The sequence below is a fragment of the Cyanobium sp. ATX-6F1 genome, assembly GCF_047395825.1.
Lineage (GTDB): Bacteria > Cyanobacteriota > Cyanobacteriia > PCC-6307 > Cyanobiaceae > ATX-6F1.
In genome coordinates this window covers 1,509,964-1,566,522 of record NZ_JBCEBF010000001.1, presented here as the reverse complement: position 1 = coordinate 1,566,522, position 56,559 = coordinate 1,509,964, and the positions used below count along the sequence as shown (strand labels likewise).

General features: G+C 65.6%; 42 protein-coding genes, 2 tRNA genes, 3 rRNA genes and 17 pseudogenes (2 of these 64 cut by a window edge). 30 read left to right on the top strand and 34 right to left on the bottom strand.

The window, feature by feature from the left end; translation table 11 throughout:
* A protein-coding gene (locus AAF143_RS08935; RefSeq protein ID WP_414026807.1) for a DUF2834 domain-containing protein crosses the window boundary here: on the top strand, positions 1-322 show its 3' portion. The gene continues 125 nt to the left of window position 1, outside the view; 322 of the gene's 447 nt are visible here — the last part of the coding sequence; its start codon lies beyond the left edge, outside the window; its stop codon occupies positions 320-322.
* On the opposite strand, the gene AAF143_RS08930 is transcribed toward AAF143_RS08935, so the two are convergent.
* From AAF143_RS08930 to AAF143_RS08865, 14 genes and pseudogenes are all read right to left on the bottom strand, one after another.
* Positions 257-592 (bottom strand): hypothetical protein, encoded by a 336-nt coding sequence (locus AAF143_RS08930; RefSeq protein ID WP_414026806.1) that lies wholly within the window; start codon positions 590-592, stop codon positions 257-259. The genes AAF143_RS08935 and AAF143_RS08930 overlap by 66 nt on opposite strands.
* Before the next feature lie 18 nt (positions 593-610).
* Positions 611-1,216 carry a YhjD/YihY/BrkB family envelope integrity protein gene (locus AAF143_RS08925; RefSeq protein WP_414026805.1) on the bottom strand — a complete coding sequence of 202 codons (606 nt, stop codon included), beginning with the start codon at positions 1,214-1,216 and terminating at the stop codon, positions 611-613.
* Positions 1,128-1,448, bottom strand: coding sequence for a YhjD/YihY/BrkB family envelope integrity protein (locus tag AAF143_RS08920; RefSeq protein ID WP_414026912.1), 321 nt, complete (start codon positions 1,446-1,448; stop codon positions 1,128-1,130). Before AAF143_RS08920 ends, AAF143_RS08925 begins: the two co-directional genes overlap by 89 nt.
* Before the next feature lie 245 nt (positions 1,449-1,693).
* Positions 1,694-1,809 (bottom strand): 5S ribosomal RNA (gene rrf / locus AAF143_RS08915).
* A 139-nt stretch (positions 1,810-1,948) separates the two neighbouring features.
* Positions 1,949-4,839, bottom strand: a 23S ribosomal RNA gene (locus AAF143_RS08910).
* A 543-nt stretch (positions 4,840-5,382) separates the two neighbouring features.
* Positions 5,383-5,455: transfer RNA gene (locus tag AAF143_RS08905), tRNA-Ala, on the bottom strand.
* A 9-nt stretch (positions 5,456-5,464) separates the two neighbouring features.
* A tRNA-Ile gene (locus AAF143_RS08900) sits at positions 5,465-5,538 on the bottom strand.
* A gap of 198 nt (positions 5,539-5,736) precedes the next feature.
* Positions 5,737-7,222 (bottom strand): 16S ribosomal RNA (locus AAF143_RS08895).
* Together the 16S, 23S and 5S rRNA genes with 2 tRNA genes alongside form the textbook arrangement of a ribosomal RNA operon.
* A 584-nt stretch (positions 7,223-7,806) precedes the next feature.
* Positions 7,807-8,610: an inositol monophosphatase family protein gene (locus tag AAF143_RS08890; protein ID WP_414026804.1), complete on the bottom strand. Its 804-nt coding sequence runs from the start codon at positions 8,608-8,610 to the stop codon at positions 7,807-7,809.
* Positions 8,579-9,867, bottom strand: a pseudogene (locus AAF143_RS08885) (BCD family MFS transporter). Before AAF143_RS08885 ends, AAF143_RS08890 begins: the two are co-directional and overlap by 32 nt.
* 189 nt (positions 9,868-10,056) lie before the next feature.
* Positions 10,057-11,205: a TolC family protein gene (locus AAF143_RS08880; RefSeq protein WP_414026911.1), complete on the bottom strand. Its 1,149-nt coding sequence runs from the start codon at positions 11,203-11,205 to the stop codon at positions 10,057-10,059.
* Positions 11,205-11,855, bottom strand: coding sequence for a TolC family protein (locus tag AAF143_RS08875; RefSeq protein ID WP_414026803.1), 651 nt, complete (start codon positions 11,853-11,855; stop codon positions 11,205-11,207). The genes AAF143_RS08880 and AAF143_RS08875 overlap by 1 nt, the downstream gene beginning before the upstream one ends.
* Positions 11,856-11,938: 83 nt before the next feature.
* Positions 11,939-13,327: a TIGR03279 family radical SAM protein gene (locus AAF143_RS08870; protein WP_255010796.1), complete on the bottom strand. Its 1,389-nt coding sequence runs from the start codon at positions 13,325-13,327 to the stop codon at positions 11,939-11,941.
* 24 nt (positions 13,328-13,351) lie between these two features.
* Positions 13,352-14,200 (bottom strand): undecaprenyl-diphosphate phosphatase, encoded by an 849-nt coding sequence (locus tag AAF143_RS08865; RefSeq protein WP_255010794.1) that lies wholly within the window; start codon positions 14,198-14,200, stop codon positions 13,352-13,354.
* A gap of 74 nt (positions 14,201-14,274) precedes the next feature.
* Here AAF143_RS08865 and AAF143_RS08860 point away from each other — a divergent pair.
* The 3 pseudogenes from AAF143_RS08860 (at position 14,275) to nadB (ending at position 17,373) form a co-directional block, all read left to right on the top strand.
* Positions 14,275-15,089 (top strand): annotated as a pseudogene (locus AAF143_RS08860) (DUF3120 domain-containing protein).
* A 152-nt stretch (positions 15,090-15,241) separates the two neighbouring features.
* Positions 15,242-15,617: pseudogene (gene psbU, locus AAF143_RS08855) on the top strand (photosystem II complex extrinsic protein PsbU).
* A 68-nt stretch (positions 15,618-15,685) separates the two neighbouring features.
* A pseudogene (gene nadB / locus AAF143_RS08850) lies at positions 15,686-17,373 on the top strand (L-aspartate oxidase).
* Here nadB and AAF143_RS08845 read toward each other — a convergent pair.
* The 3 genes and pseudogenes from AAF143_RS08845 to AAF143_RS08835 form a co-directional block, all read right to left on the bottom strand.
* Complete coding sequence (locus tag AAF143_RS08845) at positions 17,342-18,283, bottom strand: vitamin K epoxide reductase family protein (RefSeq protein ID WP_414026802.1); 942 nt, start codon at positions 18,281-18,283, stop codon at positions 17,342-17,344. The pseudogene nadB and the gene AAF143_RS08845 sit on opposite strands and share 32 nt — an antisense overlap.
* A gap of 16 nt (positions 18,284-18,299) precedes the next feature.
* Positions 18,300-18,850 (bottom strand): annotated as a pseudogene (locus tag AAF143_RS08840) (BtpA/SgcQ family protein).
* Entirely contained in the window at positions 18,748-19,077 is a 330-nt protein-coding gene (locus tag AAF143_RS08835) for a BtpA/SgcQ family protein (RefSeq protein WP_414026801.1), read from the bottom strand. The pseudogene AAF143_RS08840 and the gene AAF143_RS08835 overlap by 103 nt, the downstream one beginning before the upstream one ends.
* 83 nt (positions 19,078-19,160) lie before the next feature.
* Between AAF143_RS08835 and rimO the strand changes: the two are divergent.
* A pseudogene (gene rimO / locus AAF143_RS08830) lies at positions 19,161-20,565 on the top strand (30S ribosomal protein S12 methylthiotransferase RimO).
* A gap of 5 nt (positions 20,566-20,570) precedes the next feature.
* Positions 20,571-21,788, top strand: a complete 1,218-nt coding sequence (locus AAF143_RS08825) for an MFS transporter (RefSeq protein ID WP_255010809.1) — start codon at positions 20,571-20,573, stop codon at positions 21,786-21,788.
* 30 nt (positions 21,789-21,818) lie between these two features.
* On the opposite strand, the gene AAF143_RS08820 is transcribed toward AAF143_RS08825, so the two are convergent.
* Complete coding sequence (locus tag AAF143_RS08820; protein WP_409995674.1) at positions 21,819-21,911, bottom strand: cytochrome B6; 93 nt, start codon at positions 21,909-21,911, stop codon at positions 21,819-21,821.
* 149 nt (positions 21,912-22,060) lie between these two features.
* Here AAF143_RS08820 and AAF143_RS08815 point away from each other — a divergent pair, with 149 nt between their 5' ends.
* Positions 22,061-23,671, top strand: a complete 1,611-nt coding sequence (locus tag AAF143_RS08815) for a B12-binding domain-containing radical SAM protein (protein WP_255010807.1) — start codon at positions 22,061-22,063, stop codon at positions 23,669-23,671.
* Positions 23,672-23,674: 3 nt separating this feature from the next.
* On the opposite strand, the gene AAF143_RS08810 is transcribed toward AAF143_RS08815, so the two are convergent.
* A complete protein-coding gene (locus tag AAF143_RS08810) occupies positions 23,675-24,061 on the bottom strand; it encodes a DUF4346 domain-containing protein (protein ID WP_255010773.1) in 387 nt (128 codons plus the stop codon).
* Between the two features lie 9 nt (positions 24,062-24,070).
* The gene (locus AAF143_RS08805; protein WP_255010771.1) at positions 24,071-25,252 is read right to left on the bottom strand and encodes a GNAT family N-acetyltransferase; all 1,182 of its coding nucleotides are present in this window, start codon (positions 25,250-25,252) and stop codon (positions 24,071-24,073) included.
* Between the two features lie 14 nt (positions 25,253-25,266).
* Between AAF143_RS08805 and AAF143_RS08800 the strand changes: the two genes are divergently transcribed.
* On the top strand, positions 25,267-25,698 hold the full coding sequence (locus tag AAF143_RS08800; protein WP_414026800.1) for a hypothetical protein: 432 nt from the start codon (positions 25,267-25,269) through the stop codon (positions 25,696-25,698).
* Here AAF143_RS08800 and AAF143_RS08795 read toward each other — a convergent pair.
* Both AAF143_RS08795 and AAF143_RS08790 read right to left on the bottom strand, forming a co-directional pair.
* On the bottom strand, positions 25,652-26,380 hold the full coding sequence (locus tag AAF143_RS08795) for a RibD family protein (protein WP_255010767.1): 729 nt from the start codon (positions 26,378-26,380) through the stop codon (positions 25,652-25,654). The genes AAF143_RS08800 and AAF143_RS08795 overlap by 47 nt on opposite strands.
* Positions 26,377-27,286: pseudogene (locus tag AAF143_RS08790) on the bottom strand (6-carboxytetrahydropterin synthase). Before AAF143_RS08790 ends, AAF143_RS08795 begins: the two are co-directional and overlap by 4 nt.
* A gap of 47 nt (positions 27,287-27,333) precedes the next feature.
* Here AAF143_RS08790 and AAF143_RS08785 point away from each other — a divergent pair.
* A pseudogene (locus AAF143_RS08785) lies at positions 27,334-27,930 on the top strand (shikimate kinase).
* Here the strand turns inward: AAF143_RS08785 and AAF143_RS08780 are convergent.
* Both AAF143_RS08780 and AAF143_RS08775 read right to left on the bottom strand, forming a co-directional pair.
* A pseudogene (locus tag AAF143_RS08780) lies at positions 27,927-28,130 on the bottom strand (chlororespiratory reduction protein 7); the annotation flags it as partial. The pseudogenes AAF143_RS08785 and AAF143_RS08780 overlap by 4 nt on opposite strands.
* Before the next feature lie 70 nt (positions 28,131-28,200).
* Positions 28,201-28,922, bottom strand: a pseudogene (locus tag AAF143_RS08775) (glutathione S-transferase family protein).
* Between the two features lie 65 nt (positions 28,923-28,987).
* On the opposite strand from AAF143_RS08775, the gene AAF143_RS08770 reads away from it, so the two are divergent.
* From AAF143_RS08770 to AAF143_RS08740, 7 genes and pseudogenes are all read left to right on the top strand, one after another.
* The gene (locus AAF143_RS08770) at positions 28,988-29,197 is read left to right on the top strand and encodes a DUF751 family protein (RefSeq protein WP_255010757.1); all 210 of its coding nucleotides are present in this window, start codon (positions 28,988-28,990) and stop codon (positions 29,195-29,197) included.
* A gap of 2 nt (positions 29,198-29,199) precedes the next feature.
* Positions 29,200-29,600: pseudogene (rbfA, locus tag AAF143_RS08765) on the top strand (30S ribosome-binding factor RbfA).
* A pseudogene (locus AAF143_RS08760) lies at positions 29,584-31,169 on the top strand (glycoside hydrolase family 3 N-terminal domain-containing protein); the annotation flags it as partial. The pseudogenes rbfA and AAF143_RS08760, both read left to right, overlap by 17 nt.
* Positions 31,170-31,211: 42 nt before the next feature.
* Positions 31,212-32,165 (top strand): zeta toxin family protein, encoded by a 954-nt coding sequence (locus AAF143_RS08755; RefSeq protein ID WP_261359092.1) that lies wholly within the window; start codon positions 31,212-31,214, stop codon positions 32,163-32,165.
* Positions 32,143-33,087: a hypothetical protein gene (locus AAF143_RS08750; RefSeq protein ID WP_255010749.1), complete on the top strand. Its 945-nt coding sequence runs from the start codon at positions 32,143-32,145 to the stop codon at positions 33,085-33,087. The genes AAF143_RS08755 and AAF143_RS08750 overlap by 23 nt, the downstream gene beginning before the upstream one ends.
* Before the next feature lie 63 nt (positions 33,088-33,150).
* A complete protein-coding gene (locus AAF143_RS08745) occupies positions 33,151-34,344 on the top strand; it encodes a TPR domain-containing glycosyltransferase (RefSeq protein WP_255010805.1) in 1,194 nt (397 codons plus the stop codon).
* Between the two features lie 65 nt (positions 34,345-34,409).
* A pseudogene (locus AAF143_RS08740) lies at positions 34,410-35,178 on the top strand (uroporphyrinogen-III synthase).
* On the opposite strand, the gene AAF143_RS08735 reads toward AAF143_RS08740, so the two are convergent.
* The 3 genes and pseudogenes from AAF143_RS08735 to zds form a co-directional block, all read right to left on the bottom strand.
* Positions 35,162-35,764, bottom strand: coding sequence for a hypothetical protein (locus tag AAF143_RS08735; protein WP_255010745.1), 603 nt, complete (start codon positions 35,762-35,764; stop codon positions 35,162-35,164). The pseudogene AAF143_RS08740 and the gene AAF143_RS08735 overlap by 17 nt on opposite strands.
* Positions 35,751-36,197 carry an SRPBCC family protein gene (locus AAF143_RS08730; protein ID WP_255010743.1) on the bottom strand — a complete coding sequence of 149 codons (447 nt, stop codon included), beginning with the start codon at positions 36,195-36,197 and terminating at the stop codon, positions 35,751-35,753. Before AAF143_RS08730 ends, AAF143_RS08735 begins: the two co-directional genes overlap by 14 nt.
* Before the next feature lie 5 nt (positions 36,198-36,202).
* A pseudogene (gene zds, locus AAF143_RS08725) lies at positions 36,203-37,694 on the bottom strand (9,9'-di-cis-zeta-carotene desaturase).
* Between the two features lie 89 nt (positions 37,695-37,783).
* On the opposite strand from zds, the gene AAF143_RS08720 reads away from it, so the two are divergent.
* Genes AAF143_RS08720 through AAF143_RS08705 form a run of 4 tightly spaced genes read left to right on the top strand, consistent with a single transcriptional unit; the run spans position 37,784 to position 40,150 of the window.
* Entirely contained in the window at positions 37,784-38,173 is a 390-nt protein-coding gene (locus tag AAF143_RS08720; RefSeq protein WP_255010732.1) for an iron-sulfur cluster assembly accessory protein, read from the top strand.
* A 54-nt stretch (positions 38,174-38,227) separates the two neighbouring features.
* Positions 38,228-38,647: a hypothetical protein gene (locus AAF143_RS08715; RefSeq protein ID WP_255010731.1), complete on the top strand. Its 420-nt coding sequence runs from the start codon at positions 38,228-38,230 to the stop codon at positions 38,645-38,647.
* Positions 38,644-39,861: a lipid-A-disaccharide synthase-related protein gene (locus AAF143_RS08710; RefSeq protein WP_255010729.1), complete on the top strand. Its 1,218-nt coding sequence runs from the start codon at positions 38,644-38,646 to the stop codon at positions 39,859-39,861. Before AAF143_RS08715 ends, AAF143_RS08710 begins: the two co-directional genes overlap by 4 nt.
* On the top strand, positions 39,854-40,150 hold the full coding sequence (locus AAF143_RS08705) for a hypothetical protein (protein WP_255010727.1): 297 nt from the start codon (positions 39,854-39,856) through the stop codon (positions 40,148-40,150). The genes AAF143_RS08710 and AAF143_RS08705 overlap by 8 nt, the downstream gene beginning before the upstream one ends.
* Here the strand turns inward: AAF143_RS08705 and AAF143_RS08700 are convergent.
* A complete protein-coding gene (locus tag AAF143_RS08700) occupies positions 40,107-41,048 on the bottom strand; it encodes a TIGR01777 family oxidoreductase (protein WP_255010725.1) in 942 nt (313 codons plus the stop codon). The two genes, AAF143_RS08705 and AAF143_RS08700, sit on opposite strands and share 44 nt — an antisense overlap.
* A 28-nt stretch (positions 41,049-41,076) precedes the next feature.
* Positions 41,077-42,239: pseudogene (locus AAF143_RS08695) on the bottom strand (cation:proton antiporter).
* A gap of 173 nt (positions 42,240-42,412) precedes the next feature.
* Between AAF143_RS08695 and ndhO the strand changes: the two are divergent.
* Positions 42,413-42,667, top strand: a complete 255-nt coding sequence (ndhO, locus tag AAF143_RS08690) for an NAD(P)H-quinone oxidoreductase subunit O (protein WP_255010721.1) — start codon at positions 42,413-42,415, stop codon at positions 42,665-42,667.
* On the opposite strand, the gene AAF143_RS08685 is transcribed toward ndhO, so the two are convergent.
* The 3 genes and pseudogenes from AAF143_RS08685 to AAF143_RS08675 all read right to left on the bottom strand — a co-directional run bounded on the left by AAF143_RS08685 (position 42,664) and on the right by AAF143_RS08675 (position 47,106).
* Positions 42,664-43,332 carry a J domain-containing protein gene (locus tag AAF143_RS08685; RefSeq protein WP_255010720.1) on the bottom strand — a complete coding sequence of 223 codons (669 nt, stop codon included), beginning with the start codon at positions 43,330-43,332 and terminating at the stop codon, positions 42,664-42,666. The genes ndhO and AAF143_RS08685 overlap by 4 nt on opposite strands.
* A gap of 143 nt (positions 43,333-43,475) precedes the next feature.
* Positions 43,476-45,184 (bottom strand): annotated as a pseudogene (locus AAF143_RS08680) (iron uptake porin).
* Between the two features lie 293 nt (positions 45,185-45,477).
* On the bottom strand, positions 45,478-47,106 hold the full coding sequence (locus tag AAF143_RS08675) for an iron uptake porin (protein WP_255010716.1): 1,629 nt from the start codon (positions 47,104-47,106) through the stop codon (positions 45,478-45,480).
* A 297-nt stretch (positions 47,107-47,403) separates the two neighbouring features.
* Between AAF143_RS08675 and AAF143_RS08670 the strand changes: the two are divergent.
* The 7 genes and pseudogenes from AAF143_RS08670 to AAF143_RS08640 all read left to right on the top strand — a co-directional run.
* Positions 47,404-47,736, top strand: a pseudogene (locus AAF143_RS08670) (glycosyltransferase family 39 protein); the annotation flags it as partial.
* A gap of 112 nt (positions 47,737-47,848) precedes the next feature.
* Positions 47,849-49,201 (top strand): hypothetical protein, encoded by a 1,353-nt coding sequence (locus AAF143_RS08665; protein WP_414026930.1) that lies wholly within the window; start codon positions 47,849-47,851, stop codon positions 49,199-49,201.
* A gap of 5 nt (positions 49,202-49,206) precedes the next feature.
* Positions 49,207-49,332, top strand: a complete 126-nt coding sequence (locus AAF143_RS08660) for a hypothetical protein (protein ID WP_414026799.1) — start codon at positions 49,207-49,209, stop codon at positions 49,330-49,332.
* 11 nt (positions 49,333-49,343) lie between these two features.
* Positions 49,344-49,796 (top strand): ArnT family glycosyltransferase, encoded by a 453-nt coding sequence (locus tag AAF143_RS08655; protein ID WP_414026798.1) that lies wholly within the window; start codon positions 49,344-49,346, stop codon positions 49,794-49,796.
* 228 nt (positions 49,797-50,024) lie between these two features.
* A complete protein-coding gene (locus AAF143_RS08650; protein ID WP_414026797.1) occupies positions 50,025-50,855 on the top strand; it encodes a hypothetical protein in 831 nt (276 codons plus the stop codon).
* Between the two features lie 70 nt (positions 50,856-50,925).
* A complete protein-coding gene (locus AAF143_RS08645; protein WP_414026796.1) occupies positions 50,926-52,707 on the top strand; it encodes a phospholipid carrier-dependent glycosyltransferase in 1,782 nt (593 codons plus the stop codon).
* Positions 52,593-54,131, top strand: a complete 1,539-nt coding sequence (locus AAF143_RS08640; RefSeq protein ID WP_414026910.1) for a DUF2079 domain-containing protein — start codon at positions 52,593-52,595, stop codon at positions 54,129-54,131. Before AAF143_RS08645 ends, AAF143_RS08640 begins: the two co-directional genes overlap by 115 nt.
* Positions 54,132-54,239: 108 nt before the next feature.
* Here AAF143_RS08640 and AAF143_RS08635 read toward each other — a convergent pair whose 3' ends face one another.
* Together AAF143_RS08635 and psbD are read right to left on the bottom strand one after the other, a co-directional pair.
* Positions 54,240-54,518 carry a hypothetical protein gene (locus tag AAF143_RS08635; RefSeq protein ID WP_414026795.1) on the bottom strand — a complete coding sequence of 93 codons (279 nt, stop codon included), beginning with the start codon at positions 54,516-54,518 and terminating at the stop codon, positions 54,240-54,242.
* A gap of 47 nt (positions 54,519-54,565) precedes the next feature.
* Entirely contained in the window at positions 54,566-55,624 is a 1,059-nt protein-coding gene (gene psbD / locus AAF143_RS08630) for a photosystem II D2 protein (photosystem q(a) protein) (protein ID WP_414026794.1), read from the bottom strand.
* 144 nt (positions 55,625-55,768) lie between these two features.
* On the opposite strand from psbD, the gene AAF143_RS08625 reads away from it, so the two are divergent.
* Both AAF143_RS08625 and AAF143_RS08620 read left to right on the top strand, forming a co-directional pair.
* Positions 55,769-56,035: a hypothetical protein gene (locus tag AAF143_RS08625; RefSeq protein ID WP_255008193.1), complete on the top strand. Its 267-nt coding sequence runs from the start codon at positions 55,769-55,771 to the stop codon at positions 56,033-56,035.
* Positions 56,036-56,105: 70 nt separating this feature from the next.
* A protein-coding gene (locus AAF143_RS08620; protein WP_414026793.1) for an ABC transporter ATP-binding protein crosses the window boundary here: on the top strand, positions 56,106-56,559 show its 5' portion. It continues 239 nt past the right edge of the window; 454 of the gene's 693 nt are visible here — the first part of the coding sequence; its start codon is at positions 56,106-56,108; its stop codon lies off the right edge, out of view.

Below are 56,559 nucleotides of genomic sequence, written 5' to 3'. Positions count from 1 at the left end.
CAATCCGGCGGCGAGTTCGCTATCGCGCGATCTGGCCATCGGCGCAACGGCAGTGGTGATCTGGATGGTGCAGGAAAGCCGGCGCCTGCAGATGCGCGGGCTGGCCTGGGTGCTGTTCAGCTGCGTCACGTTGGCCTTTGCCTGCGGCGCGCCGCTGTTTCTGTATCTCAGGGAACGCCGGCTTGAGGGAGCTTGCCCGCCCCTGAAGAGCGCTAACGCAAAAGCCATGGTGCCTCTAGATTTGTTCCTGCGCTGTTCAGTTGTCCTCTACCACCTCCACATCGATAGTGACGTTGCTGACATCCAGTTGATCAACAGGTGACCTGGCATTGATGCCATCGCCGAAGGGCGTGCCACAGGCAGGGCAACTGTCGGTGGCCATGCTCGTGAACCCACAGGCTGGGCAAGTGAGCAGGCGCTTCTGGATCACCTGCCACGCCACGAACCCCGCCGCTCCAAGCAACAGCGGCAACAGCAGCAATACGAGGGTGATGCCGCCCACAAGATCGAGCACGAAACGCCCGAGCGGCCCAGGCGCCAACAGCAGCAGGGCCGCCAACAACAACCAGATCCAGGTGTTCGAGCGCTGCATCGCCGCTGGCCCAGGCCTTCAGGGGAAATCCATCCTGGCGCGGTTGGGGCGATCGAGAACGACGCAGAGACATTGGCCGTAGTAGAGGATCACACCCACCAACCAGACCCAAAGACTCAGCACCAAGACGCCGCCAACCAGTCCATAGGCCTGAAACCGGATCCCCAGGGTGACCAGCACACGGCCCAGCACCAGATTCAGAAACGTGAGCGACACCCCGATCAGCGCGGCCCCGGGGATCAGGGGTCGCCAGGGGACACGACGCGATGGCAACACCCAAAGCAACAGGAGCGAAGCGGAAACGCTGAGGCCTAGGGAAATGATCAAGTCCAGCCCCCAGGACACGGGCTGCTGGATACCGCGAGCCCAAGGCCAGATGGCTAGTAACCCGTCTCGCAGTCCGGTAGAGCCCAGCAATCGCATATTGGTGAATGCTTGATCCACCACGATCAGCACAGCAAACAACGACACCAGGCCGAGGGCCTTGATCCGCAACTGCAGATAGCGGCGCAGCAAAGCCAGCCACGACAACCCCTCAAACCCAACGGAGCGATCCCACCAGAGGCGATCCGCCCCCCGTTGAAGCGTGAGATAGGCATTGCTGGCGGTTAACACCAGCACCACCACACCCAACAGCCCAGCACCCACGCCCTGGCGCAAAAAGCCGATAGCGTTGCTTCAAAACCGGAATCGCCGTACTAGGCAGCACGGTGAAAACGATGTTGAGCAAGCGCTCAACCAAGCCCTCATCACGGCCCAACAGCTTCGCTGCCAGCGATAACGCGATCAGCAGAACGGGGAAGACAGACTGCAGACTGTGATAAGCAAATGCGGCGCTGAGATCGACGCAGTCCATCTGCAACCAAAGCCGATAAGCCAGCCAGAACGATCGAAACCGGCGGATTTGGCGCATCAGCCGGAATCGACGAGCGGGATGCAGCACTGAAAACCACACCTTGGATTTTCGGGGTCGATGGTTGGAGAGTAGCGCCCAACAAAAAAGCCACCCCGGGGTGGCTTTCTGCTTCAAGGGAGATCGCTGATTTCAGGCTTCCAAAAGGAAACCAAAGCAGATCAACCAGAAGATGGAATGAAGGTTTTACCTGGCATCGAGCTATTTTCTCAGGGGGCTGCCCCCAAATATCGTCGCCGCTGCAGCGTTTCACAACCGAGTTCGAGATGGATCGGAGTGGTTCCACTGCGCCATGGACACCAGGATAGAAATCACCTCTCGGTGACTCCTCTCTTCATTCCCAGGTTGAACCCTGAGAACTGCATAGCCTAGAAAGACTCCCAACTCTTTAAAAGAAAAGCTGAATGTCTTTCGCCTGGAAAAAAGCTTTTAGAGCTCGAGTTTTGGTCAAGCCCTCGGTCTATTAGTACTCCTCTGCTTCACGCTATTACCGCGCTTCCACATAGAGCCTATCAACGGGTGTTCTTCCCGTGACCTTACTGGCTTAACGCCATGAGAACACTCATCTTCAGGTGGGCTTCCCACTTAGATGCTTTCAGCGGTTATCCTCTCCGCACATGGCTACCCAGCGTTTACCGTTGGCACGATAACTGGTACACCAGAGGTGCGTTCCTCCCGGTCCTCTCGTACTAGGGAGAACTCCTGTCAATGTTCTTGCGCATGCACCGGATATGGACCGAACTGTCTCACGACGTTCTGAACCCAGCTCGCGTACCGCTTTAATGGGCGAACAGCCCAACCCTTGGGACCGACTTCAGCCCCAGGTTGCGATGAGCCGACATCGAGGTGCCAAACCTCCCCGTCGATGTGAACTCTTGGGGGAGATCAGCCTGTTATCCCTAGAGTAACTTTTATCCGTTGAGCGACGGCCCTTCCACTCAGAACCGTCGGATCACTAAAGCCGGGTTTCCTCCCTGTTCGACTTGTTGGTCTCACAGTCAAGCTTGCTTCTGCTTTTGCACTCGTCGGCTGATTTCCAACCAGCCTGAGCAAACCTTTGCGCGCCTCCGTTACCTTTTAGGAGGCGACCGCCCCAGTCAAACTGCCCACCTGATACTGTCCCCTCTCCGGATAACGGATGAGGGTTAGAACCCTAGCTCGCAAAGAGTGGTATCTCACCGTTGGCTCACATCAACCCACAAGCTGATGATCAATGCCTCCCACCTATCCTGCGCATTGCGAGCCCGGGCACAATACCAAGCTACAGTAAAGCTTCATAGGGTCTTTCTGTCCGGGTGCACGTAGTCCGCATCTTCACAGACAATTCTATTTCGCCGAGCCTCTCTCCGAGACAGCGCCCAGATCGTTACGCCTTTCGTGCGGGTCGGAACTTACCCGACAAGGAATTTCGCTACCTTAGGACCGTTATAGTTACGGCCGCCGTTCACCGGGGCTTCAGTCGCTAGCTTCGCTTTCGCTGACCAGCTTCCTTAACCTTCCGGCACTGGGCAGGCGTCAGCCCCCATACGTCGTCTTGCGACTTAGCGGAGACCTGTGTTTTTGGTAAACAGTCGCCTGGGCCTCTTCACTGCGACCACCTTGCGGTGGCACTCCTTCTCCCGAAGTTACGGAGCCATTTTGCCGAGTTCCTTAGAGAGAGTTACCTCGCGCCCCTCGGTATTCTCTACCACCCCACCTGTGTCGGTTTCGGGTACAGGCCATCATGCCTTAACGGGTATAGGGCTTTTCTTGGAAGCATGACATCACCCACTTCGCTTCCGTAGAAGCTCGTACTCACGCCTCAGCTCAAAGTGTTTTCGCCACTTCTCAACGCCTCGAACGCTTGAACCAGTAACCAACATCTGGCTGGGCTAGCCTTCTCCGTCCCCCTTCCCAAAACATGACAGGTACAGGAATGTTGACCTGTTGTCCATCGACTACGCCTTTCGGCCTCGCCTTAGGTCCTGACTAACCCTCCGCGGACGAGCCTGCCGGAGGAACCCTTAGGGTTTCGGGGCATGGGATTCTCACCCATGTTTTCGCTACTCAAGCCGACATTCTCACTTCCATGCAGTCCACGCCCGCTTACGCTAACGCTTCACCCCACATGGAACGCTCCCCTACCATTGATCTGTTCCAAAGAACAAATTAATCCGCAGCTTCGGTACAATGCTTAGCCCCGTTCATTTTCGGCGCAGGATCGCTCGACCAGTGAGCTATTACGCACTCCTTTGAGGATGGCTGCTTCTAGGCAAACCTCCTGGTTGTCTGGGCAATCCCACCTCCTTTATCACTTAGCATTGATTTGGGGACCTTAGCTGGCGGTCTGGGCTGTTTCCCTTTCGACCATGGAGCTTATCCCCCACAGTCTGACTGCCTAGTTACACACAGGGTATTCAGAGTTCGTATCGATTTGGTACCGCTCTCGCAGCCCGCACCGAAACGGTGGCTTTACCCCCCTGCTGGAGCACTAGACGCTACGCCTCAACGTATTTCGGGGAGAACCAGCTAGCTCCGGGTTCGATTGGCATTTCACCCCTAACCACAGCTCATCCGCTGATTTTTCAACATCAGTCGGTTCGGACCTCCACTTGGTGTTACCCAAGCTTCATCCTGGCCATGGTTAGATCACCCGGGTTCGGGTCTATAAACACTGACGATCGCCCTATTCAGACTCGCTTTCGCTATGGCTCCACCATTCCCGGTTTAACCTGCCAGTGCCTATAAGTCGCCGGCTCATTCTTCAACAGGCACACGGTCACCCGATCAGTCGGGCTCCCATTGCTTGTAAGCTCACGGTTTCATGTTCTATTTCACTCCCCTCCCGGGGTTCTTTTCACCTTTCCCTCGCGGTACTGTTGCGCTATCGGTCACACAGGAGTACTTAGCCTTACGAGGTGGTCCTCGCTGATTCACACGGAATTCCACGTGCTCCGTGCTACTCGGGATACAGCTAGGCCAGTTCCATTTTCGAGTACGGGGCTTTCACCCTCTATGGCGCGCCATTCAAACGCTTCCTCTAACTTCCCTGGTCCACGTTGCTGTCCCACAACCCCGATGGTCGAAACCATCGGTTTAGGCTCGTCCCCGTTCGCTCGCCGCTACTGAGGGAGTCGTTTTTTACTTTCCTTTCCTCCAGCTACTAAGATGTTTCAGTTCGCTGGGTTGGCTCGCGTCCGCCTATAGATTCAGCGGACCGTTCTAGGGGTTGCCCCATTCGGAAATTCCCGGATCAAAGCGTGTTTCCAGCTCCCCGAGACTTATCGCAGGTAACTACGTCCTTCATCGCCTCTGTGTGCCAAGGTATCCACCGTGAGCCCTTTGTAGCTTGACCAATTAACCTCCACATCACATTGCTGCTGTTGTAAGCAGATTCTTCCAGTTTCACCGGCTAGAGCTTGGCTTTTTTCTTGGCGCATCTTTCGATTGGCCTTGATGTCAGCGTTCTTCTAGTGGTATGAAACAAGGAATCAGACCCCTCCTGTCTCGGCGACATTTGAGGAATGATGCGGAGTCTCGGCTCTTGCTCAAGAATTTTCCTGCTCATTGACGCCTCAAAACCCCGGCTCAACTCAAGCCATCACCTCTCAGTGATTGCCTGGATCAAACCAAAGCTTGAACGTTAATGTCAGGCATCTATGAGATGCTTAATTAACAGACTTTCCTATGCAGTTGTCAAGGTTCTGCTGAACTCGTTAAGGAGCCCAGCGTCGTTTCAACCCATGGCAATCAAGCAGGCCAATGATTGGCAGCTGGATAAGCTATTGATCGGCTGATCAATGGGAATGAAATGAAGCTGGAATCCGCAGGCAGCGGATCAAATCTAAAGTCAATCACACACAGAGTAAACCTCCCGTTGTTTGGAAGGGTTGGTCAGTGGAGGTTAGCGGACTCGAACCGCTGACATCCTGCTTGCAAAGCAGGCGCTCTACCAACTGAGCTAAACCCCCAAACACGAATGGGCCATCCTGGACTTGAACCAGGGACCTCACCCTTATCAGGGGTGCGCTCTAACCACCTGAGCTAATGGCCCAGGAGAATCCTCTGTGGGGTGTGACCTAGACAAAGTTTAGGAACTGAATCTGAATTAAAGGATCTCAAATTAATCTCAACTTTCGTTGACACTGATTTTTATCCTCTCCTCAGTTGAGGTACCGATTATCCATCGAGATGACAGAATCCCTAGCCAGCTACAAAAATGTCTGGACTAGAAATTTGTATTGTATCCCTGTTAGGAGGTGATCCAGCCGCACCTTCCGGTACGGCTACCTTGTTACGACTTCACCCCAGTCATCAGCCCCACCTTCGGCATCCTCCTCCCTTACGGGTTGGAGTAATGACTTCGGGCATGGCCAACTTCCATGGTGTGACGGGCGGTGTGTACAAGGCCCGGGAACGTATTCACCGCAGTATGCTGACCTGCGATTACTAGCGATTCCTCCTTCACGTAGGCGAGTTGCAGCCTACGATCTGAACTGAGCCACGGTTTATGGGATTTGCTAGCTCTCGCGAGTTTGCTGCCCTTTGTCCGTAGCATTGTAGTACGTGTGTAGCCCAGGATGTAAGGGGCATGATGACTTGACGTCATCCACACCTTCCTCCGGTTTATCACCGGCGGTCTCTCTAGAGTGCCCAACTGAATGCTGGCAACTAAAGACGTGGGTTGCGCTCGTTGCGGGACTTAACCCAACATCTCACGACACGAGCTGACGACAGCCATGCACCACCTGTCACTGCGCTCCCGAAGGCACTCCCTCGTTTCCAAGGGATTCGCAGGATGTCAAACCCTGGTAAGGTTCTTCGCGTTGCATCGAATTAAACCACATACTCCACCGCTTGTGCGGGCCCCCGTCAATTCCTTTGAGTTTCACACTTGCGTGCGTACTCCCCAGGCGGAACACTTAACGCGTTAGCTACGACACCGAGAGGGATAATTCTCCCGACACCTAGTGTTCATCGTTTACGGCTAGGACTACAGGGGTATCTAATCCCTTTCGCTCCCCTAGCTTTCGTCCATGAGCGTCAGTTATGGCCCAGCAGAGCGCCTTCGCCACTGGTGTTCTTCCCGATATCTACGCATTTCACCGCTACACCGGGAATTCCCTCTGCCCCTACCACACTCGAGCCTTGTAGTTTCCATCGCTGAAATGGAGTTGAGCCCCACGCTTTAACGACAGACTTTCAAGGCCGCCTGCGGACGCTTTACGCCCAATAATTCCGGATAACGCTTGCCACTCCCGTATTACCGCGGCTGCTGGCACGGAATTAGCCGTGGCTTATTCCTCAAGTACCGTCAGTTCTTCTTCCTTGAGAAAAGAGGTTTACAGCCCAGAGGCCTTCATCCCTCACGCGGCGTTGCTCCGTCAGGCTTTCGCCCATTGCGGAAAATTCCCCACTGCTGCCTCCCGTAGGAGTCTGGGCCGTGTCTCAGTCCCAGTGTGGCTGATCGTCCTCTCAGACCAGCTACTGATCGAAGCCTTGGTGAGCCATTACCTCACCAACTAGCTAATCAGACGCGAGCTCATCCTCAGGCGAAATTCATTTCACCTCTCGGCATATGGGGTATTAGCGGCCGTTTCCAGCCGTTATCCCCCTCCTGAGGGCAGATTCTCACGCGTTACTCACCCGTCCGCCACTAACCCGAAGGTTCGTTCGACTTGCATGTGTTAAGCACGCCGCCAGCGTTCATCCTGAGCCAGGATCAAACTCTCCGTTGTAGTCACATATCCTTTTAAACTGCTCGCGCAATTCTCAACATGTGTTGCCTGATCCCTAAAATGCAGCACTGGCGTACTACTTTTAGTGATTGGCCTCCTTTTTAAAAAGGGTTCGAGAGCGCATCTCACCATCAATCCCAAAACTTGCGCTTTGCTCTCACTGGTAAAATGACTTTCCAGATCTCAGATCCGGTCGCAACAGTCACTGGGTGGTTTTCTTCTATCAACCGCTGCGTCCGTGAAAACACATCAATTAATCTTCCATTCCAGCTCCCGTCGCTAGTTTGTTTTTTGACGGGACCTCACACCTTTGCTGCTATTCGGCCACATCTTGCTCCTCCCCTTAGCGCTCAACCCAAACGGATCAGCGCCTTCAGTTCAAAGCAGACATGACGCAGCAAAAGCGTCAGTTCCTAAACTTTTTGGTTGTCCAGGTGCTCCGTTCGCCCCTCTCAGGGCATCCGGCTCGGCGATCTCTCAACCGCCTTTTCAACCTACAACATCGATCGGCTCTCGCCATCCGCTGCTTTCGGCTCCGCGCTCCGCCTCTCGGTGGTGCGCAGTCCAAAACTGTATCACAGGCTTCAGCCAGCCACCAGAGCCTTGGCCCACGGGAGGAAGGTCTCGAGCGTGGAGTCGCTGCGGGCCGCCAGCACCGGATAGTCGGTATGGGCCAAATTGGCCCCAGGCGCCTGATCCTGGGGATCGATCAGCAGCCAGCGGATCGGGCACTCAAGCTCCGTGAGCACAAGCCAGGCCGCCGCCAGATCCCAGATCTTCGGAGTGGCCTCAAGGGCGGCAACGGTCTGCCCCATCGCAACGCTCACCAGGTTCAAGCTGGCCACGCCCAGCAAGCGGATCTTGCCGGGGAAGCGGCGGTCGGGAAGTTTCTGGAGAACGCCGATGGAGCGGCTGCACAGGGAGGCGCACCCCGCCACATCGGCCTGTCGCGATGGGGGCTGCAGCAGCTTGCCGTTGCGCCAGGCCCCCTGACCTCGCACGGCGATGATCCGCTGGCGCAGGGGGCACATCCAGCACGGCCCACACGGGCAGTCCCCCTCGAAGCGGGCAATCGAGATCGCCCAGTAGGGAATGCCGGCAGCAAAATTGGTGGTGCCATCGAGGGGATCGACGACCCAGTAAGCCGAGCTGATGGGCACGTGCTGGTCCCCCTCCTCGCTCAGCACCCCCTCCCCAGGGAAGGCGTCGCCAAGACCGCGCACGATGGTTTCATCGCTCCAGCGGTCGCAAGCGGTGATCAGGCTTCCGTCGGCCTTGGCCTCGGAGGCCATGTGGCCAAAATCCTGACGCTGGCGGTCCGCGACCGCATCCACCAGGGTTTCCAGCCGAGCCAGCTCAGGTGGATAGGTGGCAAGGGTGGTGGTCATCCGAGCTCCAGGGAGAGAACGTGGGCGAGGCGGCGGCCGGTGTCCTGGCGGAACTGCTGCAGGTCGACGCGCTCCAGCAGCACGAGGGCACCCAGGGCAACGAACACTTCCAGCAGCAACACCAGGGCATAGGCGCCAAAGGGTCCGTGACCAGGGAGCAGCCAGCGTCCGAAGTCGAGCAGAGCCCCCCCGCCACCTTGCCGACAGCCCGCGAGAGGGCCTGGGCCAGACCCCAGACCCCAACGAAGGTACCGGCCACCTCGGGGAGGGTGAGATCGAGCATCAGGCAGAGGGCGCCATTGGTACCGATGCCCGCAGCGAGGCCGAAGAGCACCATCGCCACACGCAGCAACGGAACACTGGCAAGACTGCCCGCGACCACCAGCAACAGCAACGTCGCAACGATCAGACGACAACCCAGGCGCGCCGTGGCGAACTTACCCAGCCAAGGCACGATCAGCAGGCCCGCCAACACCAGACCCACCAGGGTGCCCACGCCCCAGAAGGCGTTGAGCGCGGCCGTGGCGGCGATCGGCAGGGCGAAGACCTCGGCGCCGTAGCTCTCGAGGATCGGATCCTGCAGAAAAAGCCCCAGGGTGAACAACACCAGAAACAAGAAGAAGATCAGCACCTGGCGGCTGCAGGTGATCAACTGCCAGGCCTGGGCAAGTGTGACGGCATCGTCGCGCTCGTTGGCGCGGCTGAGGGTCGACGGTCCACGGGGAGTTTCGAGCCCCCAGGTGGCCACCAGGGTCAGCGCCACCACGATCAGGGCCGCCTTGGCGATGAAGGCCAGCAACACCGGTTTCAGCACGGCCGGATCGGTCACGCCATCGAGACCCTTGAGGCTGAGGCTGATGGCGATGGCCCCCACCACGATGCCAACGGTGAGCATCGACCAGATCACACTCACCGCCCTGGGCCGCTCTGCCTCGCTGGTGCGATCGATCACCAGGGCGAGATAGGGGGTGGTGGCAAGGGAAATTCCAATGCCGTAAGCGGCGAAGAGAGCGCAGAGCCCGGCGGCTCCAGCAGCCATGGCTCCTGGACTGCCGCCATTAAACGCCGACGCCACCTGAAAGATGAGCGGCACGGCCAGCACCGCCAAACCGGTGAACAGCAGTGTGCCGATCCAGATGTAAGGCGTTCGGTGGCGCCCCCCAGGGGACGGGCATCGGAGACATGGCCGAACAACACCCGAGTGGGGGCCATGAACTGCTCAAAGGCCAAGGCCCCGCCCACGAGGACCGCGGGCATGCCGAGCTCCGTGATCATGATCCTGTTGAGCAGGCCGGCGAAGATCACCGCCAAGGCACCGAGGCAGGCCTGAAACAGACCGAGCCGAAGGACCTGATGCAGTTTCATTCCGCTGGAAACCTGGGGGTACGTAGGGGCCATGGCGGAGGGGGCCACGGCTTACTCGAACAACAGCAGAATGCAGGCCACCTAGGGCCCCAGGGGCCCGCCGGCGGCGGACTTGAACGAGGCCAGGCAGGCGGGCAACAGGGGCTCGGGGGGCACCGGCACGTTGACGCCGTTGTCAGGCATGGTGGACGGCAGGGAGCGGGGTTGACAGGTCACAATCTGATCGAGGCCCGTGCGGCGACGGATCTCAGCCAACTGGCGGTTGTAGTCGGCCAGAGCGGAGGAGTAGGCCACTTCGGCCTGGGTCAGGTCCCGCTGGTTGTCAACCACCTCCCGCTGGGTGGTGACGCCGGCCTGGAAACGCAACCGGGCCAGACGCAGGGATTCCCTGGCCGAGATCACCTGGCGGGAGGTGGTCTGGATGTTGCGGTTGTTCTGGAGCAGCCTGTAGAAGCTGTCCTCCACCTGCAGCCGGATGGCATCGCGTTGGGAGGCGAACAGATAGGTGTTCTGCTCGGCCTGCTGCTTGAAGCGGCGGGCCTCGGCGTTGGCACGGCCCCCATCGAACAGGTTCCAGCTGAGGTTCAGACCGACGGCGTTGTTGACCTGGTATTGATAGCCGTTCATGTTCGTGGTGTTGATCGTGTTCAAACCGTTGGGGTCGACCACCCCGCGGTTGCGCGACAACCCGAAGTTGTTGAAGATGTTCAGGAACGGCTGCACGCGGCCCTTTTCAGCGTTGGCATCACTGTTGGACACGGAGATGTCAAGCAGGGCATTATCGAGCTCTTCGCGGAAGGCATAGGCCGCCACGATGCTCTCCTGGAGGGATGGGGTCCAGACGCCCAGGGCACGCAGGGGCTCCTTGGCGGTGGGGGTGACGTTCTGGGGAAGGTTGAGCAGGGCCGCCAGGGCCCGGCGGGCGATGGCCTGCTGGGCCAGGCCACCGTTGAGCAGCTGCTGGTCGCGGGCCAGTTGGGTTTCTGCTTCAAGAACCTCCAGCTTGGTGGCTACGCCGGCCTGATAGCGGGCCCTGGCATCCCGCAGGCTCACCAGTGAGGCCCGCACGGACTGCTGGCCGATGCGCACCTGATCATCGGAGAGCTGAAGGTCGAAGTAGCGCTGAGCGGCTTCAAGCCTCTTTTCCCGGAGCGCGATGAGGTACTGGTTCTTGGCTTTCTCGTAGCGGTCGCGGGCGGCGGCGACCTGGGGAACGCGCTGGGGATTGATCAGACCCCAGGTGATTCCAACCGTGCCGGCCCCCCGATCAGCTTGGTTTGGGTGAGGCCATCGGCAAAGAAAGACCCGCCATTGGGGCGGCTGGTGTAGGACTCCTGATTGAACAGCTGGGGGAAGCTCTGGGCCGTGAGCTGGATGTTTGGGTACCAGGAGGAAATCTGAGCCCGCAGGTTGGATTTGGCCTGGTCCACCTGGGAGGCGACGGCCTTGAGGTCTGAATTGTTGACCTCCACCAGGTTCTCGACATCCACCAGGCCCAGGGGCCGCAGCGCCCGGATCACCACTTGCTCGGGCTTGGTGGGAAGGGCCAGGGAGTTCGGGGCAACGAGACGCTCCAACCCAGGAAGCACCTTGGTGGCGGCAGGGGCGAGCACATCCGGGTTGGACTTGGGCCTGGGGCCCTTGACTTTGGGAGCCAGGGGCAGCACCTGGGGCGGGGGATCAAGCAGCGGCGGGGGAGCATCCAGGGCGGCCACCGGTGCAACGGCTGGCGTGGCGGCTTGGCCCACCACCGGAATCACCGTTGGAGACGGGGCCTCGGCAATCAGCTGGGGCAGCGGCGGAATCTCAACGCCACCACGGGCGGCTGACAGCTCTTGGGGCTCCTTGGTGGGCTGAGCGAAGGCAACGAGCGGCTGCACACTGACAAGACAGGTACCGGTCAAGGCAGTAACTGCCAACAGCGAGCGTCTCACCAGATACCTTCAAAATATGCACGCTGAGTTTAATGAGTTTGCGGCGAACACACCAGGCAGGCGGCCACGAGATCATCCGCCCCCTTCAGAAGGTTGATGGGCACCACCAAACGTTCCTGAATCTCAGCAAGGGTTAGATCATCAAGGAACACCGGCTGTCCCTGTCGCAACATCACCGACGGCAGAAGCAACTCCTCCCCCAAGTCCTTTCCGGCCAGTCCCGCCAGCAGATCAGAACCGGTCAAAAGGCCTGTCACCACTTGATCTTGGCCCCAGTAGGGACTCGGCAATCCATAGAGGCGAAGCTCCAGACCCTCCACCCGGTTGAGCCGATCGACCACCGGCTGCAGGGCCTCGGCCACCAGTTGGCCCACCACCCAGCTCAACCGACGGGGCCGCTCCAGGGCGGCGGGCAACTCCCGCGTCGCATGATCCAGGGCCTCCAGAAAGGCTCGGATGCTCCCCACGCCGTTCTCCTGTTGCGGCAAATCTTCGTAACTGCTGCGCGGTGGCAACGGGCGCCCGGCGATTAGGTACCACTCATCGGAAAGCCAGGTGAAGCGGCTCTGGAGCTGGGGTTCAAACTCTCGCTGCAGGGCCTCCACCAACTCGATCACCCGCCGGGCGCAGGCCCGATCCACGGGAATCAGCCCGTCGCCGTCGGGGCGAAAGCGCGTCAGACCCACCGGAACCACCGCCGCCGAGAGCACCGCCGGCCACTGGCCACTGGCCAGGCTCGCCAGATCCCGCAGGGTGCGCTCCAGGGCCGCACCGTCGTTCCGGCCCGGACAGACCACCACCTGGGCGTGGATCTGCAGCCGGCGCTCGGCGAACCAGCCCAACTGCTCCATCAACAGGCCCGCCCGGGGGTTCACCAGGAGCTGCTGTCGCAACTTGGGATCCGTGGCATGGACCGAGACGAACAGGGGTGAAAGGCGCTGCTCCTCGATCCGCTGCCAGTCGGCGGCGGCGAGGTTGGTGAGGGTCAGGTAGGAGCCGTAGAGAAAACTCAGGCGGTAATCGTCGTCCTTGAGGTAGAGGCTGGCGCGCTGGCCCGGAGGCTGCTGGTCGATGAAGCAGAAGGCGCAGTGGTTGTTGCACTGGCGCAGGCCATCGAAGAGCGCCTCTGTGAATCCCAGGCCGAGACCGTCGTCGAGGTCCTTCTCGATCTCGAGCAGGTGCCGTTCACCGCTGGGATCCTCCACCTCCAGGGTCAGTTCCTCGGCGGCACTGAGCACCTGGTAATCGATCAGGTCGCGCGGCCGGCTCCCATTGATGCTGAGCAGTCGGTCCCCGGGCTCAAAGCCCAGCTCCTCTCCGATGGAGCCCGGCTCCACCGAGGCCACCACCGCAGGGGCGGGGAGCCGTTGGTCTTGGCCGGCGGCGAGGGCGACTCCGGCGGAGGGTTCAATCCACACGGGGCGGAGCTGGGGCGATGGGGTTCAGTTTGGGACCGCCGCGACCTGGGATGTCCAGACCAGCAGCAGCAGCCCGAACACCAGGCGGTATCCCACGAAGATCCAGGTGCTGTGCTTCTGCAGGTACTTGAGCAGCCAGGCGATCGCCCACCAGGAAACCAGGCCAGCGGAGACCACACCGATCAACAACGGCAGCGCCCCGCCGGCGATCGGCACGCTGAAGGCAGATTTGAGCTCCACCAGCCCCGCCAGGGTGATGGCAGGAATGCCCAGCAGAAAGGAGAAACGGGCCGCATCCTCCCGGCGCCAGCCATCGAAGAGGGAGGCGGTGAGCGTGCTGCCGGAGCGGGAGACACCGGGAATCAAGGCCAGGGCCTGGGCCAGCCCCACCAGCAGGCCATCGAGACCGCGCACCTGGGAGATCTGCTTGAGGCGCTGGCCAAAGCGCTCCGCCAGCGCCAGCAACAGGGCCATCACGATCGAGGCGATGGCGATCGAGCTGATGCTGCGCAGGGGCGAGTGGTCGAAATCGGGCACCAGTTTCTTGATCACCGCCGCCGCCACGAGGATCGGCAGGGTGCCGATGGCGATCGCCAGACCCAGCCGGGCTTCGGTGGAACCCCAACTGCCCTCCCGGAAGGCCTTGGCCACCCCCGCCAGCACCAGAGCCAGATCACGCCAGAAATAGGCGATCACAGCGACGATGCTGCCCAGCTGGATCACAGCGGTGACGGCCACCCCGGGATCGCCCCAACCCAGCAGCACAGGCACCACCTTGAGGTGGGCCGTGCTGCTGATCGGCAGGAACTCGGTCAGCCCCTGCACCACCCCAAGCACCAGGAAATGCCAGCAGGCCGTTGCCAGGTCAAGCATGGGAGCTGGCGTAAGGGCGGAAATCGGCACCGGAGAAGCGTGTGGTTGATCCGACCCTATGGCGACGGGCGCTGATGGCAGAGCCAGGGACTCCCTTAAGGTTGAACACCTTTCTTCATGTTCCTGGTGTTCGGGACCCTGGCTCCTCCCCCTCCCGACAGCGGCCCGAGGCCTTGTCCACTCGCACACTGGCCCCTCCGGCCCCGCAAACAAGGGCGGTCCGACTCTCTAGTCAGCGCGACTCCCTGCCCATGCTGGCAGCACTTCTGGTGCTGCTGCCGGTGTTTCTGCAGGCACCCTGGGTGCGTCTTCAACCCTTCAGCGCGGCCCTGTTCACCCTGCCGCTGCTGCTGCTCGGCCTGGGCCTGGAACGCTTCGGACGGGGGACCTGGAAAACCTCGGGCCCCTTGCTGGTGGGCTTTAGCGGCAGCTGGCTGGCGGGGTGCCTGTTCTGGGGCTGGTGCCGGGAGCATCCCCTCTGGCACCTGCCGATCGAGGCCTTCGCCCTGCCCCTGGCTCTCACCGGTCTGGGCGGTCGTTGGCGCATGGCCTGCAGTTTCTATCTCGCTTCGCTGCTGGGCACCGCCTGCACCGATGCCGTGATGGCCCTCATCGGCGTGATCCGTCTCTGGCCCGCGGTGGTCCAGGCTCCCCCGACCAGGCGGCGTTGCTGTTGCAAACGGCCGCCCAGGTCGTGCTTCAACCGCCCTGCCTGCTGCTGGTGCTGGGCGTGGCCGCCGCCCTCGGCGCAGGCTGCCACTGGGCCTGGCGGGGTCATCGGGACAGGGCCTGGCACATCGCTGCAGCCGCCCTGGCCACCACCGTGGCCGTGGATGGCCTGTTTCTCGGGGCTGCCTTGCTGGCCCCGAAGCTCAGCGGCCTGGTCTGATCGCCGTCGCACCGCGCTCCAGGGGAGCCGCCCGATTGAAGTTCTGCAAAAGCCTTCCGCCCCTGGGCTGGTCCCATGCAGCGCACCTGTAGCGTTGGTTTGATGGTTGCTTTGCGGCCACATTGCTCGCTGTTTGGATCGGAGTTTTTGCGATGAAACGCCTGCTGTCGTGGCTCATGAGTGGCGTGGTGATGGCCAGCCTGCTGCTCACCCTCCTGCTTCCTCCCGCCGCCCAGGCGGCGGAGCTGCGCAACATCGCCGACGACAAGATGGCCGAACGGGGCGACAAGGTTGATCTCAACAACTCCTCGGTGCGCGCCTTCCAGCAGTTCCCTGGCCTTTATCCCACCCTGGCCGGCAAGATCGTGCTGGGCGGGCCCTACGACAACGTGGACGACGTGCTCAAGCTGGAACTGACGTCCCGTCAGAAGGAGCTGTTCGAGAAATACAAGGCCAACTTCACGGTCACTCCCCTCGATCGCCTTGAACGAAGGTTTTGATCGGATCAACGACGGTGTCTACCGCTGATCCAGCGTTCTTCTGGCTCCTCATCAAGCCGTCGGGCCTTGCTCCCGGCGGCTTTTTTCGTGGCGACCATGGCTGAGCAGGCTTCCAGTTCGCCGCTCTCGACCAGCTGGGATGTGGTGGTGATCGGCGGCGGCGCCGCCGGTCTGATGGCCTGCCTGGAGTTGCCGGCGGACTTGCGGGTGCTGCTCCTGAGCAAGGACGCCGCCCCTCGATCCGCCAGCCGCTGGGCCCAGGGGGCATCGCCGCGGTGACCAGGCCCGAGGACAGTTTCGCCAGCCACCAGGAGGACACCCTGCGGGCCGGTGGCGGCCTGTGCGATCCCGAGGCCGTCGCTCTTCTGGTGCGCGAGGCCCCCGCCTGCGTCGAGCGGCTGCTGCAACTCGGGATGGATTTCGACCGTGACGGCGAACACCTGAGCACCACCTTGGAGGCCGCCCACAGCCACCGGCGCGTGCTCCACGCCCAGGACCGCACCGGAGGGGCGCTGGTGGATGCCCTCGAGCGCGAGGTGCTCAGACGGCCGGGCCTGGTGCAGCGCAAGGGGGTGGCGGCGCTTTCGCTCTGGGTCGAGGGCGGTCGTTGCCAGGGATTGCAGGTCCTCGAAGGCCCGCGGCTGCGCTGGCTACGGGCCGGGGCGGTGGTGCTGGCCAGCGGCGGGGGCGCTCACCTATTCGCCAACACCACCAACCCCCCCAGGCCACCGGTGACGGGGTGGTGATGGCCTGGCAGGCCGGAGCGGTGCTGCGCGATCTGGAGTTCGTTCAGTTTCACCCCACCGCTCTGATGCTGCCGGGGGCGCCCCACTTCTTGATCTCCGAGGCGGTGCGGGGCGAGGGAGCCCGGCTGCTGGACCCCCACGGCCACAGCCCCGTGGGCCGCCTGGCGGGAGGGGATCTCGCCCCCCGAGATCAGGTCAGCCGCGCCCTGGTGCGCTGCATGCAGGACCAGCGGCTGGATCACGTCTGGCTCGACCTGCGCCCGGTGGGGGAAGACCGCTTGGCACGCCAGTTCCCGACGATCCTGAGGCGCTGCCGGGAGCTGGGGCTGGAGCCTTTGCGGGAGCCGATCCCCGTGGCCCCCGCCGCCCACTATTGGATGGGTGGTGTGAGCACCGATCTGGACGCCAGCACCAGCCTCAAGGGGCTCTACGCCGTCGGTGAGGTGGCCTGCACGGGGGTGCACGGGGCCAACCGGCTGGCCAGCAACTCCCTGATGGAATGCCTGGTCTTCTGCCCGGCAGCTTCGGCGGATCGAGCTGGCGACCCAGACCCCGGGCCCAGGCCAGGAACCCTGTCACCACCTGAGCGCCAGCTCAGTTCTGCGCCCAGCTGCTGGCGCTCAGCTGGGTCTTGATGCCCTGCGCAGCCTCTGCTGGCGGGTGGCGGGGGTGGAACGGGACGGGGGGCAGCTGCGGCGGAGCCTGCGAATGCTGGGGGAGCAGGCTGGCCCCGCCTGGGCAGGCGGCTCCCACCACTCGGTGGCTGGCCTGAATCCAGGCGAGCAGCTGGAGCTGGAACCCCAGGACGTCAGGACCCTGCTTGATCAACACGAACTGAGCCAGCAGCTTGTGCTGGCGAGGCTGCTGTTGGAGGCGGCCGCCTTCCGTCAGGAGAGCCGAGGCGGCCACTTTCGCCTCGATGCACCGGCGAGCCAGCCGTTCTGGGCCCGCCACAGCCTGCAGCACCGGGACGAGCCGATGGCCACGGCCCCGCTGGGGGCGCCGTTCAAGGGCTCACAGGCCCCGAATAGCCGCTGAGCTTGGCGAGTTCCTTGAGGCTCTTGACCCCGGAGCTGAGGCTGCCCTTGATCTCCCAGCTGGGGAAGCCCTCGATCTTCTTCTGCTCGCAGAGCTCCCGCTGGCTGTTCTGACCATCGGGGGCACACTCCACGATCTTGAGCTTCGCCGTGGCCTGCTTGCCGAACAGCTCCTTCTGCTCATGGCAGTGGGGGCACCACCAGGCGGAGTACATCACAGCGCCTCCAGCGTTGAGATGCTCTGCCAGAGCCAGGGTCTCAGGGGTGCTCTGACGGACGACCGCCATCGGCACCCCCTTGGTGGCCAACACCGCCGGCTTATTCACCGAAGCCGCCCAACCGAGGGACATCAAGCCCACCACCAGCGCCAGGAGGATGCCACGGAACAGCAGCTGGCCCCGGTCCTCCCACTCGCCGCCCACCAGGCTGAGCACCAGGAGAGAGAGGCTCAGCACCGCCGAGAGGATGCAGAACGGACAGCAACTCTTGATCGCAAAAAGCATCACCCCGATCAGCACCGAGCTGAACACCGCCATGCCGGTGCTGATCAGAACCAGGCCCCACCAACTGGCGTCTGTGAGCCTGGCCTTGGCCTCCCCCTTGATCACCAGGGGCACCACCGCCAGCAGCAGCACACTGGCGTAGGCCAGGAAGCCAAACAGCGACAGGGGCTGCCCCAACACCGTGCCCCAGCCGCTGGAGAGCACCTGTTCGCAGCCATTGCAGCCGAACAATCCCTCCTTGGCGCAGGTCAGGCCCCCGAGGAGCCCCCATTTCTTCAGGGTGATCGCACCGGTGTCGATCGCGCCGACCGTGGCCAGCACGGCGATCACCACCCGAGCCCAACGGCGGCCGGGATCACCGCCGCGGCGGCGGCTGCCCAGACGGGTGTTCAGGCGGTTGGTGGTCAAAGCTGAAGCGGCGTCGCTAAGGCGATTGTGGCAGCAGGAGCCGGAGTGCCTCCACCCGGGCCGCCTCCACCGGCCGATGGACCAGGCCCTCCTGCTTGAGGGCGGTGCCGGCGATCACCCCATCGCAGGCGGCCGCCAGGGACGCCATGGTTTCGGCCCTGGCGCCGCTGCCGATCAGCACCGGGGCACCGGCGGCGACCGCTCGGGCACGCCGCAGGTCGTCCAGGGAGGTGGGCTGGCCCGTGCCGCTGCCGGAGACAATCACCCCGTCGGCCCCGCCTCGGGCCAGCACGTCGCGCACCGCCTCTTCAATCGTCAACGGGGCCAGGGGGCGCCGTGCTTCACCAGCACATCCGCCAGGATCCGAATCCCTTCGGCCCCCAGCAGCCGGCGGCGGCGCAGCAGCTCGGCGGCGGGCCCCTGCAGCAACCCCTGGTCGGTGACGGTGGCGCCGGTGAGCACGTTCACGCGGATGAAGCGGGCACCGCTGGCCTGGGCGATCGCCAGGGCCGCCAGGGCATCGTTGCGCAGCACGTTGAGACCCACGGGCAAGGGTGTGGCCCCCACCACGGCGGTGGCGATCCGGGCCATCGAGGCCACCGTTTCCGGCGGCACCCGCTCCCCCAGAACGGCGCATCGCCAAAGTTCTCCACGATCAGGCCATCGGCCCCGCCTTCGAGATACGCCCGGGCATCGGCCAGGGCGGCCGCCTGCACCGCCTCCAGATCCCCCGCCCAGAGCGGAGAGCCCGGCAAGGGTTGCAGGTGCACCACTCCGATCAGCGGGCAGGGCATGGGGAACAACGCACGCCAGGGGGCAGCCATCGCACAACTCGTCACCTTTGGTCCCATAGGGTGAACGATCAGCCCGCCGTGCCATGACCGCAGCCACCGGCCAGCCCGCCACCCCCAGCAAACCGACGGTGGCCTTCGCCCACCTGGGCTGCGAGAAGAACCGTGTGGACACCGAACACATGCTCGGCCTGCTGGCGGAAGCCGGTTATGGCGTCAGCGCCGACGAAACCGACGCCGCTGTGGTGGTGGTCAACACCTGCAGCTTCATCCAGGACGCCCGGGAGGAATCGGTGCGCACGCTGGTGGAGCTGGCGGAGCAGGGCAAGCAATTGATCATTGCCGGCTGCCTGGCCCAGCACTTCCAGGAGGAACTGCTGGAGTCACTGCCGGAGGCCCGGGCGATCGTGGGCACCGGCGACTACCAGCACATCGTCAGCGTGCTGGAGCGGGTCGAGGGGGCGAGCGGGTGAACCAGGTCAGCGCCGTGCCCACCTTCGTGGCCGACGAGCACCTCCCCCGCTACCGCACCACCTCCGAGGCCGTGGCCTACCTGAAGGTGGCCGAAGGCTGCGACTACCGCTGCGCCTTCTGCATCATTCCCAAACTGCGCGGCGACCAACGCTCGCGACCGATCGAATCGATTCTGGCCGAAGCCCAGCAGCTGGCGGCCCAGGGCGTGAAGGAACTGATCCTGATCAGCCAGATCACCACCAACTACGGCCTCGACCTCTACGGCAAGCCCCAGCTGGCGGAGCTGCTGCGGGCGCTCGGTGCGGTGGAGATCCCCTGGATCCGGGTCCACTACGCCTACCCCACGGGCCTCACCAGCGACGTGCTGGCGGCCTACCGGGAGGTGCCCAACGTGTTGCCGTATCTGGATCTGCCCCTGCAGCACAGCCATCCGGAGGTGCTGCGGGCCATGAACCGTCCCTGGCAGGAGGGGTGACCGGCGGACTGTTGAAGCGCATCCGGGAGCAACTGCCGGAGGCCGTGCTGCGCACCACCTTCATCGTCGGGTTCCCGGGGGAAACCGAAGAGCAGTTCGAGCACCTGCTGGAATTCGTGGCCGAACAGCGCTTCGACCACGTGGGCGTGTTCACCTTCTCCCCTGAAGACGGCACCGCCGCCGCCGACCTGCCCCATCCGGTGCCGCCTGAGCTGGCCCAGGAGCGCAAAGACCGGCTGATGGCCCTGCAGCAACCGATTTCCGCCGCACGCAATGCTGCCTGGGTGGGCCGCATCGTCGATGTGTTGATCGAGCAGGAGAACCCCTCCAGCGGCGCCATGCTGGGCCGCTGTGGCCGCTTTGCCCCGGATGTGGACGGGGAGGTGCAGGTGCTGCCGGGTGAAGGTGGACTCTGTGCTGCCCCGGGCACGATGGTTCCCGTGCGGATCACGGGCTCAGGCCCCTACGACCTGCAGGGGGTGGTGGTCGGGGCAACCGCGATGGTGAACGAGGCCCTTGCCGCCCACCGGGGTGGGGCTTGAGCCCTCTGCTCAGCTGGGTCGTCCGCCATCAACGCACCACCTTCCTGATCGCATCGGGACTGTCCACGGCGGGCTCGTTCGCCGGGATCACGGCCAAGGGCTGGATCTTGATGAACGGGAGCCACAACCCGCTGATGCTGGCACTGCACTTCGGTGCCCTGGCCCTGCCCACGCTGCTGGTGAGTGGCCTGGCCGGAGTCTGGACCGACCGCCTGGGCTGCGAAAGGATCCTGATTCGAGCCCAGTGGGGACTGGTGGTCGGTGCCTCCCTGGGGGCCGTGGCGATCCCGCTGCTCGAGGGTGGCCCCCAGGTGGCGCTGTTGCTGCTGAGCACCTTCATCGTCGGGCTGGCCAGCTCCTTCGAACTGACCGCCCGCAACAAGTACTGCGCTCTGCTGGTGGATGAGCCGGACCAGCTACCTGCCTATCTCACCAGCTTTTCGGTGGTCTTCAACGTGGGCAAGCTGGTGGGCCCGCCGATCGGGGGCTGGTTGCTGGCCCTGACCGGGCCCACCTCGGCCCTGGCCATCGACGCCGCCAGCTACCTGCTGCCGATCGCCACGGTGATCTGGTTGCTCCACCCCCACCGCGACCGGGAGCAGCGCAGCGAGGCCGGAAGCCGCGGATCCCTGGGCAGCGCCTGGCGCGACTGCGGCGGTGCCCTGCGCCATGTGCTGCTGTTCACCGGCGTGGCCTGTCTGGTGGGCTTCTTCCACCCCGGACTGGCCCCGCTGATGGCCGCCCAGCTGGTGGGCTCCAGCCCCCAGGACCTGGGGATCTTCACCAGCGTGATCGCCGTGGGCAGCATCAGCGGCGGGGTGGTTCTGCAGCGCAACAGTGCCCAACTCAGCCGGCGGCCTGGCCTGCTGCTGGGGGTCTGCACCCTGGTGACGGCCCTGGCCCAGCTGGGGATGGCCCTGGCGCTCAATCAGGCCTTCAGCCTTGCGATGGCCCTGGTGATCGGGGCTGGTACGGCTGGGTTGCTGGCGGGAAGCAACCTGATCACCCAGGTGGCTTCCCCGGTGGTGCTGCGGGGGCGAATGGCGGGGCTGGGGCAGATTGCCTTTCTCGGCGGCGGCGGTCTGAGCGGTTTGCTGGCGGCGAGCCTCAGCCTCAGCATCGGACTGAGGGCCACCTTCGCCCTGCTGGGAAGCCTCGGCCTGGTGCTGGGCCTGTGGGAACTGGCTCGAAACGGCCGCAGGCGTCTGCTGCCGGCAACCTGAGTTCACTGGGCGGCGGCAGGGCGCCAGGGCTCAGATCAGGCGGATGCCGCGCAACACACCGGAGACCACCGCCGCCGTAGCCAACCCGCCGACAACAAGCACGAGGTAGAGGGCCACAGCCATGGTGATCGGAGCAACACAACCCCGCCATTACAGCAGAAACAGGCCCCGGCCAGGGCGGAACCACCTAAGGTGACGCGACGATACCTTTACCGATGCCACGCCTGGATTGGTCCAGCCGTCGTCATTCGAATTCACCCCGCCAGGACGGAATGCGCGCCCTGTTCATCTACCCGGAATTTCCCAAAACGTTCTGGAGCTACGAGAAGATCCTCGAGCTGGTGAACCGCAAGGTTCTGCTGCCCCCGCTCGGGCTGGTCACGGTGGCAGCCCTGCTGCCCCAGAGCTGGGAGATGAAGCTCGCCGATCGCAATGTCAGGGAGGTGACCGAAGAGGAGTGGAACTGGGCCGAACTGGTGATCATCTCCGGAATGATCGTCCAGAAGGAAGACATGCAACGGCAGATCGCCAAGGCCAAGCAGCGAGGCCTGCCGGTGGCCGTGGGCGGTCCCTTTGCCAGTTCCACCCCCGACGCCCCAGAAATCGATCTGGCCGACTTCAAGGTGCTCGACGAAGGCGAGATCACCTTGCCGATGTTCATCGAAGCGATCGAACGCGGTGATACCGGTGGTCGCTTCAGCTCCAACGGAGAGAAGCCTGATGTCACCGGAACCCCGGTGCCGCGCTTCGATCTGCTCGAGCTCGATGCCTACGACTCAATGTCCGTTCAGTTCTCGCGCGGTTGCCCGTTTCAATGCGAGTTCTGTGACATTATCGTGCTCTACGGCCGCAAGCCGCGCACCAAGGCACCAGAGCAGCTAGTTGCCGAATTGCAGGCTCTCTATGACCTCGGCTGGAGACGTTCGATCTTCCTTGTCGATGACAATTTCATCGGCAACAAGCGCAACGCCAAACTGTTGCTGCCGGCCATCAAGCAATGGCAGATCGACCATCACTATCCGTTCAGTTTCGCCACTGAAGCCTCGGTGGATCTCGCCTCCGACGACGAGATGATGCAGATGATGGCGGAAGCCCGCTTCGACAGCGTCTTCCTCGGGATCGAGACGCCCGACGAAGCCAGCCTTTCGTTGACTGGCAAGCACCAGAACACCCGCAGCTCCCTCGAGGATTCGGTGGACCGGATCACGTCCTATGGCATCCGCGTGATGGCGGGCTTCATCATCGGCTTCGACGGCGAGAAGACCGGAGCCGGCGACCGGATCGTGACCTTCGTGAGCCGCACCGGAATCCCCGCCGCGATGATGGGCATGCTTCAGGCCCTGCCGAACACGGGTCTCTGGCACCGCCTTGAAAAGGAAGGCCGTCTCATCCAGGAGAAGGCCGATGCCAAGGGCGTCAACCAGACCAACCTGCTCAATTTCGTGCCCACCCGGCCGATCCGTGACATCGCCAACGAATACGTCGATGCCTTCTGCCGGCTCTACGAGCCCAACGCCTACATCGATCGGGTCACGCATTACTACCAGAAGATGGGTAAACCGCGCTGGCAGCAGTTCGTGCCAAAAGCGGCCTTCGGGAAAGCCACCTTGCCCACCTGGACTGACATCCGCGCCCTCTCGATCGTGATCTGGCGCCAGGGGATCAAGCGCGACACCCGCGGCCGCTTCTGGCGTGCCCTGGCCACGATCGCCCGCAAAAATCCTGACAACCTGGAGCAGTTCCTGGTGACCCTCGCCCATAACGAGCATTTCCAGGAGTACCGCGGGGTGGTGACCCGGGAGATTCAGCAGCAGCTGGCCTCCCTGCCCCCTGAGCCCCCGGAGAGCTCCCGCCAACCCAGCCGCGAACTCCAGCCGGCCTAGGTCTCAGTCCTGTACGTAGGGGATTCCCTGCTCCAGGCAGCGCTCCGCTCGGGCCAGTTCGCGGCCGAGATAGAGGGCATGGTCGAGCCGGCTCAGGGGCGCTGGCGCCGCCGTTTCAGTGAGGGCGATGCCGAGCTCCTTGGCGGAGCGACCCCGGTAGGTCGCCAGAGGTTCGCGCGGCCCTGATCCGCGACAGGCGATCACCTCCCCACTCTCCGGGTCAACGGCCAACCCCTGGTCGTTGATGGCGTTGCCGAAGTGTTCCGCCACCAATTCCCCCGCCTCCCCATCCACGCGAATCACGAAGTACCCGGCGGGATCCAGGGCAATGAACCGCTTCGACAACCCATCATCGAGTCGCTGGCGGTCGGACGGGGTGAGGGTGGCCATGGCCCGATGCTAAGCAGGGGCCTCCAGGCGCACCTCCCGGCGGCTGAACGGGAGTTCGGCGTTGACCGCCTCGATCTCCTCGAGCTGGGCCGCATTGGCCTCGGGCAACCAGCGGCGGATGATCGAGCCGAAGCGCGGATCACTCCAATGGTGCAGGCTCACCTGACTCTGGGCCAGGAACCCCCGCCGGCGCTTGTGGCTTCCACCGGCTCCAGGGTCGAAGCGGCGCAGCCCCCGCTCGATCGCCCAGGCAATCGGGGCGTAGTAGCAAACCTCGAAATGCAGGTTCTCCAGTTCAAGGTCGCTGCCCCAGTAACGGCCCCAGAGGTCGTCATCGGTGAACACGCACAACGACATGGCCACCGGGTCGCTGGGGTCGCCGTGGTGGGCACTGAACAGCACCAGGTTGTCGCGCAGGTGCCGATGGGCATAGGTGAAGAAGGCTTCGCTGAGGTATTTGCTGCCCCAGGCGCCCCAACGGCTGCAATGGCCTGCGTAGAAGCGGTGCATGCGCAGCAGGGCAGCTTCCGTGATCGCCTCCCCCACCAGGGGTGTGACGGTGAGGCCGGCCTCGGTGACGGAGCGCCGTTCACGCTTGATGTTGCGGCGCTGGTTGGCGTTGAACCCCGCCAGGTAGTCGTCGAAGCTGCTGAAGCCGTTGTTGGTCCATTCGCTGCGCTGGTTCAGCCAATGGGCCCAGCCAGAGGCCTCCACCAGCGGTAGCCAATCGGGATCCACTGAGAGCAGGTTGCAGCTGAGCACAGCGTTCTGGCGGCAGAACTCCTCGATCAGGCGAAACATCAACGCCGTGATCGCCAGTTGATCTTCCCCAGCTGCGATGTGGAAGCGGTAGCCCTGGATCGGGCTCACCGGGCTCATGCCCAGCAGCTTCGGGTAGTAGCGCAGCCCCAACTGGCCCGCCAGCTGGGCGAACGACTGGTCGAAGACGAATTCTCCGTAGCTGTGGCCCTTCAGGTAGAGCGGTGCGACGGCGATCAGCACCTCGCCGCGCCAGATCCCGAGGTGGAGGGGCTGCCAGCCCTCACTGGCCACGATGCTGCCGGAGGACTCAAGGCCCTGGAGCCAATTCCAGGAGTAGAAGGGAAGCCCTGACGCCTCGACGAGCGCCTGCCATGGCCCCTGGTGAAACTCCGCCATGGACCGGTGCCAACGGGCCTGCAGCTCAGCCATCGAAGGGCATGGCGATGGGGCAAAGCCTTAGGGGTTCAACGCTAGCCAGCGGGCTTGTCCTGCTGAGCCTGGCGCTGGCGCCGCCCGCCCGGGCCAGCCTGCTGCGACCCCTGCTGATGCTGATGCGGCCCCAGCTGGAGCAACGGCTCAACCAGCTCTGCCTGCGCTCCCTCGCTGGCGGCGTGGCAAGCCTGGAGACATCTCTGCAGCGGCCCTGCCAGCAACTGGCCGGCCCCGCCAGCACCTGCCTGATCAACGAAACCGATGCCAGCGGCCGCAGCCTGGGGGTGATCAGTGAGCTGATCGCGGGCCGGATCGGCGACGACAGCGAGGTGGTGATCAAGCGCTGCGTGGCCAAGCTGTTGAACCTGCCCCCCGAGACCCTCCAGGAACTGCCCCTCAAGGATCTGCAGCGCCGCTTCGGCCTGCCGGCCCCTTCGTCGTAGCTGTCTTCGTTGGAGCTGCCTCGGCTGCCGAGCTCGGCGCAGCGGAGCCTGGCTCCCGCCGCCGCCCGTAACGCAGCAGCAGCTCCCCCTCGCCCAGGGACCGGTGCTCAAGAAGCTCCCAGTTGCCCAGCGGCAGGACAGTGCCTGGAGGCAGCCAGCTGTGCGCGCCGCCCAGCAGTTGCGGGCAAAGGGTGAGCTGCAGTTCATCCACCAGCGCCTCCTGCAGCAAGCTGCCCGCCAGCCGGGCGCCCCCCAGCACCACCAGACGGTTGAGGCCCAGGGCCCCCAGCTGCCCCAGAAGCGCGGGCCAGGGCCCCAGGGCCAGCCTGCGCTCAAACCCGGTTACCTGTGCATCCAAAGGGGCGAGCAGCCAGCGCTCCAGGGGTTGATGAAAGAAAGGCAGCGAGGGATCGATGGCACCACTGCGGCTCACCACCAAGGCAATGGGCTGCTCGCCCTGGCCAGCGCCGCGGCGCTCCTCCAGCAGCTCCGGGCGCCGGATCAGGCAGGTGCTGCCGTGCAAGCGCAGGGTCTGGGCGCCGATCAGGGCCCCATCGGCCCAGGCCAGGGCCTGCTCCAGGGCGATCCGATCGCCCGCACCGCCCAACTGGGCAGGGCCCCCTTCGGCGGGGGCGAGCCGGCCATCGAGGCTGACGGCCAGCACCAGCCTCAGCTCACTCAAACAGCCGCCAGGACCTCAAGGGCGTGGGGGCGCATCTCCAGTTGAGGGGTTTCGGCGAACACCTCGGCGGCGTTGTTGGGGCTCTCCTGAAGCCGCACCTTGTGCAAGCGGGCCCCGGTGGCGGCGATCGGAGCGGCAAGCCGATCGACGATGTGCAGGGCGATGTTTTCGGCGGTGGGCACACAGGTGGCGAAATGCTCGACGTCTTTGTTGAGGAAGGTGTGATCGAAGGGTTCCACCACCAGCTCCTGCACGATCCCCTGAAGCTCGGCCAGATCACAGACCATGCCGGTGCGGGGATCGATCGCCCCGCGCACCGTGACGTCGAGCAGGTAGTTGTGACCGTGGCCGTGGGGCCTGGCGCATTTGCCGTAGATGGCGTCGTTCTCGGCCGCCGAAAGCTCAGGACGGGCCAGGCGGTGGGCGGCGGCGAAGTGGGTGCGGATCGAAAGGAAGGCTTCCATGGGGTTGCCGAGCACGTCGGCCCAGAGGGTGGGTTGTTCGTAGAGCCGCAGGCCCATCAGCGGCAGGTGGGGGGCAAGCCGGCTCCAGATCGCCTGGGCCAGGGCCTCGGTGGTGGGCAGGCGCCCTCCGGGGGTGCCCAGGTCGAACTCCGGCCAGGTCTCATTGAGGAAGCGGAAGTCGAGCGGATCGGTGACCTCCCGGCGGATGGCCTGTTTCACATCCGAGAGGTTGAGCACCATGCCGTCGGCGTCGAGCGCCCCCCATGGCCACCACCAACTCGTAGTTGTGGCCGTGGCCCGGGGCCAGGGCACAGCGGCCGAAGCGAGCCTGGTTTTCTTCAGCGCTCAGCTCCGGCAGCCAGTACAGGTGACTGGCACTGAAGGTGGCCCGCCGGGTGATCACACAGCCCCTGCCTTTGCCGTGGGCAGCCACTGCCGTCATCTCAAGCTGGGAGTTAAGGCAGCATCCTAGGCAAGTTGTCCCGTGCTATGGCCAAATCCAGCCGTCCCGACCCCACGCCCATGGGCCAGAGCTTGCGCCAGCGACTTCAGGGTCTGAACGTCTATCTGGTCGGAATGATGGGCGCCGGCAAGAGCGCCGTCGGCGCCCCCTGGCGGAGGCCCTGGGCTACCGCTTTCTCGATGCCGACACCACCCTTGAGCAGGTGGCCGGCTGCCCGATCCCGGAGCTGTTCGAGCGCGAGGGGGAGACAGGCTTTCGCGAGCTCGAGAGCGCCGTGCTCAATCGCATTGCCGGCTGGCATTCCCTGGTGGTCGCCACCGGCGGCGGCGTGGTGACCCGGCCGAGCAACTGGGGGAGCTGCAGCAGGGCGTGGTGATCTGGCTGGATGCCCCGGCCGAGCTGCTGCTCGGGCGACTGCGGGCCGATCCCACCCCCGGCCGCTGCTGGCGGGGCCCGAGCCCGAACGGCGCCTGATCGAGCTGCTGCAGGCGCGGCGGCCCCTCTACGCCCAGGCGGATCTGCACATCGTCCAGGCGGGCGGCCCGCCCGAGGCGGTGGCCCAGCAGGTGCTGGAGGCCCTGCCGGCGGTGCTCAAAGAGCGTCCCGTGGCACCGGCGCCCTAGGAGCCGGGCGGCTCCAGGCGCACCGCGAACCACTGCACGGCGCAGCCGGGCTCCAGCTCCAGTTCACAGGCGGTGTCCAGCAGACGCCCGGCCCGCAGCGCATCGGTGCCCAGGTCGGCCAGGTCGGTGGGCACGGCGCCCAGGGAAGCGAGCTGAGCGGCGAGCCAGGTGACGGTCTCGGCGGCCGAGAGGATCCGTTCCTCAATCCCCGGCTCCAGCACCACGTAGTGGTCGAGCTCCCGCAGCAGTGGATCGGACATCGGTGGGGGTTCAGCTACGGGCAAGCTGGGCGTAGAGCCGATCGCGCCAGGCGAACAACGGCGCCAGCAGAGGCGAATCGGCCAGCCCCGGCACGCCGCGGCCCGCCAGGGGGCCCCGACACTGGCGGGGAACTTGATCAGGGAGAGCTGCGCGGCCACCGCCAGATCGGCCAGGGAGAGCCGCTGACCGACCAGGTGGCCCTCACCCGCCACCAGCACCGCCAACTGCTCGAGGCTGGCCACCAGCTGCTGATCCTGAGAGCGACCGACCACCTGACCGACACCGGCCAGCAGATCACCCGGGAAGGCCCCCACCAGGGAGCGCAGGGCTCCAGGAGTGGACTCAGGCAACAGGGCGGTGCGCAGGGCCGGATCGGCCACGGCGGCCCGCAACAGGGCCAGGCGAACTCCGGCCGCCAGGGCGGTGTCGGCCCAGTCTTCGAGCAGCAACACCTGGGCCCGCTCACGGGCGTGCTCGAAATCGTCCAAAGGCAACAGGGGCGGCTCAGGAACGGTGCGCTCCAGGTGGAGGCAGATGGCCGTCGAATCGGCGATCACCTCACCGCCGTCCACCAGCACCGGCACCTGCTTCTGGCCTGAGAGGCGGAACAGCTCGAACTGACCCAGGCCCGGCGTCACCTCCACCACCGTGTAGTCGATGCCTTTGGCCGCAAGGACCAGGCGCACCTTCTCGCAGAAGGCGGAGTGTTTGAACTGGTGGAGCTCAGGCATCGCCAGGGTGGGCCTTTGGGCGGCAGAGTAGCCAGCAGCTTCGCGTCACCGCGCTCGCCCAGGCCATGAAGGACTTTTTCATCAACGTGACGCGCTATCCGCGTTACCTGGTGGCCCTGGGGCTGGGGGTACTGGATTCGGTGCTCCAGCCCCTGCTCGCTCGTACCCGCAATCCCGTCACCGCCGTCGCCTTGATCGGCGCCCTGGTCAGCGGCCTGGTGAGCCTGGTTCTGGTGCTGCGTGCCATGGTGAATCCGGCCGCACCGCTGGCATAGCCATGGCAATGAGCCGCAGGGTGGAGCGGGTGGCGGCCTCGATTCGCCGCGAGATCAGCGAGCTGCTGATCACCGGCATCAAGGACGAACGGGTGGGGCTGGGGATGGTCAGCGTCACCGCGGTGGACGTGGCGGGCGACCTGCAGCACTGCAAGGTCTTCGTGAGCATCTTCGGCAGCGAGGAGGACCGCGACCAGGCCCTGGCCGGCCTGCGGGCGGCGGCCCCCTACGTCAAAGGCGAACTGAGCCGGCGCCTCAGCATGCGCCGCACCCCCGAGGTGGCCTTCCTGCTCGATCGCAGCCTCGAGAAAGGCACCGCCGTGCTGGGACTGCTCAACCAGCTCGGGCGCCAGCGGCAGGAGAGAGGGAGGTCCCGCCCGGCAGTGATGACCTCGACGCCTGACAGGCGACAGCTCTCTCTGGCGCAGCAGGTGGCCCGGCTGCTGGTGGTGCGATGCAGCGGCCATCTGGGCGATGGCCAGCGCCGCTATCCCCGCTGGGAGCTGCCCAACGCCGAACTCAAGCGGCTGCTGGGCCAGGGGGTGGGCGGGGTGATCCTACTGGGCGGCAGCGCCAGCGAACTGCGCCTTCGCACCGACCAGCTCCAGCGCTGGGCGGGCCAGTCCCTGCTGCTCTGCGCCGATGTGGAGGAAGGGGTCGGCCAACGCTTCGAGGGGGCTAGCTGGCTGCCCCCTCCCCTGGCCCTCGGCCTGCTCCACGCCAGCGATCCAGCCCGGGCGATCGCCCTGGCCAGCGCCTATGGGCACTGCACCGGTCGCCAGGCCCGCCTGCTGGGCCTGAACTGGGTCCTGGCGCCGGTCTGCGATGTCAACAACAACCCGGCCAACCCGGTGATCAATGTGCGGGCCTGGGGGAGGATCCCGTCACGGCCGGCCAGCTGGTGGCCGCCTTCATCGCCGGCGCCCAGGCCGAGGGGGTGCTGGGTTGCGCCAAGCATTTCCCCGGCCACGGCGACACCGACAGCGACTCGCACCTGGAGCTGCCACGGCTGCCCCATGGCCGCAGGCGGCTGGAAGCGGTGGAGCTGCCGCCGTTTCGCGCCGCCATCGAAGCGGGCGTCGCCACGGTGATGACCGGCCACCTGCTTCTGCCGGAGCTGGATCCAGACCGCCCCGCCACCCTCTCACCGCTGGTGCTGGAGCAGCTGCTGCGCCGGGAGCTGGGCTTCGGTGGGCTGGTGGTCACCGATGCCCTGGTGATGGAGGCGATTGCCGCGCGCTGGGGCGCCGGAGAAGCGGCGGTGCTGGCCTTTGAGGCCGGGGCCGATCTGCTGCTGATGCCCGCCGATGCCGACGCCGCGATCAACGCCCTGCTGGAGGCGCTCGCCAGCGGCCGGATCAGCCGTGCGCGACTGGAGCAGAGCCTGGGACGGCGCGAGCGGGCCCTCGCTCGGGTGGCCGCCCCGCCCAGCGATCCAACCGCCCCTGAAGCTCTGGAGGGGATCGAATCAAGCGCGGAGCTTGCCCTGGCCAGGGAGCTGGTGGCCGTGAGCCTGCTGAGCCAGGGCCGCCCGGGACTGCCTCCGGGTCCGGGCCTGAACCTGATCCGTGTGGACAGTGTCCTGGCCAATCCCTTCCTGCCGTTGATGGCACCGGCCCTGCAGCGGCCAGCCCGCAACGGCTACGCCGCCTGCCTGATCGATGGCCGCAGCCCAAGCCCCTGGAGCGGCGAGGCGGCAGCACCTTTGGCCGTCGATCGCCTGGCACCGGGTCCGGTGCTGCTGCAGCTGTTCGTGCGGGGCAACCCCTTCCGCGGCAGCGCCGGCGGCGAGGAACCCTGGCCCGCTGTGGTGCACCAGCTGCTGGGTGCCGGCAGGCTGGCGGGGCTGGCCATCTACGGCAGCCCCTACCTGTGGCAGGCGATCCGACCGTTGCTGCCGAAAGGGCTGCCGGCGGCCTACTGCCCGGGGCAGATGCCCCTGGCCCAGGCCCTGCTTCTCGATCGCCTGGGGTTGGCGGGGGGCGGCCTCGAGGGGGCTTCACAGACTGAGCTCATGACCCAGCAAGTCCAACACCAGCGCTGGGTCACCCTGCCGAGCGCCCTGGCCACTGCCCTGGCCGTGGCGCTCACCAGCCCGGTGGGGCGCGCTGCTCCGGTTGCCGCTGATCCGCCACCTGGAGAACGCTGCCAACGGCTGAACCGCTCCGGCCAACCCGATATCCAGCCCGCAGCGATTGACTGGCTGGAGCGCTGCCTGCTCGCGCTCCCCACAACCAAGAGCACTTACTTCAGCGGAAGCAACTATTCACCCGAACGCCAAAAACTCCACGAGGAGATCATCCGAACGGCCCGGTCAAGGAAGCCTTGCGTAGCGGTGGGGCCTCCGTTTGCCCTTCTCACCGGAGGCCCGCCGGGAGCCGGCAAAACCACCTGGCTGAAGCGGCACATCCCCGCTTCGGTTCTGCAGAGCAGCTACCGGATCGATGCCGATGAGGTCCGCGAAGCGTTACCGGAGTATCGGGGCTGGAACGCCAATGCCACTCAAGATGAGGTCCGCGACATCGTCGCCATGCAGTTAGAGGCTATTGCCAGACCCTGTCGGCTGAATGTGATCTACGATGGAACAATGACCAATGCAGATCGCTATCAGGAACTGATTGGATCTTTAAAAGATAATGGTTACCGAATCTTTATCGTGCAAGTTCTGATCCCGGAGCACCTCAGCCAGCAACGGGTGCTGGAGCGCTATCAGTCCAGCGGCCGTTATGTGCCGCGCTCGATTGTGAAGGCCTTTTATCAACGCGGTGTGGCCGTGTTCAGGCAGCTGGCCCCGAGGGCGAATGGCTCCATCCAGGTGGATGGCCTCACCGGCAGGGTTCTCTGGAGCCAGGGCGATCCCTTGCCCGGCCGTCAAGCGAAGCCGACCAATCCAATCCGCCTGCCCATGGGTACCCAACAGGAGCAACCGGCCATCCGTGGGCAGAGTGCCGCACCAGAACAACTCTGAGCCCCTGATCCTGCTCGGTTATGGGCTTGTTTCCGGGCTGCGCAGCACGGTGCTGAAGGGATTGCAACTGTTCGGTGCCAGCCATCCCGTCGGTGGCGAGAATCCGATCAGCTTCTGCAATGTCTTTTTCATCGCCCAGTCGATGGTCGGGATTGCGCTGCTGAGCGCCGAGCCCAGGGTTGTCTGGAGGGAGATCCGCACCATCAGCCCTGCGGCCTCAAGAGCCGTGGCCGCCGATTCATTCCTGGGCTGTTTCCTGGCGCCCTTGGCGTTCTACCTCTCACTGGATCACCTCTCGGTGATCACCCAGACGCTGCTGTTCTCCCTGACCCTGCCCGCTTCTGGATTCCTGGCGCTGTTCTGGCTGAAGGAACAACTGCCTCAGCGCTTCGCTCTGAGCCTGGTTCTGATTCTCGGCGGATTATTGATCGGAATCCTGTTCGGTGCATCGAGGGGAATGATGAGCATGGACGACTGGATCGGCCTCGCCTGGGCCTTCGTCTCTGTGCTGGCCACATCCCTTCGCAACTGCATCCGACGCAAGATGGCTGTTTACCAGCTATCCCGTGGCCTGACCGTCGGGCTATCCAATCTGGCTGGAGCCATCGTCTTTGCCGTCATCGCGTACCAGCAATACGGGCCCCAACATTTTCTGCTGCTTCAAACCTGGTGGGTCTTCTGGGTGATTGTTGTCTATGGCATCACCCTCAGTCTTGGCACCGAAGTGCTGCGCCAGATCAGCGGCCGCCTGTTCAGCGTGAGCCAGGTGGCCCTGACGGGCAGCGGCAGCATCATCGTCACGATCCTGAGTGCCGCCGTCTTCCTGGGGGAACCGTTCACGGCGGTCACTGCCCTGAGCCTCGGATTGATCGTGGCCGGGGTCACGCAGCGCTTCATCCGCCCCAGGGTCGCCAGCGGCTGAGCAGGTGGGGCCCAGGCCCCGCGGACACGGCCCCTAGGCTCTCTTGATGTGCCCCTGCCGCCGATGCTCAGCCTCTCGATGATCGTGCGCGACGAGGCGGAGCGCCTTGGCGCCTGTCTTGAGGCGGTCCAGGGCTTTGTCGATGAGATGGTGATCATCGACACCGGCTCAAGCGACAGCACGGTGGCCATCGCCCGCGCCCAGGGCGCCGTGGTGCACGAACTCCCCTGGCCCGGGGATTTCGCTCCCGCACGCAACCAGGCCCTCGAGCATGTGAGCGGCGACTGGGTGCTGGTGCTCGATGCCGATGAGCAGCTGCGGCCCGAAGCCCGCTCGCCGCTGCGGGCCCTGATGGCCCAGCCCAACGTGCTGCTGATCAACCTGCTCCGCCACGAGCTGGGCTCCCAGCAGTCGCCCTATTCCAGCGTCAGTCGCCTGTTCCGGCGCCATCCGGCGATCCGCTGGAGCCGGGCCTACCACGCCATGGTGGACGACAGCGTCAGCGAACTGCTGGCCGCCGAGCCCCACTGGCGGCTCGCGGACTGCCCCGAACCGGCCCTGCTGCACTCCGGCTACCGGCCCGAACTGCTGGCCAGCGGCAACAAGGCCGCTCGCCTGCGCGAGGCGATGGAGCGGGAGTTGCTTGAGCGACCGGGTGACCCCTACGTCTGCGCCAAGCTTGGCGGCCTGGAGATCAGCACAGGCAACCGCGCGCGCGGTCTGGAGTTGCTGGAAAGGGGGCTGGTGCACTGCCCCACCGGGGCCCACCCGGAACGCTACGAACTGCTGCTGCACCTGGCGATGGCCCGCAGCGCCGCCGATCCCGCCGCCGCCGAAGCCCTCTACCGCCAGGCCCTGGAGCAGCCCCTGAACCCGCGCCTCACCCTGGCGGCCCGGCTCAACCTGGCGGCCCAGTTGCTTGAGCAGGGTCGCCCCGAAGAGGCGGAGCGCCTCACCGAAACGGCCACGGCGGTGGCCCCCGAGGTGGCCCTGGGCTGGTACAACCTCGGCCTGATCCGGCGGCGCCAGGGGGACATCGCCGGTGCGCTGGGGGCCTACGGGCGCGCGCTGGAGCTGGCTCCCGACTACGCCGAAGCCCAGCAGAACCTGGCGGTGGCCCAGCTGCTGGGGGGCAACATCGACGCGGCCCGCGCAAGCTTCCGCCGGGCGATCGCCCTGCTGCAGCAGCAGGGACGTGGCGAGGAAGCCGGAAAACTGCGCGAGCAGGCGGGCGCCATGGTCAAGCTGGAGGCCTGAGCGTGGACGCCCCCGACCACGACTCGGGAGGGACCAATGCCGCCGGGGCCCTCGCTGGCCGGCGCATCGCGGTGACCCGGGCCGAACGGCAACTGGGGGAAGCCCGGCGGCTGTTCGAGGCGGCCGGGGCCGAAGTGCTGGATCTGCCTGCCCTGGTGATCGGCCCCCCGATGAATGGGGCCCATTGGATGATGCCCTGGCTGATTGGGACAGCTTCCACTGGCTGATCCTCTCCAGCACCAATGGCGTGGAGGCGGTGCAGGCACGGCTGGAGCGCCGGGGCCAGGCCCTGGCCCACCGTCCCCGCAGCCTCAAGATCGCTGCGGTGGGCCGCAAGACGGCCGCCCGACTCGAGGAGCTGGGGGCAGCGGCGGACTTCGTGCCCCCGGAGTTCGTGGCCGACAGCCTGCTGGAGAACTTCCCGGTTTCAGGCTGGGGCCTGCGGCTGCTGTTGCCCCGGGTGCAGAGCGGAGGACGCACCGTGCTGGCGGAGGCCTTTGCGGCCGCTGGTGCCCGGGTGGTTGAGGTGGCCGCCTACGAGTCCCGCTGCCCTGCGGGCCTGCCGACGGCGACGCTGGCGGCCCTGGAGCGGGGCCAGGTGGATGCGATCACCTTCAGCAGCGGCAAGACCGTGCGCCACACCTGCTCGATGCTGGAGCAGGCCTTTGGATCGTGCTGGAGAGCACGGCTGGACCCACTGGCCGTGGTCTCGATCGGCCCCCAGACCAGTCAGGTGTGCAGAAACCTGCTGGGGCGGCTGGATGCCGAAGCCTCCCCCACGATCTCGCCGGCCTCGTGGAGGCCTGCGCGCTGGCCCTCAAAGGGTCAGATTGACTCGGTCTTTGCCTTGGCGCAGGCTGAGGCGGCCGTTGTTGACATCGATCGTGGTCACGATCCAGCCCGGCGGGAGCAGCGGAGCCTGCCCAGCTCCTGGGCAGAAGCCCCGGGGCCCGACGCAGAGGGGGCCCGTCTGACCGGAAACCTGCACCAGCGCCTGGGCGGTGCCACGGGAGCTCACCACCCCGGTGAAACTGAACCCTGCCGGCAGCTGGGCCACGGGCTTGACCGTGGAAATGGGCCTGCCATTGGCATCGGTGGCGGTTGAGCCGGCCGAGGCCACCGGAGCGAAAGGATCCAGGCGTCCCTGACCAATCCCTCCCACCACTGCAGCGGGGGTGGGCAACGGGGTGAGACCAGGCACCGGGGTGGCCGCGGTGGTGGGCTCGGGGGCTGGGGGCTTGGGGGCTGGGGGCTGGGGGACCGCCAGCGGCGGCGGCGTGACGGCGGTGGGAGGCGGAGCTGGCGCCCCACAGGCCGTGAGGGCCAGCAGGGGCAAGGCGGCGAGCAGAACCCTCGCCGGATCAGGCCTGCCTGGGATCCCCAGGGCAAGTCCCAGAAAATTGTGCTCAGACTTGGCCATAACCGCTCTGCACCAGGTCACGAAAACGATCCAGATTGGCCTGGAGTTCCCTGGTGACGATGCCACCAAGAATGCTGGGCTCCATCAACGGTGCCACGACGCCGGGTAATTCGTAGCTGACCGTGAGTTTCACTGCTGTCCGCCCATCACCTTGTGGATAGAAGCGCACCGCCCCTTTAGTCGGCAAGCCCCCCACCGACTCCCAGTGCAGTTGCTGGGCTGGCACCCGCTGGGTGATGCGGGCTTTCCAGTGGAAACGGAACCCCTGGGCGGCCAGGGTCCAATCGGTGAGATCCGGGTCATCAAGGGTCTTGACCGACTCGATCCAGCGCATCCAGCGGGGCATCGCCTCCAGATCACTCCAGACCTCCCAGACCTGGTCAACGGGAGAGTCGATCTCCGTGGTCACGCTGTGCTCCAACCATCGGCCCATAGGAATCAGGCCACGGCGGCGTTGGTCGCCAGGGCAACGGGTGCGTTCACGATGGCAGCAGCCGCCAATCTCCCGCTCATTGTGGCGCCTTCCATCGAATCGATGTAGTCCTGGCGGGTGTAGCTGCCGGCCAGAAAGAAATTGGCCACCGGGGTGGCCTGCTGCGGGCGGAAGGGCTCCATGCCCGGCGCCTCCCGATACAGCGATTGGGCCAGCTTGACCACGTTGCTCCAGACCAGCTTCAGGCCCCCGGCGGAGGGGAACAACGCCCGCACCTGGGCATCGGTGTGGGCCACGATCTCCTCGGTTTTCTTCGGAATCCAGGGATCGCCTGGGGTGAGCACGCATTGCAGCAGGGAACCGAGGCCCTGCTTGCGGTAATCGACGGGGCTGGCGAGGGCCAGATCGGTGAAGCAGCTGAAATCGGCGTCGGCGGTGTAGAGCAGGTTGTCCAGACCAGAGGGCTGGGCCAGATCGTGGCGTTTCGCTTCGGCGCTCGCCCCGTTGCCCAGTTCGGTGACCCAGCCGTCGTAGCGAAGCTGCACGGTGGCGACCGGCACGGCCTCGAGCCGGTAGATGTTCTCGAACTGGGGGAACCGGCGCCAGGCGGGCGGAAGCAGCCGTTGGATGCCGGGCACGTCACAGGCGGCCAGGTAGGCGTCAGCCTCGATGCGCTTCTCCCCGTCGGGGGTGCCGAGCACCAGGCCGGTGACGCGGGTGCTGGCTGGATCGCCGCCGGCTGCGGGCCGCTCCTCGAAGGGCATGTCGGTGACCCGATGGCGCAGATGCAGCCGGGCACCGCGGGCCTCGATGTAGTCGACGATCGGGCCGGTGAGCCAGCGGTGGGGGAGCCCTTGAGCAGGTTGAGCTTGGAGGCCTCGGTGCGCACCGCGAACATCAGAAAGATGGTGAGCATGCAGCGGGCCGAGATCGACGCGCAGTCGATGAAGCCGAGGGCATAGGCGATCGGGTTCCACATCCGCTCGATGCTGCGGCGGCTGCCGCCGTGGCCCAGGAACCACTGCTCGAAGCTGATGCGGTCGAGGTCGCGGATCACGGCCATGGCGCCGTCGTAATCCACCAGGCCCCGAACGATCGGGCTGGTGCCCAGGGCCAGGGCGTTGCGCAGCTTGTCGATCCAGTCGAGCTGGGGGTGGTGAAGAAAGCCTTGAGGCCGTTGAACGGGGCACCCACCGGGAAACGGAAATCCAGCTCGCGCAGATCACCGCCTTTGTTCACGAACAGGTGGGTGTGGTCCTTGGGCAGGAGGTTCTCGAACGCCCCCACCTTGCGCATCAAGGCGAAAAGGTTGGCGTAGTTGAAGAAGAAGACGTGCAGCCCCATCTCGATGTGGTTGCCATCACCGTCCACCCAGCTGCCCACCTTGCCGCCCACGAACGGACGAGCCTCGTAGAGGTCGACCTGGTGACCGGCCTCCACCAGGTCGACCGCCGCGGCCAGCCCCGCCAGCCCCGCTCCCACGATCGCAACCCGCACCGGTTCTCCCTTGGTTCCCACGACTCTATGAAGCCGGCCTCCATAGAGTGGATTCAAGAAACCGCCCCGCCCGTTCGCCCGCGCCACCCATGACCGTCGAAACCAGCCCCCGCACCCACACCGCCGCCGATGGCAAGGGGATCCTCGTGACCGAGCCGGCCATGCGCCAGCTGGCCACCCTCTGTCAGCAGCAGGGCGAAGCCAAGGCGCTGCGGGTGGGGGTGCGCTCCGGGGGCTGCAGCGGCATGAGCTACACGATGGACTTCATCGACGCCGGCGCCATCGCGGCCGATGACGCCGTTTACATCTACGAGCCCGAGGGGGCCCAGCCCTTCAAGGTGGTGAGTGATCCCAAGAGCCTGCTTTACATCTACGGGATGCAGCTGGATTTCAGTTCAGCGCTGATCGGCGGCGGCTTCAACTTCAGCAACCCCAACGCCAGCCAGACCTGTGGCTGCGGCAGTTCCTTCGCTGTTTAGTTCAGGCTGGCCCCATGGGACTCTGGTGATCGCTCCGCGCGCCCTTTCGCGACCATGACGGCCAGCCACGACACCCTCTTCGAGGACGCCATCGGTCGCTACCAGCAGGGGGCCCCGGCTGCTGAGGTGCTGGAGGATTTCCGCGCCATCACCGCCCAGGCACCGCAGCACTCCGCCGGCTGGACTTGCCTGGCCTGGCTGCAGCTGCTCAATGACCAGCCCCAGGAGGCGCTGCGCTCGGCGCGCACGGCGGTCAAGCTGAACCCCCAGGACCCCCAGTCCCGCATCAATCTCAGCCTGGCCCTGCTGGAAACCAACGCCAAGGGGGTGCGTGAGCACGTGGACCTGGTGCGACGGGTGATGGCGATGGCGCCGGATCTGGCCGGTGAACTGCACGCTTCGATCGCCGATGGGCTGAGCCGCAAGCCCGGCTGGAAGGCCCTGGAAAAACTCAAGGGCTGGCTGGACGCTTGAGCCGGATCCTGCTGCTCAGCAACGGGCACGGGGAGGACCTCAGCGGCGCCCTGATCGGCCAGGAGCTGATCGAGAGGGGCTTCGAGCTGGCGGCCCTGCCCCTGGTGGGCCACGGCCAGGCCTACCGCCAGGCGGGCCTGCAGGTGTTGGGCCACACCCGCGAGTACAGCACCGGCGGGCTCGGCTACACGAGCCACCTGGGCCGGCTCACGGAGATCGTCGAGGGGCAGCTGCTCTACCTGCTGCGGCGCCTGGCGCTGCTGGCCCGCATCGCTGGCCGCTACGACCTGGTGGTGGTGGTGGGGGATGTGATCCCGGTGCTGGCGGCCTGGCTGGTGCGGCGGCCGGTGGTCACCTACCTGGTGGCCTACTCCAGCCATTACGAGGGCCGTCTGCGGCTGCCCTGGCCCTGCGGCGCCTGCCTGCGCAGCCAGCGGTTCCAGCGGGTGTTCAGCCGCGATGCTCTCACCGCGGGCGATCTCAGCCAGCAGCTCAGGAGACCGGTGACCTTCCTGGGCAACCCCTTCCTCGACCGCGTTCTGGAGCCCAGCGGGCCCTTGGAGGCGCCGGGCGCGCCGCCGGCGGCCCAGCGCCTGGGGCTGCTGCCCGGCAGCCGGCTTCCGGAGGCCGAGCGCAACCTCGAGCTGATGCTGCAGGTGCTGACCCGCCTGGCGGCGCCGCTGCGCCAGGCGGAAACCCTGGCCCTGGAGGCGGCCCTGGTGGGCGAGCTCTCCCTGGAGAGCGTCAAGGCCTTGGCTGAACCCCTGGGCTGGCGGCTTGATGGAACGGTGTTGCGGCACGGGCCCCTGGGCCTGCAGCTGCGCTGGGGCCAGTTCGCGGCGATCGTGCAGCAGAGCGATCTGCTGCTGTCGATGACGGGCACGGCGGCGGAGCAGGCGGTGGGACTGGGCAAACCGGTGCTGCAACTGCCCGGTTTCGGTCCCCAGTTCACCCCGGGCTTTGCCGAGGCCCAACGGCGACTGCTGGGTCCGTCCCTGTTCTGCGCCCCAGGGGCACCAGGTTCTGCGGCCAACCTTCAGGCCAGCGCTGAACTGATCAGCGTGCTGCTGGCGGATGCTGATTTATCCGATCGCTGCCACCGCAACGGCCAGGTGCGGATCGGATCCGGCGGTGGGGCGGCGAGGATGGCCCATCAGATCGCCGCCCTGCTGGGGCCCTCCGCCCAGGCCCTGCACAATTCCGCCCATGGCTGACCCCGCTGCCCAAGCCCCGCCTGCCACTCCAGGCATCGATCAACCGAGCTCAGGCGCCCGCTTCAAGAACGTCCTGGACAATTTTCTGGTGGCGGACGTGTTCCTCGTGATCGCAGGAGCCCTGTGGTTCGCCCTTGCGGTGGTGCTGCACGGACGGCAGATCGAGGCGCCCCTGGCGCTGTTTCAACGGCTCTGGGAACCCCTGTTCACCCCCGCCATCGGGCTGTTGATGGCCGCCGCGCTGCTCAGCGGTGCCCTGGGCTGGTGGCAGCGGCGAGGGCAGCGCTGATCTCGGGATAGCTGAAGGCAAAGCCCTGATGCAGCAGGCGCTCAGGGAGCACCTGCTGACCCTCCAGCACCACCTGGGCCCCATCGCCGAGCAGGAGCTGCAGCAGCGGTCCTGGCACCGGCAGCAGGCTGGGGCGACCCAGCACCCGGCCGAGGCTGGAGGCAAAGACGGCCATGGTCACCGGCTTGGGGGCCACAGCGTTGTAGGTGCCATCGAAGGCGGGATCCTCCAGGGCCGCGGCCACCAGACGGCAGAGATCCGTGCGCTGGATCCAGCTCATCCATTGCCGGCCCGAGCCAATGGGGCCGCCGAAGCCGGCCCGGAAGACCGGCAGCATCTTGCCGAGGGCGCCGCCATCGGGTCCGAGCACGATGCCGATGCGCAGCTTCACCAGCCGGCCCACTCCAGCCGCAAGCGCCCCATCGGCCGCCGCCTCCCAGGCCCCGCAGAGCCGGCCCAGCACGTCGCTGCCCGCCGGGCTGCCCTCATCGAAGCGGGCGTCGCGATCGGTGCCGTAATAACCCACGGCCGAACCATTCACGAGCACCGCCGGCGGAGCCCCAGCCGCCTTGATCGCCTCCACCAGCAGCTCGGTGCTGCGCACCCGGCTGTCCACCAGCAGCTGCAGCTGGGCGGGGCTCCAGCGGCGCTCGGCGATCGGTTCCCCCGCCAGGTTCACCACCCCCTCGGCCGCCCTCAAAGCGGCGATCAGAGCCGGGTCCTGCCAGCTCGCAGGCTGAGCGGGATCGAGCACCAGCCGATCGAGCTCTGCCGATCCGAGAGCCGGAAGGGCCCCGGGGCGACGGCTCAGCACGGTGATCTGGTGACCCCGCCCGAGCAGATGGGGCACCAGCTCGCGGCCCACGAAACCGGTGCAGCCAAGGAGCAACAGGCGCACGCGGGTCAGTGCAAAAGGAAAGACCAGGCTATGGGGCAGCGGGCGTGTCCTGGGCCAGGCCCAGCCAACGCGCCACCGGCACCAGGGACAGCCCCTGAGTCATCAGACCCAGCAGCACCACCGCCAGGGCCAGGGGTGGCATCATCTGGCCCCAGGCCACCGGGCTGGCGGCAGCCTGAATGGCGATGGCCACCGGCACAGCCCCGCGCAGGCCCGCCAGGGTGGTGAACAGCCGCTGGGGCCACTGGAACCCGGATCGCAGCAGCAACAGCTCCACCACGACCCAACGGGAGAGAACCATGCCGATCAGGAGCAACAGCGCCCAGAACAGATCATTGACCACGTCGTTGGGCTCCACCACAAGCCCCAGGCAGAGAAACAACACCAGCTCGGCCAGCTTGGCGAAACCGGCATGGGACTCCTCCAGCAGCGGCCGATCCACCTGGGGGTCGTTGCCCAGCACCAGGCCCATCAGATAGGCCGCCAGCAAGCCGCTGGCCCCCACAAGGTTCGAGCCCCCGCCACCACCATCAGCAACGCCAGGCTGACGATCGCCCCAAGACGTCCATAGGACTGGCTCCGCTGACTGCTGAGCAGAAGCGTGGCGGCCTTGCCACCGATGAAGCCCAGAAACACCCCGAGCAGAAACTGGCGCATCACCTCCACCACCACCTCAGATCCCTGCCCCGCATCCCCCGCCGCAAGCGCCAGGGCCAGCCCCGCCAGCACCACGGCCATGGGGTCGTTGAGGGCTGACTCGCACTCCAGAAGATCGATCAGCCGTTGCGGCAGTCGCCCCACAAGGGGACGCAGCAAACCCAGGGTGGCGGAGGCATCGGTGCTGCAGACCATCGCGCCGATGAACAGGGCGACAGCCAGGCTCACGGGCACCGCCGAGAAGGGCAGGCTCTGCAGACCGAGGATGTAGGCGGTGACCAAGGCGGCGGTCAACAACGAACCGAGGGTGGCCAGCCGCACGGCGGGCCGAACCACCAGGCGCATTTCCCTCCAGTTGGTGGTGAGCCCACCGAAGAAGAGCACCAGCACCAGCGCCAACTGAGAGATCTGCTCCGCGTTGGCCAGGCTCAGCAGGGGCGGGGAATCACCTGGCAGTGCGCTGAGGTTGTTGTCGATCAGGAGACCCAGCACCAGCACCAGCAGGATGCCGGGCACCCTGATCCGGGCGGCCATGTCGTCAAGCCACACAGCCATCAGCAGCAGCCCGCCGAACAGCGTCAGCGAAAGGGCCAGGTTGTGAGTCAAGACCGCGCGCCCCGTTCTGGCCCTCTTATAGGCCTGCTGATGCGGCGTCTCCACCGCCAGGGCCGGTAACCTGCACACACATGGATCGTTCCCGAGTCGCGATGGCTGAAACCCCCAGCACGGCCTCGGCCCCCAGCCCAGCGGTGGCTCCGATCAAGAAGGGCTCCCTGGTGAAGGTGAACCGAAGCGCCTATCTCGGCAGCCTCGAGGCCGCCGCCAGTGATCCCCAGCCACCGGCTTACCTGTTCGAGGGGCCCGGCGAGGTGCTGGCCCTCAAGGGCGACCACGCCCAGCTGCGCTGGAACCGGCCCGTGCCCGATCTCTGGCTGCGGCTCGACCAGCTGGAAAGCTTCTAGAGCTCAAGGCGACGCCGCTCTTCGTGCAGCAGCGTGCGGCGCCGCTTGGCCTCCCGCAGCATCTCGCGCCCGTCGCGCAGATAGCTGTCCACATAACCCATGGTGTAGCGCTCCAGCTCAGCGAGGGCGTCCTGCACCTGGCTGAGGCAGTGGTAGAGGCTCAGGCCAAAACCCTTGGCGGCGGCTGGGCAGGCCATCGATTGGAACAGGCTCTCCACCTTCTCGAGCCGCTGACGGCCGTGCGCAAGGAAGGAGCAGAAGGCCTCCATCAAGCCATCGTCGTAGGGATCGGCCGAGAGGGCGCGTAACTCTGCGGGGAATGGGTTGATCACCTGCCCCAGCAGCCGGTCGATCGGCCCATAGACCTGCTGCAGCCAGCGCAGCAACTCCCCGTCCCGCTGGGCGCCTGAAGCCCGGTGGGGCCGCCCCTTGGCAGCGGCGGCGGCGCCTGCATGGCCTGTGACCTGGTCGTGACGCAGGCGCCGGGCCGGGTCACGGAGCAGCGCCCAGGCGGCATTGATCGCCACGATTGCCTCGCTCCCGCCGCCGGCATCGGGGTGGTGGCGTTTGACCAGGGCCCGGTAGGCGGCCTTGATCTCCGCCGGGCTGGCCTGGCGGCTGACGCCCAGCACCCGGTAGGGGTCGGGGTTGGAGGCGGCAGGCAATGGTTCCAAGTCTCGGAAGAGGCCCCATTTTCCCGAATCAGGATCGATTGTGCGGGCCGCCAGCTGGCGCCATGAAAAAGCCCCCTGAAACAGGGGGGCGGTGTGCGTGAAGCACGTGAGGGGTGTGAGGGAGGCGCTTGGGATCAGAACTTGAAGGTGGTCTGAACGAGGTAGCCGAGGGTGTCGAAGGAATTGCCATTTCCGGTGAGCTGACCGAGGGGGCGGCTCAGGTAGAAGATGGCGGGGGTGACGGAAATGTTGTCGGTCACCTGGAACTTGTACCACCACTCCCAGGCATAGTTGCCATCTGTCGGAGTGGTGTTGCCGATACCACTGCTGCCTCGAGTAAGGGCCGTGGCGAAGGTGGGTTGGCCAACAGCCATGCCCGCAGAATTACCCTTCGCGAACACATCGGTCCACTGGAGGCCGGCGAACCAGCTCTGGGATTGAGTGACGTAAGGGGCAACAAACTCGACACCGGTGGAACGAATCGAGTTATCGGACAGAGAGTTGTATCCCCAGCCCAGGCTGATGGAGGGGACCCAGCCACTCGTCTTGGGCTGCCAGTAGGCGTTCACAGCCACACTGTTGGATTCACCATTGGCAAGGAACCAGCTGTTGGAGGCAACAAAATTGGTGCCCCTGCGGAAGTTGGATGCTGACTGGCCATAGCGGTAGGCCGCCGAGACGCTCCACTGGGGAGCGGTATAGGCGAGCTGGGTGAGGAAGCTGGAACGGGAGCAATCCGTGCCGATGCCACCCTCGCCGCTGGAACAGGTGAAATTACTGTCCCCATCATTGGGCGCACCGACATTACCCTGGGGAGCCACATAGCTCGCCGAGGCGCTGAAACGGCCCTGACCTTTCTTGACGTTCTGCTTCCAGATCACAGCCCCCAATGAACCGGTGGCTTTGTTGTAGGTGCCCGGCGCGCCATTCAACGAGAACAGATCAAGGATCCTTTCACCCTTGCCGCCCCCGTAGAGCGTTGGAGTCACCCCAAGGTGCTCAGTGTTCCGGGCTTTGGCGCCCAGCACGAAGGTGAACTCCTTGCCCCATGGGAAGCTGTAGTAGAGACGATCAACCCCGATCGCGTCGCTGGCGTTGTTGGCGCCGTTACTCGCTTTGTCCAGGGCCGTGAGGTTGAGGCCTTGGCCATTGAAGGCGTTATTGAAGTTGCCCGAGCGCAGACGGGTATAGAGCAAATCCTTGCCGGTGAAGCTGGTGAGCAGGTTCAACCGCAGGTCGTAGCTGAAGGTGGTGGCGCCGAACTGCTGGTTGTACTTATCGGCTGCATTGCGGCCGCTGCCGCCAGGGACACTGCCACCAGGACCGAACACACCAGCCCCTGGCCGGTCACCACCGGCATCCACACCGCCAAGAACGAAGGTGGCCTCTCCTTGCAGCTTGGTCGTGGTGGAGAACTGGGTGGCCTCTAACTCACCAACCTTGGCCTCAAGGCCATCCACGCGACCACGCAGGATGGCGAGCTCTTTTGATACTCTTTCAGGAGTCTCTGGAGCTCATCGGTCACTTCGGTGATCCGATCAAGGCAAGCGTTGAGCAGAGCGGCGGCTTCCCAACGGGTCAGGGGCTGACCGCCCTTGAAGGTGCCGTTGGGGTAGCCGGCGACGCAGCCGTAGCGCTCAACCAGGTTCGAAAGCGCCTGATAGGCCCAGGAGGTGGGCTGAACGTCGGAAAACTGGGTGATGCTGGTGACCTGCTCCTTGCTGGAGACGGGCGCCGAGTAACGGTTGAAATCAGTGAGATTGAGATCGGCGGCTGAAGCCGCCATCGGCGTTGCCAAGCCCAAAAGGGCCGGGGCAAGCACAAGCTTGCTGAAGAGTTTCATTGGTCCTCACACCAAAAGAGGAAGCACCATAGGGTGCTGGCTGATATTAGCCAGTTTTCAAAAAAATCGACTGGCAAGGATTACCCGGCCGTGTAGCGCGGACTACACGGCCTTCACAGGCACCGATCGCCCAAAAACTCTGGCCAGAAACAAATTGCGCGCTCGGCACGAAAAAACCCAGCTGGTGATTCACCAGCTGGGTTGATTGAGGAAGAAATTGTGAAAAGTGAATGAAAGAAGCTTCGGCGAAGAAGAGTGTGAGGAACTTCGCCGAAGCCGTTCCGATCAAACGATCAGAACTTGAAGGTGGTCTTGACGAGGCCGCCGAAGTTGTCGAAGGAATCGCCGTTGGCCTTCTGGAGTTGACCCAGAGGAGCACTCAGGTAGAAGATCGCCGGGGTCACGCTGATGTTGTCGGTGACCTGGAACTTGTACCACCACTCCCAGGCATAGTTGCCGTCGTTGGCAGACAAGATGCTGTCATCACCCGACTTGGTCAGGAAGGTGGCTTGGCCCACAGCCATGCCGGCGGCGTTGCCCTTGATGAACACATCGGACCACTGGAGGCCGACATACCAAGACTGGCTCTGGGCGCCATCGATCTCGGCGACGTCCGAACTGTGGCTGTTGATACCCCAGCCTGCGCTGACCGAAGGAACCCAGCCGGAGCTGGTGGGGGTCCAGTAGCCGCTGATGCCTACGGAGCTCACGCTGTCAGAGAGAGCGAAGCCCAGGTTGGCCAGGGGAGTGCCGTTACCACCGTAAAGGCCGGCAATGCCGCCTTGGGGCGTGGTGTAGGTGTAGGCCGCTGCCAAGCCGTAGTTGGTGCCTGAGTAGGCGATCTGGGCGGTGCCGGTCTGGGCAGCACCGTCGGTGCCGATGCCACCGACGTTGGGATTGCCGTTATTGCCGTTGGCGGAGACGTAGTTGGCGCTGATGCTCCAGCCGCCGCTCTTCCACCAGAGACCCGCGCCAGAACCGAGGTTCAGGCTGTAGGTGCCGGGGGCACCGCCGTAGGTGAAGATGTCGAGAACGGTGTCAGCGGGGTAGGCGCTGGGCCACAGGGCCAGCATGTCGTCCTGACGGACCTTCGCACCAACGGTGGCGGTGAAGTTGCTGCCGATGGGGAACTGATAGAAGAGGCGATTCACCATCACGGTGTCCGCACCCGGTGCGCCCTCGAAGGACACCTCGAAGGCGTTCAGGCCGACCAGGTTATTGGCATTGGCGGCACCCCAGGGGCTGGCGCCGAAGTTGCCGGCACGCAGGCGAGTGCGGAGCAGGTCCTTCCCGGTGAAGCTGGTGTCCAGGAAGAGGTCGAGGTTGTAGTTCATGGCGGTGGCGCCTTGCAGGAACGAAGAGGCTCCTGCGAAGTTCCCACCAGGCAATACTTTGCCGCCGAGGAGAACGGATTCACCCAGGGTGGCGTTGGCATCACCGCTGAAGGCGTTAGCACCGATGGTGAAGGTGGCCACACCACGCAGCTTGGTGGTGGTTGAGAACTGGTTGGCCTCCAGTTCTCCCACTTTGGCCTCAAGGCCATCGACGCGGCCGCGCAGCACGGCGAGTTCCTTCTGGAACTCCTTCATGAGCCGCTTGAGTTCGTCGGTCACTTCGGTGATCCGATCAAGACAAGCGTTGAGCAGGGCAGCGGCTTCCCAGCGGGTCAGGGCCTGACCGCCTTTGAAGGTGCCGTTGGGATAGCCGGCGACGCAGCCGTAGCGCTCGACCAGGTTCGAGAGCGCTTGGTAGGCCCAGGCGGTGGGCTGGACGTCGGAAAACTGAGTGATGCTGGTGACTTGCTCCTCGGCGCCGGCGTACTTGTTGACGGCGTCAAGGTTGAGATCTGCGGCCGAAGCAGCCATCGGAGCCAGAAGGCCCAGGGCTGCGGGGGCCAGCAGGAGTTGCTGGAAAAGTTTCATGGGGTCCTCACACACAAGAGGCGCAATGCGCCGACCAAATAATCCCCCTAATGCCCCAAGTTCTCAAGGATCGATGTGCCAGAAAGCACAACGTCCGTGAGCACTGAGCCGCCGGTTCAGACTGAGCGCCTGGTTGCCCCGGGCCCCTGACGTTCCGCTTCCCCCGACCCTGGCTCTGGTGGCTGGCCCTGTGCCTGATCTGGGCCGCCGGCACCCTGGCCGACAGGCTCTGGCTGCAACTGGATCAACGGCTGCCCTCCTGGGACCAGGCCGATTACCTGAACAGCGCCGTGGACCATGGCCGCGCCCTTGGACTGCTGCCCGGCGGCGGCTGGCAGGGTTGGCAGGCGCTTCTGGATCTGTCGCCGAAGATCCCCCCTCGCCAGCCTCCTGAACGGCACGGTGATCGCCTTGGCCGGCGACAGCCCCGATCAGGCCAGCTGGGCCCTGGCGATCTGGCAGGGCCTGCTGCTGGTGGTGGTGGCCTGCTGGGGGCGCCAGCTGGTTTCGCCAGGCTTCGGCCTGTTGGCCGCGGCACTCACCAGCACCACCCCGGCCCTGGTGGCCCTGCGGGTTGACTTCACGCTCGATCTGCCCCTGGCGGCCACCAGCGCACTGGCCCTCTGGCTGCTCGGACGCTGGGCGGCACCCGATCCCCGCGGCGGCAGCTGGGGACAGGCGGGCGCGGCCGCCCTGGCGCTGGCGGCCGCCGTGCTGGTGGAAGCAGAGCGCACTATTGGTGGTGCTCCTCCCCGCACTCTGGGCCGCAGCCATGGGCCTGGGTCGACCTCAACGGCGACTGCAGGTTCTGGCCGCTTTGGGGTTGGTGCTCGCCCTGATTCTTCCCTGGCTGCAGCACAACTGGATCACCACGATCGGTGGCACCAACAGGGCGGTGCTGGAGTCCGCCGCCCAGGAAGGAGATCCGCCAGCGTTCAGTCTGGCCAGCCTGCTCTGGTACCTCAGGCTTTGGCCCGAACAGCTGGGACTCATGAATGGCTTACCAGGGCTGGTCGGAGGTCTGGCGGCGGCGACCAGTTCCTGGAGGAAACACCTTCAGCCCAGCGCCCCGGAAACCGGCCAAGGTTGGGACTGGAGCTGGTTGATCGGCTGCGCCTTCAGCGGCTGGCTGTTCACGACCTTGAGCCCCAACAAGGACCCCCGCTACATCGCGCCGGTGCTGCCCCTGCTGGTGCTGCTGCTGGCCCGGGGCTGGTGGGTCCTGCTCCTCTGGTTCCGCGCCCGCTGGGGGCGCAAGGCCGCCCTGGCCATGCTGGGCCTTGGGCTGATCGGCGGCGCCACCACCACCGCCGCAGAGCGAGCTGAAGCTCTGGAGCGCAAACCGCCCTTCCCGATGGCGGAACTGATCCGCGTCCTGCGCCAACGGGTGGGCACCGCCCCCACCACGGTGATCGTGATTCCGACGACCGGTGACTTCAATCAGAGCAACGTCACGGTGTTCGGCCGCAGCGGCGGTGGCGAAATCGTGGGACGAGAAATCGGCAAACGGGCGCAGGACCATCCCTTGGTGCTGCGCGAGGCGGAATGGCTGGTGCTGGCCACCGGTGACCAGGGCACCCACCGGGAGGTGTCCCGCCAGCTGAGCCGCCAGGTGCGCAGCGACGGCCGCTTCGAACGGTTGAGCCGCTGGTCCTGGAACGAGGGGCGCTCCATTGAGCTCTGGCGCCGGCGGGCCGACGCGCCAGCACCGACGCGCTTCGATCAGCGCTTCATCGGCCTGGCCCGGGGGATGGAGCAGGGCCCCAGGGGACTGGCGGCCGTGTTCGCCAGCATCGGCCCTGAACACCAGCTCGACGGACATTTCCGTTACCAGGAGCGAGTGGCCCGCTGGGCCAACGAGAAACTGCGCATCAACCCCGACGATCGCGATGCCCTCTGGAGCCTGGCCCTGCTCGGGGTGCTGCAGAACCGCCCGATGGTCGCCTCCCAGTGGTTCAGCCGCCTGGAAACGCTCGAACCCGCCAACCCCTGGCCAGCGGCCTACCACTCGGTGGTGCTGCTGGCCGATTGGCGCGCCCCCAGGCCGCCGCCGTGGCCCAGGCGGCACAAAATCGCCATGACGAGCCGGTTCTGAAGGGCTTGGCGGATCTGGCCGTCAGCCTCAGCGGCAACCTCACCCGGATTCCCGCGCTTCGCTCTTCCCTGCCGGCGGCGGTGGATGCGGTGCAGGGCCAACTGAGCAACCCGCCAGCGCCCTCCCAATAACCTGCTGAACCATGGGCGTCAGCCGTTCCAAGGGCCATCCCCTGCCGCTCTGGCTACCGCTGCTGATCGGGGCGACCTTACGCCTGGTGCAGATCCAGGCACCGATCCTGGGCATCCACAGCTGGCGCCAGGCGGACACGGCCGCCATGGCCCGCAACTTCGCCGAACAGGGGATGCGGTTCTGGCTGCCCCAGATCGACTGGGGCGGTGCCGGCAGCGGCCTGGTGGAAGCCGAGTTTCCCCTTTACCCCTACGGGGTGGCCCTGCTCTACAGGCTGTTTGGGGTACACGAGTGGCTGGCTCGCGGGCTGTCGGTGCTCTGCAGCGTGCTCACGATCTTCCTCGTCATCCGCATCGGTCGGCGGCTGCTGGGAGAGCGGGCCGGCTGGTGGGGGGGATTTTCTATGCCGTGTTGCCGATTCCAGTGTTCTACGGACGCACGGTGCAACCGGAGGCCCTGCTGATGCTGCTGGCGGCCCTGGCGTTGGAACGCTTTCTGGTCTGGCTGGAAGGGGGCGGCGCTCCGCTGTGCTGGTGTCGTGGCTGGCCTTCAGCGGGGCATGCCTGGTGAAGGTGCTCCCCTTCCTTTGGCTGGGGGCGCCCCTGCTCTGGCTCTGGGCGCGGGGACAGGGGGGTGGGTGCAGGCGCTTCGCCGTCCCATTGCCTGGCTCTATCCACTGGGAGCCGCCGCGGTGACCGCGCTCTGGTACTGGCATGCCCGCCAGCTGGGGGAAAGCAGCGGTCTCAGTTTCGGCTTCTGGGGCGGCCAGGCGAACCGCTACACCTGGTCCGACCTGCTGGGGTTCAGCTACTGGGGGGAGCTGGCCCTGCGGGTGGCGGTGCGCAACCTGGCCGTGCTGGGGGTGCCCCTGCTGATCCTGGGCCTGCTGCCGCCCCGCGCTGGCTCAGCCGCCGGGGTTCACCCGCTGGTACGGGTGCTGCCGCTGGGTCTGGTGGCGGTGGTGGTGGCGGGCGCCCTGGCCCCAGAAACCACCGCTGTGCATGAGTACTACCAGTTGCCGCTGATGCTGTTCGCCTGTCCGCTGATGGGCCAGGGCTGGGTGCGACTGCGCTCGGGGTCGATCGGCTGGCGGCGTGGGGCCTGGGCTGTGCTCAGCCTGATGGTGCTGGTCAGTCTCACCATTCTGGGAGTTGACTACTGGAGCCGGGAGCGCATCACCGGCTCGGCCGCCTGGGAGCTGGGCCGCCAGATTCAGGCCAGCACCCCTGAGCAGGCCCGCGTGGTGGTGATGAGCGGCCCCGATCCCACCGTGCTCTACCTGGCGAACCGCAAGGGCTGGCTTGTGACTCCCGAGGCCCTCAGCGAGCAGGAGGCTGCCGCCTGGCGCCGGAAGGGCGCCGATGCGGTGGCGGGCAGCTTTGCGGTGATCGAGAGTTACAGGCCCTTCCCCGATGGCCCCGAGAAAGACCGTCTGCGTCGCTGGGTCTGCGCCCAGCCGCCGGGATGTCCGAGTGGTTCTGCTTTCGTTGTGCCGCTGAACGCAGGAACCACCGCTCCATGACCCCTCCTGTGAGTCCTTCTCTTGGCCCACCCCCTGGCGCCTGCTGCTTCTGCTCTGGGCGGCCGCGCTGGTGCTGGCCCTGGCCGGGCTGGGCAACCTGCCGCTGCGCGACTGGGACGAGGGCATCGTGGCGCGGGTGGCCCTGGAGATCGCCAATCGGGGCCTGCCCCAGGGCCTTCTGCCCACCATTTGGGGCCATGACTACCTCAACAAGCCCCCGGGGCTGCATTGGCTGATCGCCGCGGTGATCGCCTGTTGGCATCAGCTTTCCGGAGCCCCTGCCTCCGCCCTGCCGCCCGAGTGGGTGGTGCGGCTGGTGCCGGCGGTGCTTTCCACGCTGGTGGTGCCCCTGGGCGGCCTTGTGCAATGGCAGTTGCGGCCAAGCCAACGCACTGCAGCCCTGGCCACCGCCGCCATCCTGCTCACCCTGCTGCCGGTGATGCGCCAGGGGCGGCTGGCCATGCTGGACGGCGCCCAGCTGAGTGCCATGGCCCTGCTCTGGTGGGCATTGCTGCGCAGCCGCAGCGCGAAGCGGGCCTGGCCCAGCGGCGCCCTGGCGGGCCTGGCGGGAAGTTCCCTGCTGTTGCTGAAGGCGCCGATCCTGCTGCCCGCCCTGCTGGCCGGTGGCCTGGGCCTGGCGTTCGACCCCACCCCCGGCCCGCGGCGCTGGCGCTGGCTCCTGGCCGGGCTGGCGCTTGGCCTGGTGCCTGGCCTGGCCTGGCACGCGTATCACGGCCTGATGCGCGGCCAGCAGGCCCTCTGGCTCTGGGGGGGCGACGGGGTGGGCAGGGTTTTGCTGGATGCGGGCGAAGGCAGTTCCCTGGGCTGGAGGGTGCCGGTATTGAAGGTGCTCGAAGGGGGCTGGCCCTGGCTGCCGCTCTGGCCGATCAGTGTGGTGATGGCCTGGCGGCAGCGGCATCGGGCCTGGGGGCGGTGGTGCCTGGTGCTGCAAGCCGTGATGGCCGCCTCCATCCTGCCCCTGCGCACCCAGTTGCCTTGGTACAGCCACCCCCTCTGGCTGCCCTTCGCCCTGCTGTGCGCTGTGCCGCTGGCCGACCTGCTCTGCCCAAGGGGGGCCCGAGGTGGGGTGCTGCGGCGCCTGCCCTGGTTCTGGATGGTGCTGGGCGGAGTTCTGCTTGCAGCGTGGACGGTGGCCAACCTGCCGGGCCAGGCGGCCCTGGCCCCCTACCGCTGGCTGCCGCTTCCGGCGGGGGTCGGCTTGCTCGGAGGCGGATGGCTGCTGCTGCGGCCGATGGAATCGCGCCGGCGGCAGGGCCTGCTGCTGCTCACTTCCGGTTGGTGGTTGTCGCTACTGCTGCTGGCCACCAGCCCCCTGTGGAACTGGGAGCTCAATGAGCGCTGGTCGGTGCTTCCGGCAGCGGCCCTGGCGGCGGGCGAGCGGCCACCGGTGTACATGGATGGGGACGCGGCCGAGCGGCCCAGCCTGCGCTGGTACGCCCAGCGTGAGGTGCTGCGCTTGCCGGATGACCAGGACGCCGGGATTCCCGGTCCGTTCGATCTGATCCGCCAGGCCAGCGACCCCCGGCACGGATACTGCTCCCCAAGGGATCGCTCTGCCGCCTGGAGGTTGTTGGTGACCAGAACTGGCAACGCTGGCACTGCGCCCAACCCGGGCACTCAGCAGCCCCGCCCCCTGAGGCGGCACGGGCCGACCGGGCCGTGCTGGTGGCCGCCCTGCTGTTCGCCGTGGTCGGGCTCCTGCTGCAGTGGTGGCGCCTGCAGGTGCTCACCGCCTCCTACGACCAGGGCATCTTCCTGCAGGTGCTGTGGAACGGCCTCCGAGGGCACCCCTTTGAGAGCACCCTCTCGTCGCAGCTGTCCACCAACGTGATCCATGCCGGCCAGCTGCCGGCCCTGGGCTATCACCGTCTCGGGCAGCATTTCACCCCGGCCCTGCTGCTCTGGGTGCCGCTGGTGGGGCTGCTGGGGATCTGGGCCCTGGCGCTGGTGCAGGTGGGGCTCATGACCGCCGCCGGGCTGGTGCTGCATCGGCTCGCCCTCGAGAGGCTCACGGATCCCCGCTTGGCCGCCTTCGTGGCGATCAGCTTTTTCGGGGCCAACGCCGTGATCGGCCCCACCTGGGGCAACTTCACGGATCTGGCTCAGCTGCCTCTGGCCTTCTTCCTGTTGATGCTCGGCCTGCAACGGCGCCAGGGCTGGCTGGTGGCGGTCGCCGCTCTGCTCCTGCCTCTGATCCGGGAGGACACGGGGGTGCTGCTGGTCGGTGTGGCCCTTTGGATCCTGCTGCGGCAACGGCGGCGCTGGCCGCTGGCCCTGGGGCTCGCTGGACTGGGGATCGGCTGGGTGCTGCTGGTCACCAACGTGCTGATGCCGATGTTCAGCGAGGACAACTCCCGCCGTTTCATGGTGGAGAACTTCGGCCAGTACATCGGCGATGCCGAGAAGGCCAGCAGCCTGGAGGTGCTGCTCAGGGCGCTCAGGCAGCCGCTGGTGGTGCTGATGGAGCTGATCTCTCCGCCGGGCGACACCCTGCGCTATCTGCTGGCCCAGGGCCTGCCCCTGATGCTGGTCCCCCTGGTCAGCCTCGACAGCTGGCTGCTGATGGGGCTGCCCCTGCTGGGATTGCTCCTGGCCCAGGGCTCCAACAACCCCCTCTCGATCAACATCCGCTACGCCCTGCTGGTGGTACCCGGGTTGTTCGCCGGTGCGATCGAGTGGTGGCGATCCCATCCGGAGCCCTTCGCGCGGCGGCGGCTGCGCCAGGTCTGGATCGGTTGCATCGCCCTCTCGCTGCTGTTCACCCTGCTGGCGAACCCGAACCGCAGCCTCTCGTTCCTGATTCCCGACAGCCTCAACCCCTGGGTGTACAGCTCACCAGCACGGCAGTGGAACCATGGGGTCGCCGCCCGGGAGCTTCTGCGCCTGATTCCCGCCGAAGCCAGCGTGGCCGCCAACACCCCGTTGATTCCCCATCTGGCCCAACGGTCGGTGTTGATCCGCTTCCCGGAAGGGGTGATGTACCGGGATCGCCAGGGCAACAGCAAGGCCGTGGAGTGGATCGCCCTGGACCTGGATTGGCTGCGCCGCTACGCCAACGCGTTCCGCAGCGATCGCGGGGCCCTGGAGGGCAGCCTGGAAGCACTCAGGTCGTTGCGGGCAACCTATGGGGTGCGGGCGTTCCGCGATGGGGTGGTGCTGCTGCAGCGCGGCCAGAGTGATCTGGAGGAGCCCCAGCGGCCACTGGAGGCCCTGCTTGGCGCAATCCGCCTGGAGCAGCAGCGGCGGCCCGGTTGAACGGAGCCAAAACGATGCCCCCGACACCCCGCAGGAAGCAGGACATCGGGGGCTCTCGCCGGGTCCGCTCTGTCGCGGAACCGATTGATCAGGAAACAGGCGCCGAAATCAGCCGGCGTTCTCCGCGATCAGCAGACCCTGGGTCATGGAACTGTGGCTCACGGGCACCTCCTCCTTGGGGGGATTGAAGCCAGCCGGCGACGCCTGCGGCGGCGAACCGAAATCCGCTGCCACGTCACTGCTGACGGAACCCGCCGATGGTATCGGACTTTCCAGGCTGATCGCGAGGCCCCAGCGGGGTTTCTGGCCCTGCCCCCAGGGGTCATGCCGCTTCACTGGCGGGGGCACCCACCACCTTGAGACGTAACCCCGCGAAGCGGAACGCACAAAAAAGGCGCCCCTTGCGAGGCGCCTTGCTGGCTAACAATCAGCGCTCAAAGAGCGTTACCACGGGGCAGAACCTCTTCGGGGAAGATGAAGTTTTCGTGAGGCTGGTCAGCTGGTGCCATCCAGGCACGCAGACCTTCGTTCAGAAGAATGTTCTTCGTGTAGAAGGTTTCGAATTCGGGGTCTTCAGCGGCGCGGATCTCCTGGGACACGAAGTCGTAGGCCCGCAGGTTCAGCGCCAGGCCGATGATGCCGATGCTGCTGGTCCACAGACCCATCACCGGCACGAACAGCATGAAGAAGTGCAGCCAGCGCTTGTTGGAGAAGGCGATCCCGAAGATCTGGCTCCAGAAGCGGTTGGCGGTGACCATTGAATAGGTCTCCTCTTCCTGGGTGGGCTCGAACGCCTTGAAGGTGTTCGCCTGCTCGGAATCCTCAAACAGGGTGTTCTCCACCGTGGCCCCGTGGATGGCGCACAGCAGCGCACCGCCCAGGATGCCGGCCACGCCCATCATGTGGAACGGGTTCAGCGTCCAGTTGTGGAAGCCCTGCAGGAACAGCAGGAAGCGGAAGATCGCCGCCACACCGAAGCTGGGGGCGAAGAACCAGCTGTTCTGACCCAGGGGGTAGATCAGGAACACGCTCACAAACACCGCGATCGGCCCGGAGAAGGCGATCGCGTTGTAGGGGCGGATGCCCACCAGTCGGGCGATCTCGAATTGGCGCAGCATGAAGCCGATCAGGGCGAAGGCGCCGTGCAGGGCCACGAAGGGCCAGAGGCCGCCGAGCTGGATCCAGCGCACGAAATCACCCTGGGCCTCGGGGCCCCAGAGCAGGATCAGGCTGTGGCCGAGGGCATCGGCCGGGGAGCTCACCGCAGCGGTAAGGAAGTTGCAGCCCTCCAAGTAGCTGCTGGCAATGCCGTGGGTGTACCAGGAGGTGGCGAAGGTGGTGCCGGTCAGCCAGCCACCCAGGGCCAGATAGGCCGTGGGGAACAGCAGCAGACCCGACCAGCCCACAAAAACGAAGCGGTCGCGCTTGAGCCAGTCATCGAGGACGTCGAACCATCCCCGGGCTGAAGGCGCGCCCCCTAGAGCGATCGTCATGGGTGACTTTATGTTTCGTTACATGCGCATCGTACGGTCAAACGCTCCCGATCGCGGCACCCTCTCCGGTCGACCTCAAAAAATGAGTCGTTGCACCTAGGGCCGCGCGATTCGCCAGAGTGTCAGCACCTTCCCCCGCCGCCCGTGTACGTCGTCGAGCTCTCGCTCAAGCTGAGCCCCATGCCCGTGGCTGTGCAGCGCAAGGACCTGGAGGCGGCCCTGGCTCTCCACGGCCAGATCAAGGAGGCCTTGGAGAGCGGGCACCCCCGCGTGCTCGAACTCACCTGCGAGAAGGATGAGGAGAAACGCATCGCCCTGCTCAGCAGTGAGCTGGTGGCCGTTCAGCTCTACGAAAAATCCACCACCGGCGGCGGCGGCGGCAAGCGCCCAGGATTCTCCTTCGACGACTGAGGCCCTTGACAGGCTCCGCCCTGGCTTCCCCGAGCCGCTGCCAAGCGAGCCGCCGCTTGTGGTGGAGCAGGTGGGCTTCGCCTGGCCCACGGGTGCCACGGCCCTGGCCCATTGCAACCTCACCATTCCAGGCCCCGGGCTGTGGATGATCGTGGGCGGCAACGGCAGCGGCAAGAGCACGCTGTTGCGCCTGATCGCCGGCCTGCTGGAGCCCAGCCGCGGGCGGCTGCGGCTGGGGCTCAAACCCGCCCTGGTGTTTCAGAACCCCGACCATCAACTGCTGCTGCCCAGCTGCGGCACCGATCTGCAACTCTCCATGCCGGCGAACCTGACGGCGCTTGAACGTCAGCGCCGCCTGCGGGCGACCCTTGAGCAAGTGGGGCTGGGGGGACTGGAGCAACGGCCGATCCACACCCTCAGCGGCGGCCAGAAACAGAGGCTGGCCATCGCCGGTGCCCTGGCCAGCGAGGCCGCGCTGCTGCTGCTCGATGAACCCACCGCCCTGCTGGACCCGGAGAGCCAGG

Coding starts and splice junctions, on each gene's coding strand:
- AAF143_RS08930 (WP_414026806.1), bottom strand. CDS start 592: ATGCAGCGCTCGAACACCTGGATCTGGTTGTTGTTGGCGGCCCTGCTG.
- AAF143_RS08920 (WP_414026912.1), bottom strand. CDS start 1,448: ATGGACTGCGTCGATCTCAGCGCCGCATTTGCTTATCACAGTCTGCAG.
- AAF143_RS08890 (WP_414026804.1), bottom strand. CDS start 8,610: ATGACCACCACCCTTGCCACCTATCCACCTGAGCTGGCTCGGCTGGAA.
- AAF143_RS08865 (WP_255010794.1), bottom strand. CDS start 14,200: ATGCTTGACCTGGCAACGGCCTGCTGGCATTTCCTGGTGCTTGGGGTG.
- AAF143_RS08835 (WP_414026801.1), bottom strand. CDS start 19,077: ATGCCCTGCCCGCTGATCGGAGTGGTGCACCTGCAACCCTTGCCGGGC.
- AAF143_RS08820 (WP_409995674.1), bottom strand. CDS start 21,911: ATGGCTGTGGCCCTCTACCTCGTGCTTGTTGTCGGCGGGTTGGCTACG.
- AAF143_RS08815 (WP_255010807.1), top strand. CDS start 22,061: ATGCGCGCCCTGTTCATCTACCCGGAATTTCCCAAAACGTTCTGGAGC.
- AAF143_RS08810 (WP_255010773.1), bottom strand. CDS start 24,061: ATGGCCACCCTCACCCCGTCCGACCGCCAGCGACTCGATGATGGGTTG.
- AAF143_RS08805 (WP_255010771.1), bottom strand. CDS start 25,252: ATGGCTGAGCTGCAGGCCCGTTGGCACCGGTCCATGGCGGAGTTTCAC.
- AAF143_RS08800 (WP_414026800.1), top strand. CDS start 25,267: ATGGGGCAAAGCCTTAGGGGTTCAACGCTAGCCAGCGGGCTTGTCCTG.
- AAF143_RS08770 (WP_255010757.1), top strand. CDS start 28,988: ATGAAGGACTTTTTCATCAACGTGACGCGCTATCCGCGTTACCTGGTG.
- AAF143_RS08755 (WP_261359092.1), top strand. CDS start 31,212: ATGACCCAGCAAGTCCAACACCAGCGCTGGGTCACCCTGCCGAGCGCC.
- AAF143_RS08745 (WP_255010805.1), top strand. CDS start 33,151: ATGCTCAGCCTCTCGATGATCGTGCGCGACGAGGCGGAGCGCCTTGGC.
- AAF143_RS08735 (WP_255010745.1), bottom strand. CDS start 35,764: ATGGCCAAGTCTGAGCACAATTTTCTGGGACTTGCCCTGGGGATCCCA.
- AAF143_RS08730 (WP_255010743.1), bottom strand. CDS start 36,197: ATGGGCCGATGGTTGGAGCACAGCGTGACCACGGAGATCGACTCTCCC.
- AAF143_RS08720 (WP_255010732.1), top strand. CDS start 37,784: ATGACCGTCGAAACCAGCCCCCGCACCCACACCGCCGCCGATGGCAAG.
- AAF143_RS08715 (WP_255010731.1), top strand. CDS start 38,228: ATGACGGCCAGCCACGACACCCTCTTCGAGGACGCCATCGGTCGCTAC.
- AAF143_RS08705 (WP_255010727.1), top strand. CDS start 39,854: ATGGCTGACCCCGCTGCCCAAGCCCCGCCTGCCACTCCAGGCATCGAT.
- ndhO (WP_255010721.1), top strand. CDS start 42,413: ATGGCTGAAACCCCCAGCACGGCCTCGGCCCCCAGCCCAGCGGTGGCT.
- AAF143_RS08675 (WP_255010716.1), bottom strand. CDS start 47,106: ATGAAACTTTTCCAGCAACTCCTGCTGGCCCCCGCAGCCCTGGGCCTT.
- AAF143_RS08655 (WP_414026798.1), top strand. CDS start 49,344: ATGGGCGTCAGCCGTTCCAAGGGCCATCCCCTGCCGCTCTGGCTACCG.
- psbD (WP_414026794.1), bottom strand. CDS start 55,624: ATGACGATCGCTCTAGGGGGCGCGCCTTCAGCCCGGGGATGGTTCGAC.